A 57237-nucleotide genomic window follows, 5' to 3' on the forward strand; every position below is an offset into this window, starting at 1 on the left:
GGCGAAACAACAGTAATACTCTCGGCTGGCTTTGCGAGGAGCTCTCATGAAGTTCGGACTGATGTTCGTTAATTCCGGGCCCTTCAGTAATCCTGATCTGCTGGCCCATCTGGCGGTGACCGCCGAGAACTGCGGCTTCGAGTCGCTCTGGACGGTCGAGCACGTCGTGATTCCGAAGGGCTATCAGACGCCGTATCCGTACTCGAAGGACGGCAAGATTCCCGGCGGCGAGGACATCGCGATTCCCGATCCGCTCTTGCCCCTGAGCTTTGTTGCGGCGTTGACCAAAACGGTGAAACTCGCGACCGGTGTGATGATCCTGCCGCAGCGCCATCCGCTCTATGTCGCGAAAGAGATGGCGACGCTCGACGTGCTCTCGGGCGGCCGCACCATCCTGGGAATTGGCTCGGGCTGGCTCAAGGAGGAGTTCGACGCGCTCGGACTGGACTTTCATACGCGCGGCGCGCGGACCGACGAGGCGATCAAATCGATGCGCAGTCTGTGGCGCGAGAATCCGTCGAGCTTTCACGGTAAGCACTTCGATTTCGGCCCGGTGATAAGCTATCCCAAGCCGGCGCAGGCGGCGGGCGTGCCGATTCATATCGGCGGCCATTCACCGGCGGCGGCGCGCCGCGCGGGACGGCTCGGTGACGGTTTTTTCCCGGCGCTCAGCGATGCGGCCAAGCTCAAAGAACTGCTCGCGCTGATGCGCACCGAGGCCGCGAAGGCCGGACGCGACGCCGCAACGATCGAGCTATCGTGCATCGGCAGCGCCAAGCCCGATGCGATCAAACCGTTGCAGGACGTCGGCATCCAGCGCGTGATCCTCGCGCCGCCGGGTTTCGACAAGGAGGCCCTGTCGCGCGGCCTCGAGAAACTCGGCAACGAAGTCATCGCGCGACACTAGCGGAGCGTAGCGAAGCGAGCACAGGGGGCGGCCGAGTCTGCGAGGCGCGGCCCAGGTCAAGAGTCGGCAAGCTGCGTTCCAATTAAGTCAGCGACGTCTCGAACTATTGAGCCAAGCGCCGGAGAATCACCTTTGAAAGCAGGAATTATCTTCGCCAATTCAGGCCGTTTCAGCCGGCCGGAACTCTTCGCGCAGCTTGCCCGCGACTGCGAGCAACTGGGCTTCGAATCAATCTGGACGGTCGAGCACGTCGTCATCCCGCAGCCGCACATGCCGTATCCCGGCTCGAAGGACGGCTCGATGCCCGGCGGCGACGAAGTGCCGATTCCGGATCCGCTGATTCCGCTCGCCTACGCGGCCGCGCTCACAACACGGCTGAAATTCTCGACCGGCGTGATCATCCTGCCGCAGCGCCATCCGCTCTACCTGGCCAAGCAGCTCGCCACGCTCGATCTCCTGTCGAAGGGCCGGATGATGGTCGGGATCGGCAGCGGCTGGATGAAGGAAGAATTCGACTCACTCGGCGGCGGGTACAATGTTCGCGGGGCGCGCACGGACGAATCGATCCAGGCGATGCGCGCGCTGTGGCGCGACGACGTCGCGAGCTTCCACGGCAAGCATTTTCATTTTCACGATGTGAAAAGCTTTCCGAAGCCAATTCAGAAAAACGGCATCCCGATTCACGTCGGCGGCCATTCGCCGGCCGCCGCGCGGCGCGCGGGCAAATACGGCGACGGTTTCTTTCCGACAGTCACCGATCCGGCCAAGCTCAAAGAGCTGTTCGCGTTCGTGCACGAGGAAGCCAAAAAAGCCCGCCGCGACCCCGGCGCGATCGAGTTCTCCGCGATGGCGGCGCCGCGCGCCGAGTCGCTCAAGGCGCTCGCCGCAGTCGGCGTCACGCGCGTCGTTTTCAGTCCGCCGTCTTCGGATCCGGCGAAGCTGCGCGCAGGATTGGAACAAATGATGAGTGAAGTGGCAAAAGGCTAAGCCGTCGCGTTAGCGCGGCTGGCTGCCGCTCGTGAGATCTTTCGGCGGATGGACGGCCGGATGCTTTTGCGGATCGCGCTCCTTCTTTGTGCCAGGTGGGCGCTTGCTCTCCTCGACGAATCGATGCAGCAGCTCGAGCGCATCGATCGTGCGCTGCTGCAAGCCGGCGCTCGCGCGTTCAATGCGCTCCGGATCGGGCTGGTTGCCTTTGGGGATACTCGCCAAGGCCTCCCACCAGCTCACCTGGTCGAAGTAGGTCATGAACACCACCTGGACTTGCACCAGATTCGCTAGCGCACGCTGGATGCGTTCGATCGGATCGCGCATGAACAGCGTGATGAAGCTGGCCGCGCCGAGACCCCCGAAGAGCAGCGAGTAAACCTGCGTGCGAGTCGAGGCCGCGAGAATGGCGGCATACACGAAGAGCGCGATCCCGACGCCGAACATGAGCCGGTTCATCCAGGTTATGGTGGAGAAGGTGCCGGCGGCGCGATCGAAGGTCGTCTTGACTACATCGAGCGCTTTTTCCGTAACCGACAAACGCAACTCCATGGTTCGAACCATGAACCTGTGCTGCTCTTCCATGAATTTCTGCGCGAGCGCGGGCGGCAACTGCGAGCCCTCGGAAAACGGCGGCTGAAGTGGCAACTCGGGACCGACGAGCGCGCGCGGAGCGGGAACTAGAATGATTTGCTTGAGTTGGTCCAGCTCCGGCGAATCGAGCGAATACCCGGCATCGTGGATGCAGCCTTCGGGATTGGTTCTAACCTGTGCCGCGAAGGCTAGATCAATCTGACTGCGCCCGAGCGCCTTCCACAGATCTTCCTGGCTCATCGTCGCGTCCGCGAATCGAGATCAGGCCCACAGCGCCATCAGTTGCTGAGTGCGCGCCTGCATGTTCGCGCCGAACTCCTTGCGCAGCTCGTAATCGATAAGGATGTTGGCCAGAAGGTTGCGCGCGTAGATCTCGCGCGTGCCGGCGCCGGTTTGGGTGACGAGTTCGTCCATCACGGCCAGGAACTGATCCGGAACCCGGATCGTGATTGTCGCCACGCAGCTCCTCCTCCCTCGCTTTCACTTTGCCAGGCCGCCACGCGCTATGGATATACCGTGCAAACAGGCGGGCAGCAAATCACCTCAGTAGCGATTTCCCGATCAGATGGAATGCTGCGGAGGAATGGATCGCCGAACGGGTTTTGTGAAAAAATCCCCGATCATGGCGCTTGATTCATCGCTGGTTGGAACCAAGGTCGGGCCGGTCGAGGCCGAAATCGACGCGCGCTGGATGATGGCCTACGCCGCCGCTCTCGACGACATGGCTGACTGCTATCTCGACACCCGCCGTCCCGGAGGGATCGTCGCTCATCCGCTCTTTCCGGTTTGCTTCGAGTGGCCCGCGGCCGGCACGATTCGGACGAAGCTGCGCGCCAATATGGCGGAGGGCGAACCCGCGCGCGGAGTTCACGCCACGCATCATACGATTCTCCATCGGCCGCTGCGGCCGCCGATGCGCCTGAGCACGACCGCCGAAGTCCTCGGCGTCGAGCGGCGCGCGGCGGGCGCTTTCGAGGTTGTGAAATTCGCGACGGTCGATCATCGCGGGACGCCGGTCTGCACGACTTACTATGGGAGTCTGTACCGCAAGGTCGAGGTCAACGGTCCCGATCATCCGGCGGAGTTGCCGCGATCACTTGCGCCGACGACTACGCCCGCGCAGCCGCGCACCGCAATTCCGATCGCGATAGGCGCCGGCGCGGCGCATATCTACACCGAGTGCGCGCGCATCTGGAATCCGATCCACACTGACGCTGCAGTCGCGGCCGCCGCTGGGCTCCCCGGACTGATCCTGCACGGCACCGCGACGCTCGCGATGGCCGTATCGGCGATCGTGCGGGCCGAGGCGCAGGGCGATCCGGCGCGAGTCAGCGAGGTCGGTGGCCGGTTCGGCGCGATGGTGCTGATGCCGTCGGTGCTGACGGTGCGCATCCAGACCCGCGAAAAATGTGATCGCGGCGACGCGATTTTTTTTGAGGCGCTCAGCGCCGACGGTGGCCGCGCAATCCGCGACGGCTTCGTGATCCTAGCGACTGATTAAGGACCCTGACGCATGAAAACCCGAGCTGCGGTCGCCTATAAACCCGCCGCGCCATTGGAGATCACCGAGGTTGATCTCGCCGGGCCTAAGGCCGGCGAAGTGATGGTCGAAATCCAGGCGACCGGCGTATGCCACACCGACGCCTATACTCTATCGGGCAAAGACCCGGAGGGGCTGTTCCCGTCGATCATGGGCCACGAGGGCGCCGGCGTTGTCGTCGAGGTCGGGCCGGCAGTTACCTCACTCAAGGCTGGCGATCACGTGATTCCGCTCTACATCCCGGAGTGCCGGCAATGTCCCGCCTGTCTGTCCGGCCGCACGAATCTCTGCACTGCGATTCGCGAGACCCAAGGTCGCGGTGTCATGCCCGACGGCACAAGCCGCTTCTCGATTGACGGGCTGCCGATCCATCACTACATGGGGACCTCGACCTTCGCGAACTTCACGGTGCTGCCGGAGATCGCGCTGGCAAAGATTCGCGAGGACGCACCCTTCGACAAGGTCTGCTACGTCGGATGCGGCGTCACGACCGGAATCGGCGCGGTGATCAACACGGCGAAGGTCCAGGTCGGCGACCGCGTCGTGGTCTTCGGCCTCGGCGGAATCGGTCTCAATGTCATTCAAGGCGCCCGAATTGCCGGCGCTTCGATGATCGTCGGGGTCGATCTTAATCCGGCGCGGCGCGTGATGGCGGAGAAGTTCGGCCTTACACATTTTGTCAACCCCGACGAGGTGCGCGGCGATCTCGTGCCCTATCTGGTCGATTTGACCAAGGGCGGCGCGGACTTCTCCTTCGAATGCGTCGGCAACGTCAAACTGATGCGCCAGGCGCTCGAGTGTTGCCAGCGCGGATGGGGCACCTGCGTGATAATCGGCGTCGCCGGTGCCGGCGAGGAGATCGCGACGCGGCCTTTTCAACTCGTCACTGGACGCACCTGGAAGGGCAGTGCATTCGGCGGGGCCAGAGGCCGTCGCGACGTCCCTAAGATCGTCGACTGGTACATGGACGGGCGCATCAATATCGACGACCTGATCACCCACACAATGCCGCTCGCTCAGATAAATCATGCCTTCGGCTTAATGCACGAAGGCAAATCGATCCGCAGCATAATCAGCTACTAGAACCTTCACCGTTCGCGCCTTGGCTTTACGTACAGGCACGGGCGACGGCCTAGCCAAACAAAATCCTATTGCCGCTATCGCGACACTAATGGATCATTGGCTCCATGGGTCGTTCATCGTGCGGTCATCACTGTTGGCTCATTTGAAGAATAAACACAGTGTCTATGAGTGAATTAACATAATGTCGAACAGAGGGTTCTAATATCAACCAACATGTGTCAGGATTACGTCGCTTGGAGACACAGATTGCTTTGATAAAGGTCGGAGCGCTCGGCGACGTGGTCCGCACCACGACCTTGTTGCCCGCATTGAGGAAGCGCCACCCTAACATGGAGCTGACCTGGATCACCGGCAAAGATGCAGTGTCGCTGCTTCACGGGAACCCGGATGTGGCTCGCACAGTCCTGTTCGATGACTCTCCAGACGCATCCTGGCGTCACGCAAATTATGATTGGGTGATCTGTCTGGATGACGATGAGGCGCTATGTAAGCTCGCCAGCGAACTGAGGAGTTCGCGCCTCTCGGGTGCCTACATGGCAGGCACCGAGCGCAAATACAGCGACGATTTGGCCGCTTGGTTCAGTATGGGGCTGCTGCGCCCAGCGAGCCAGGGCGGGCTTAAGCGTGCAAATGAACTGAAGCGCGAAAACGCCTCCACATACGGCGAAATCATTTATCGGGGCCTCGGACTTCCAGGGCCCGTAGCCCGACCATTTATCGAAATACCTCGGGCCGAGCGTGAAGCAGCAGCCAGATGGCTCGAAGCGCAACGGTTCGCCGGACCCATCGTGGCAATGAATACCGGTGCTGGCGCGCGTTGGCGCTTCAAGAGCTGGGGTGAGGACCAGACGGCAGACCTGGCGCAGCAAATAGTCGATCGGTTGAGCGCTGATGTTGTCGTGCTGGGCGGTGCTGCGGAAAAGGATCGGAATGAGCGGATTGTTGTAGCTGCGAGGCGGTCAAAAGTGTGCGCAGCACCTACCAATTTGAGTCTGCTAGGATTTGCTGCATTCGTCGAGCGATGTAATCTTTTGATTTCAAGTGATTCACTAGGACTTCATTTGGCATCAGCTTTAAAAAAGCCTACAGTGGCCTTCTTCGGACCCACTTCAGCCGCAGAAATTGATCTCTACGGCCTGGGAGAAAAGATCACGACACCGCTCGGATGCGCGGTATGTTACTTGCGTGATTGCGATGTCAGGCCGCACTGCATGGAATCGATTCCGGTCGAGCGAATGTTCGATGCTGTGGCAAAACATCTTGCTTTTAGCGTTAACCTGTAATATTCGTCTTTTTTAGCTTGTGCTTGCGGAGACTGTTTCTTTATGAGCCGAATTGCTATGGTAGCCGCCTGTCCGTTTCCGGCGAACTTTGGCTCTTCGGCGTCGATCAGGGAACTGTCCAAAATCCTCGGCGACCGCGGTTACGACGTCCACGTTGTCACTTATCATATCGGTGATGACCGCCTGCCAGTGGGCAACGCCCAAGTCTGGCGCACGCGTTATTGGGGCAAGAAGCGGCGGGAATACACGGGTCCAGCGTGGCAGAAATTTATCCTCGATCTGTTGATGGTGTTTACGCTGATTCGGGTAATTCGACGGGAAAAGATCGATCTGATTCATGCACACAATTATGAGGGTGTGCTAATCGGAATGATCGCAAAACTTTTCACCGGTCGTCCCCTGGTTTATCAGGCGGTCAATCTGATGGCGGATGAACTTCCAAGCTACAACTTCATCAGGCCGGCGTTTATCGCGCGTACGCTGGCAACGATGCTTGATCGTCTGGTGCCGCGCCTGCCGGATTTTGTTATCGTCATCTCCAAGGAGCTCGAGACCTATTTTCGCCTGCGGGGTTTTGGGCCGGATCGGATGGCGTTGATCCCGCCAGGCGTCTATCCTGCAATGTTCGCGCGTCCCGACCCGCACCGTATCCGCGATCACTTTTCAATCGGCGATCGCAAAATCGTGATGTATACGGGCGTCAGCAACGTCTTTCAACGAATCGATTACCTCCTCAAAGCCTTCCGGACAGTGCTCGCGCAAGAGCCTGCAGCCGTGTTGATGATAGTGAGCCCGCTCAGCGGAGAAGCTGATCTGGTGAGAAACCAAGAGTTTGCCGCGTCATTGGGCATTTCGGAGAGCATCATTTGGGTCGAAGGGCAGTCGCTGGTTGACCTGCCGGACTACCTTGCGGCCGCCGACATAACTGTCATCCCGCGGCCGGACATCCCGGGATATCCACTCAAGCTGCTGAACGCGATGGCCGCGGGCAAGCCAACGGTTTGCTTCGCGGGCGCTGCTAAAGGCGTCGAGCATCTGCGTGACGCGTTCATCGTACCGGACCACGATCTCGACGCGATGGGCCGCGGAATCCTCACATTATTGCGCGATCCCGCACTGGCCGAATATATCGGGGATGAAGCCCGGCGAACCATTTTGACCAAGTTCGATTGGGAAATTCTCTGTACGCAGGTCGAGCAGGTGTACGGCCACGTCCTCGGCGCCGCCCACGTGGCGTGGTCCGCACAAACGGAAGCCCGCGTCGCGGAGACCGCGCCGGCGCGGATTTCACCCGACTCGGATGGCCTCATCGCGAAATAGCTCGTGAAACTTGACTCTCAATCGTTCGGCCCCGAGCGATTTGCCATTCACATATGGGTTGAGTGAAGCTGCGAATATCCGCAAGCTGCGTATGTGAATCGATCAGCTGATTCCTCCTTCTGCGCGATCCGTGAAATCGCCTTTGCTGCCTCCTTTGTCCTGATCATCTTTCTTGCGCGAACGGCAACCGCCATCGCCGAGGCGGCGTCAAAAAATGGCCCGTTCTTTCTACCCAGCGGCGCCGCCGCGAAAATCGTGACCGTCGCGCCGCAGGGCGAGGCCGAAGCCGGGATCACTGTCGTGAGCGAGGGTGTGCTGACTAAGGAGCGGGAGCCACGCAGCAAGATCGCCAAATTCGGCGAGGTCTATACTTTCAGCCCGGACTTCATCGCGGTGCATCGCGATCAGCCAACGCAAATCGAATTCTGGAACCTGCAATCCGACGACGAGCATGACTTTGCGCTGCTCAGCCCCGATCTGAAAATCCTGATGTATGAGAAGTTGCCGCCGCTGCAAAAGCGTTCGTGGGTCTTCACGTTTCATCGCGAGGGCGTGCTTAGCTTCAAGTGCCTGCTCCATCAGCCGGTGATGAGCGGGCAAATCCTGGTGCTGCCGCCGGCGCGCGAATGAAAGCCGTGAAACCGCGATGAACGATCCGGCCGCTCCGCCCGCTCCGGCCGATCGTGGGCGGGAGCTGCGCGCCCTCGCGCTGCTCTTCCTGCGCCTCGGCACGACCGCGTTTGGCGGCCCGGCGGCGCACATCGCGATGATGGAAGACGAGGTGGTGCGGCGGCGCGGATGGCTCTCGCACGCGAGCTTCCTCGACATGATCAGCGCCTGCAATCTGATCCCCGGGCCGAACTCGACTGAGATGGCGATCCATATCGGTCATCGGCGGGCGGGATTGGTCGGCCTCGCGGTCGCCGGCGCCTGCTTCGTCGTGCCGGCGGCGCTGATTACCGCGGCGTTGGCGTGGGCCTATGTGGCGTTCGGCGCGATGCCGCAAATGGCTGGGGTGCTGTACGGCATCAAGCCGGTGATCATCGCGGTGGTGGTGCAGGCAATCTGGCGGTTGGCGCGATCGGCGCTGCAGACGCGTTTCCTGATCGCCTTGACCGTTGCCGCGACTATCGCGGCGTTCGCCGGAGTCGACGAGATGGTGATCCTGTTCGCCGCCGGCTTGATTGCGATCGTGATCTCGCGATTTCGCGAGAGTCAGGCGGGGGCATCGGCGACCGGCGCGCTCGTGACGGCGTCGAAAGTTGCCGCCACGACCGCCATGCCTTTCAGCCTAAGCGGGCTCTTTCTGATCTTTCTCAAGATCGGAGCGGTTTTGTTCGGCAGCGGCTATGTACTGCTGGCGTTTATGCAGGCCGATCTGGTTGATCGAACGCACTGGCTCACGCAGGCGCAGTTGCTCGACGCGGTCGCGATCGGACAGATCACGCCGGGTCCGGTGTTGAGCACGGCGACCTTTGTCGGCTATCTGCTGGGAGGTAAGGCCGGCGCCGTGCTCGCGACCGTCGGAATTTTTCTGCCGGCGTTTGTGTTCGTCTCGATTAGCGGACCGCTGTTGCCGCGTCTCCGCCGCTCGCCCATTGCCGGCGCCTTTCTCGACGGGGTCAACGCCGGTTCGTTTGCGCTGATGGTCGCGGTGACGTGGCAGCTCGGCCGCGCCGCCGTAGTCGATGCGACCACCGCGGCGCTCGTGCTGATCAGTGCGATCATGCTGCTGCGCTTTCGTCTGAATTCCGCCTGGCTCATCGTGATGGGCGGCGCGGTTGGCGCCCTTGCCGCCGCATTTCGATAGCGACTGAGGTGTATGCCCTACCGCGGGCTAGGACTCGTCGAGCGGATCGTCGTCAGGATCGTCCAACAGATCTTCGTCGGTTTCGAGAGCCTCCGCCGGGCTTGCGGCATCGAGGGTAGCGGCTGGAACTGCGGCGGCGTCAGCCAGACGGCGTGCGACGATGATGAACGCGCTGTGCGCGACCATCCGATGGACCGGGCGCACGCTCATCCCTTTGACGTGCCAATTGCGCAGGAGCGTTTCAAAGCTTTCGATTTCAGTAAATAGCGGGTGAAGCTGGAGCGCCTCAACCGTCTCCTTGAGCTGGAGCGCCGTCGGGACGTAGCCGATAAACACCCCACCGGGCCGCAGAGCTCGCGCGACGACGTCGAGCGCGCGGCCGGGCTCGGGCAGATCGAGAAACAAGCGATCGACGCCGGTCTCGTCGAAACCTGTGTAAAGGTCGCGCAGTTTGAGTTCCCAGTTGGGCGCGTCGCCGAAAAAAGTAGCGACGTTGCGGCGGGCGCGCGCCGCAAAATCCTCGCGCAGCTCGTATGAAATGACCCGGCCCTGGGGACCGACTGCACGCAAGAGCGCGAGCGTAAACGCGCCCGCGCCAACGCCGCCTTCGATCACGGTCGCGCCGGAATAGACGTCGCCCCATATGAGCATCGGGCCGGTGTCTTTGGGATAGATCACCTGGGCGGCGCGCGGCAGATGGGGAATCAGGTCGGCGTAGGTCGGGCGCAAGACGAGGAAGGTTTCGCCGGTGCTGAGTTTGACGCGCGAGCCTTCGTCGAGCCCCCACAACTGGTCGGCGGCGATCTCGCCGCGAATCGTGATTTTGCGCTCGCGCGCAAGGATTTTCAGATAGCGACGGCCCTTGCGATCAATAAAGAGGACGGCGTCATTTTCCTTTAGTGCGGGGTTCAAGGTGGGTTCAGGGATAGACGCTCGGCCCGCCGCGCGCAACCGCTACAAGCAGGTCGCGGTGTGCTGACGAACGAATTTTGACGCAGCTCGCAGACTCCTGATTTTGACCGCGCCTCGCAGACTCGGCCGCCCCCTTGTGCTCGCTCCGCGCGGTAGCCGCGCTCCGCTAGTGTCGGGAACATTGACAGGGCAAAGCTCCGGTCAATAATATCAAGGGTTTCCGGGGCGGAAAGAAAAGCTGTGCGAAGTTTCCTCGGCTTGTGGGACTCTTCACCGCGAGCATGAGCGGCGCGATCGTACTGGGCGGTCGCCAAGTTGGTAAGGCACCAGGCTTTGGACCTGGCATTCGAAGGTTCGAGTCCTTCCCGCCCAGCCACACACCAGGCGGAGCGAGTCCGCGAGGGGAGCCGGGCACAGGGGGGCCAGGAAACGAAGCGGCGCGCCGGCAGGCGACTCTTTATTTTGGCCGCGCGTCGCAGACTCCGCCGCCCCCCGGAGCTGCGTCAAGCATCTTAGTTCGGCCAATCAGTCTCGGAGGGAGGAGAATGCCCGATCGCACCAAAGATGAACTCGAGATTTTCACGGGGAATTCAAATCCTGCGCTGGCCCGTGAAGTCGCCGAGCATCTGGAGGTGAAGCTCGGTGAGGCCGAGGTCGGCCATTTTCCGGACGGCGAGGTGATGGTCGAAGTCCGCCAGAACGTGCGCGGCGGCGACTGCTTTGTGATCCAGTCAACCTGCTCTCCGCCCAACGACAACCTGATGGAACTGCTGCTCCTGATGGACGCATTGCGGCGCGCGTCAGCCAAGCGCATCACCGCGGTAATTCCCTATTTCGGCTACTCGCGCCAGGATCGCAAGGTCGCGCCGCGCGTACCGATCAGCGCCAAGCTGGTTGCCGATCTGGTGACGGCCGCGGGTGCGCAGCGCGTCCTGACGGTTGACCTGCACGCCGGGCAGATCCAGGGCTTCTTCAACATTCCGGTGGATAATCTCTACGCGATGCCGGTGCTGGTGCAGTATCTGCGCAAGCGCCTGGATAGCCGGCGCGTGACGGTGGTTTCGCCCGATGCGGGCGGCGTCGAGCGGGCGCGCGCCTTCGCCCGGCGGCTCAATGCCGATCTCGCGATTATCGACAAGCGCCGCCAGCGCGCCAGCGAGATCACCGAGATGCGGTTGGTCGGCGACGTGCGCGATTCGACGGCATTGCTGGTGGACGACATGATCGACACGGCCGGCACGATCACCGAGGCCGCCAAGGTGATCCTCGCGGCCGGCGCGTCTGAGGTCATGGCCTGCGCGACCCATCCGATCCTGTCGGACCCGGCCTGCGAGCGGCTCAATCGCTCCCAGCTCAGCGAAGTGATCACCACCAACAGCATCCCGCTGTCGGTTAAGGCGCAGACGGCGCTGACGAATCTGAAAGTGCTGTCGGTCGGCGCCCTGATAGCGGAAGCCGTGCGCCGCATACATAATGAGGAATCGGTCAGCTCGCTATTTAACTAACACTAGGCGGAGCGAGTCCCCGAGCGGAGCCGAGCAGGCGAGTCTGCGAGCTGCGTTAAGAATTAAATCTGCGGACGGCTGACGCGGAAAATTGACGAGGAAATCGATGGAAACCGTTGAGTTAAGCTGCGAAAAACGCGAAGTGCGCCCCAAGGGGCTGGTCAACCGAATCCGCCATGAAGGGCGGGTACCAGGCGTGATCTACGGCAATCTCGGGGTGACGACTGCGATCGCGGTTGGCGCGGGTGATCTGAAATCGCGCGCGCACTCGGCGGGCCGTCAGCGGTTGATTCGGCTCAAATCCGCCGCCGCCGAGCTCGACGGCAAACACGTCATCATCAAGGACCTGCAGCGCACGCCGGTCAGCGGCGTGATTTTGCATGTCGATCTGTACGAAGTTGACCTGAACAAGCCGTTGCGGGTCGCAATTGCGCTGCGCTTTGTCGGCCGCGCCGCCGGTATCATCGATGGCGGTATCCTGCAGCCGCTTGAGCGCGAGGTCGAGGTCGAATGTCTGCCGCTCGAGATGCCGGAGACGATCGATGTCGACGTGACCGCACTCAAGATTCACGACGTGATGCATATCTCGGCGCTCAAGTTTGTCGGCAACGTCAAACCGATCTTCGACACTGATTTCCCGGTCGTCACGGTGCTGCCGCCGACGGTCGCCGAAGCGCCGGTCGTCGCGGCTGCGGCCGAGGGCGAGGCCATCGTGGAGGGCGCTGCCCCAGCTCCTGCTGCCGCCGACGCCAAGACTGCGGAGCCGGCCGCCAAAGAGGGCGGCGGCAAGGACAAGAAGGGCTAGGGGGTCGGGCTACCTACGTCGAGCGGCGGGCGCGCGCCAGCGCCAGTTCGACGGCCGTGGCGGGATCATCGGCATGGTCGATCCCTGCAACCTCCTGCCAGGCGCGTAGCGCGACCAGCGGGCGGCCAAGTTTCAGCGCGAGTCCGATTTCGGAGAGCGTGCCGCCCTCGCCTGCGAGGGCGACGACCGCATCCGCACTCGCGACGATGATCGCATTGCGCGCCTGCCCCATTCCAGTCGCGATTATAAATTCGATGTGCGGGTTGGCGTCGCCGCGATCGTAACCTGGCAGGATCCCAATCGTATGGCCGCCGGCCGCGTGTGCGCCGCGCGCCGCCGCTGCCATTACACCACCGCGTCCGCCACAGATGAGGGTCCCGCCGCGCGCGGCGATCGCGTGGCCGACCGCGAAGGCCAGCTCGCAAACCTCGGCGTCAGCCTCACCTGCTCCGACTACCGCGATGACCTCGCGTCCCATCTCAGCCGCCGGATATGGAGTCCAAGTTCAGCCGCTTTCATATATCCAGAATACGCGGCAGATCGGCGAGATCATCAATAATGAAGTCGGGCGCCGGGATACCCTCGGGAATTGAGGAGGCGCCCTTGCTGATCCACGCGGTGCGCATCCCGGCCGCGCTCGCGCCGAGGACGTCGTCGCGCGGCGTGTCGCCGACGAAAAGAATCTCTTCAGATGCGACTCCAATCATCGCGCGCAGATGCTCGAAGATGCGGCGCCCGGGCTTGCGCAGGCCGACCTCGGCGGAGATGACGACCGCCTCGAACAGCTTCGCGACGCCGGTGTCGGCGAGAACCTCGCGCCCGCACTGGGCGTCGTCGAAATTCGACAGCAGCCCGAGACGGTAGTGCGGGGCGATGCGCCGCACGGCCGCAACCCGCCCCTCCGGCGCCCACGTCACATTGCGCACCGCGGCCATGTGCACGCGGGTGAGTTCTTCGGCGAGGTCGCGGACGCGCCAGTCGAGCGCGGCGCCGCGCTCGACCGGCGCGGCGTGGACCGCAGCGCCGTCGGAATGCACCAGTTCCAGGCGGGTCAGCGTGCGCCGGAAGCGCTCGTGACAGGTGATCTCGATGCCGTCGCGCTCGCGCTCAAACATAATTTCTTCAGTCACCGTCGAATAGACCCGGATGAATCGATCACGCTCGAAGGCGGCGCCGAACAGCTCGATCATCTTGGGGAAGATCCAAGGCATCGTGGTGCGGATCTGGCGGCCGTCGAGCTCCATCAGCGGCAGGCGCGCGGGCTCCCATTTGACGAGCGTGTCGAAGAGGTCGAGCACGACCGCGCTGAAAGCGGCTTTAGCCACGGGGCGTCAACGCCACGGCCGTGGTTAGCAGGGCGAGCAGATTCAGGATCATCGTGCCGCCGTTGAGCGCCACCGAGAGGCGATGGAGCTGATCGAACTCGGCCTTGCGCGCCGGATCAGGAGTAGGATCTGTGGTGACGGCGCGGACCGCGTCGATCCGCGGCCGCACCACCGCACCCGCGTAGAGGGTCAGCGTGAAGGCCACCGCCAACGCCAGCGCTGACAGCGACCACCAGAGCCGCGGCCCGCGGCTGAAGGTGAAGTAGATCGCGAGCATCACGCTGATCACCCCGGCGACATAGCCGAGGAGGTAGTAGCGCGGGAAGATCGTGCTCACGACCCGACCCGCGTCAGCGACCGGCAGCGTCGTGAACACTGCCGGTGCGGTGAAGATCGTGAAGAAGATCATCCCACCCAGCCAGCAAACCAGGCACAGAAGATAAATGAACAGTGTCAGCGCCATGAGGGAATCAGTATTGAGTTAGTTCGCCGGCCGAACAAGCGGCGGCGGTTGTGCTGTTACGCATCAGTTGAGGTAGCGCTTTTCCGCGCCGCGCAGCGGCCGCCGATCGCCGAAGCCGGTCTCGACCGGATGCCACGCCGCGATCTCCGGTTCGCCGGGCTGCCAGCACAGGAAGACCACGCGGCCTTCCTCGATCTCGTAGGGAAAATCGACCAACCCCAAGTCGAGATCCTTGAGAAAGCAGCCGAGCGCCTCGATCTCGCTGGTCAACTGCGCCATCCGCACCGCGGAGGCGCGCAATTCGGGATAGCGCGCGATGAGCTCCGGCAACTCCATCCGATGGGCGTCGCGGTCGTGCGCGGCGACTTCGGCGATACGTCCGCGGACCTCGCCGGCCCGCGACTGCAGGTCGCGAATCAGCAACTCGAGCCGCGGGATCAACGCGCAGGCCTCTTGAGGACTGAATAGTTTGTCGAAATGATAATTAGCCAATAGATTCCACGGTTGGAGCAGATGCGACCTGTATCCAGGGCGCGGGGATAACGCCTTGTCTGTGCCTAGACCGTATATTACGTTAAAAAGTCATGCTCGGAAAAGCGCGAGCTGTATGTTGCTTGGCTCGAAAACATCCGGAGCCTGGGGGGGAACCGGGGTGACCTATGTCTGATCCTGAGGAAAAGCGTTTCGAGACCGAAGAAGACCTGAGCAGCGTCGAAATTCCCGAGACTTTGCCGGTGCTGCCCTTGCGCGGCATCGTGATTTTCCCGAGTCAGATTCATCCGTTTCTGGTCTCGCGGGCGTCGTCGCTCAAGTTGATTGACGACGTCGGGCAGAATTCGCGGATCATCGGGCTGACCGCGCAGAAAAATCCTGAGGATGAAAATCCGGCCCCGGAGGCGCTCTTCCAGTGCGGCACGGCGGTGCGCATCCTCAAGATGCTCAAGTATCCGGATCACAGCGTGCGCGTGCTGGTGCAGGGGCTCGCACGGATCGAGCTGGGGGAGTTCACGCAACGCGCGCCGTACTTTGTCGCGCACGTCGCGCGCCTGACCGAGACCTTCAGGCCCGAGCGCGAAGCCGAGGCGCTGCAAGCGAATCTGATCAGTCAGTTCTCAAAGTTTGTGTCGCTGGTGCCCTATCTGCCTGACGAGCTGCAGGTGATGGCGATGCAGGTGCGCGATCCGGCGCGGCTGACCGATCTGGTCGCTTCTTATCTGAAGATTGCTGTCGAGGAGCTGCAGGACCTGCTCGCGACGCTCGACGTGCGCCAGCGGCTCGAAAAACTGCTGATCATTCTGAGCCGCGAGATCGAGCTGCTCGAACTCGGCCACAAAATTCAATCGCAGGTGCAGACCGAGCTCAACAAAAATCAACGCGAGTATTACCTGCGTCAGCAGCTCAAGGCGATCCAGAAGGAACTCGGCGAGGGCGACGGCCGTTCATCGGAGATCGAGGATCTCGCCAAGAAGGTCGCGGCGGCCAACATGCCCGAAGACGCGCGCAAGGCCGCCGACAAGGAACTTGACCGCCTGCGCATGATTCCGCCGGAGTCCGCCGAGCATACGGTCGTGCGCACCTATATCGATTGGCTCGTGACCCTGCCCTGGAGCGTCGCGACCGAGGACAATCTCGACATCGCGCACGCGCGCCAGGTGCTCGACGAGGACCACTTCGATCTCGAGAAGGTGAAGGAGCGCATCCTCGAATTCCTCGCTGTGCGCAAGCTCAAGCAGGATACCAAGGGGCCCATTCTGTGCTTCGTCGGGCCGCCGGGCACCGGCAAGACCTCGCTGGGCAAATCGATCGCGCGGGCGCTCGGGCGCAAATTTCAGCGGTTGTCGCTCGGCGGGATCCGCGACGAGGCGGAAATCCGCGGCCATCGCCGCACCTACGTCGGTTCGCTGCCCGGCCGAATCATCCAAGGGCTGCGCAATGCCGGCTCCAATAATCCGCTGTTCATTCTCGACGAGGTGGACAAGCTCGGCGCCGATTTTCGCGGCGATCCCGCTTCGGCGCTGCTCGAAGTGCTCGACCCCGAACAAAACAACACCTTCGCCGACCATTATCTCGACGTCCCTTTCGATCTTTCCCATGTGCTCTTTCTCACCACGGCCAACCTCCTCGACACGATTCCGCATGCGCTGCGCGATCGCATGGAGGTGCTCGAACTACCCGGCTACACGGAGGAAGAGAAGCTGCAGATCGCCTTTCGCCATCTGATCCCGAAGCAGCTCAACGAGAATGGCCTGGCGGGTCAGCAGATCGAGTTCACGCGCGAGGCGGTATCCGAGGTGATTCGCAGCTACGCGCGCGAGGCCGGTCTGCGTAATCTCGAACGCGAAGTTTCGCGCATTTTCCGGAAGATCGCCCGTTCGATCACAGAGGGCGAGCCGCCGCCCGCGCAGATCACGGTCGAGATGCTGCAGAAATATCTCGGCGCGCCGAAGTACTTCCTCGAGATTGCCGAACGCGCCAACGAGCCCGGCGTCGCCACTGGCCTCGCCTGGACGCCCAACGGCGGCGACATCATTTTTATCGAAAGTACGCGGATGACCGGCCAAAAGGGCCTCACCCTGACCGGGTCGCTCGGCGACGTGATGAAGGAATCGGCGCAGGCCGCGATGTCCTATATCCGTTCCCACGCGGACCAACTCGGCATCGCGAGCGATTTCTACGAGAAGGCGGACATCCACGTGCACGTGCCGGCCGGCGCGATTCCCAAGGACGGACCGTCGGCGGGCGTGACGATCACCGCCTGCCTGGCCTCGTTACTCACGGGCCGTCCAGTGCGCTCGGACCTCGCGATGACCGGGGAGATCACGCTGCGCGGCAAGGTTTTGCCCGTCGGCGGGATCAAGGAGAAAGTGCTGGCCGCGCGGCGCGCGGGAATCCGCACGGTGATCATGCCGCGCCGCAACGAACATGACCTCGACGACATCCCGCCTGAACTGCGCGCCGAGATGGAGACGATCTTTGTCGATACCGTTGACGAAGTGCTCGCCTACGCGCTGCAAGATCGCGTCGTTGCTGACGCTGCCGAAGACGCCGAGTCCGAGGAACCGGAAGAGCGGGCGAAGCTGCGCGAAGCGGCGGCCGTCGAAGCCGCTCCACGCCGTCCGCGCACACTGAATTAGGGGCGATCTCTCCCGAAGTATCGCAATGCTGGGCGGTCCGGAGACAAAGGCCCTTGAACAGTTAGGGTCTTTGCGTAATGCCGAATCGAATGGGAATGGTAGGCCGTTTTGCCCAGAACCTAGCATGGGGCGGGTCACTCCTGAACCATTGCCACGCCTCCGCGCTCACGCTTGTGGGCTAGTATCCCACGGGGCTCGCTGATGAATGGATGGAAAGAAACGATCAACAATTTCGCTCGTCAAGTGGGCGCTGAATGCCATCCGATGTTGATCGGAGCGAAACTAAATAAGGACAATTGTTTCACGCTCAATAACAAGCTGCTCGTCATAAAAGTCAGTCTCATTCCGAAGCCCTGGTGGGGTCTCCATACTAAAGCTACCGACAAAATAAAGAATGAGAATGGCTTCCTAGTCTTGCTCGTTTCAGAAAACGAGGGATGGGTACTGACGGGTCGCGAGGTCCGTGATCGGATTGAAAACGAGTCATGGCGTGTCGCTTCGGATGAGGTTCAGTACAAAATTCATCGAAGAGATCTTCCGAACCAGCGTCACTTCTCCGCGCCAGAAGAGTTTTTGCAAGCACTACAATCTTGAGCGAAGCAGGCGAGGCGCGCTTCGGCGACAAGAACCAAGCGGGGACACAGTCGAGACAAGCAGGCCGGGATTCGTCGCGCAGAAGCCTTGATTGGGCCACGTGTCGCACCCCCCTGGGTCTCTGGCTCTCCTGCTTTTGCCCTTCCTCCCGGCCCCGCGTGCGAGGCGCGATCGCAACGCCTATACTGACGCCCATGAAGATCGCGATCGTCGCGGCCGAGATGGGGCCGCACGCCAAGGCGGGCGGCCTCGCCGACGTGATCGGCGCGCTGCCGCAAGCCTTCAAACGCGCGGGCGCCGAACCTTGCGTGATTCTCCCGGCCTATCGATCGCTAATCGACGTAGTCAAGAGCACCGAGGCCTCGCCGTCGCGCGCGATCGACTTCGGCGGCGAGCGAGAGAGTTTCCGCGTGCTCCGCGCCGAGAGCGCTGGCGGCATACCACTCTATCTGATCGACCATCCGGGCTTCTTCGACCGCGCGGAAATCTACGGCGAAAACGGCGTGGATTACCCCGACAACGCCCGCCGCTTCGTCTTCTTCGGCCGCGCCGCCGCGACGGTCGCCGCCGATCTGGCGCCCGACGTCTTGCATACGCATGACTGGCATGCCGCGCCGGCGGCGATCGTCGCGCGGGCGGACGATGCACTGCGCGCGCGCTTCGCGAGCGTCGTCTCCGCCTTCACGATCCACAATCTCGCGTTTCAGGGCGTGTTCGAAACCTTCGATTATCCGCGGCTCGGGATCGACTGGTCCTGGTACTCGGTTGCCTGCCTTGAATTTTACGGGCAGGTGAACCTGATGAAAGGCGCGGTGGTGCTCGCCGACGGCGTCGCCACGGTGAGTCGCAGCTACGCCAACGACGTGCTCAGCGACCCGGCGATGAGTTTTGGCCTAGACGGGGTCTTGCGCGACAAAGGCGAGCGCTTCGCCGGAATCCTCAACGGCGCCGACTACGATGAATGGGATCCGGCGAAGGATGCGCTGATCGCGACGCGCTACACGCCGTCGCGGCGCGCCGGCAAGAAGGCCTGTCTTTACGATCTGCGGGAGGAGTTCAAACTGCCGCATCGAATCGACGCCCCGGTGCTCGGGATGGTCTCGCGCCTGACGCAGCAGAAGGGGGTCGATCTGCTCGCCGACGCGCTCGACGCGATCCTCGAACAGGATGTGCAGCTCGTGATGCTGGTCAACGGGGACGCCGGGCTCGAAGGATTTTTTCGCGGCGCCGCACAGCGTCACGCCGACAAGCTGCGCGTCGTCACCAGCTTCGATAACACGCTGGCCCATCGGATCCAGGCGGGCAGCAACATGTTCCTGATGCCGTCGCGTTACGAACCTTGCGGCCTCACGCAGATGTACGCGCTCAAGTACGGCACGGCGCCGATCGTCCATGCCACCGGCGGGCTCAAGGATACCGTGATCGATTTCGATCCGGCGACGGGAATGGGCAACGGCTTTACCTTCACGCGGTTCGAGCCGGACGCGCTCGCCGAGACCGTGCGGCGCGCAACCGGATGCTTTCGCCAAGCCCGCCAGTGGAAGCGCGTCATGGACAACTGCTTCAAGGCGGATTTTTCGTGGGAGCGCGCAGCGCAGGAATATCTGAAGTGGTTCGAGAGCCTGCGCCGCACGCGCTCGAACTAAGCGCGACCAGAATCAGAATGGACGCGCCGGCGCAGTTCACCGTCTACGCAGACGGCTCCTGTATCGGGAATCCCGGGCCCGGCGGGTGGGGCGTCCTGCTGATCGCACCCGACGGCGCTACCAGCGAACTTGCGGGAGCAAATCCTTCGACCACCAACAACCGGATGGAAATTACCGCGGCGCTCGAAGCGCTGCGCGAAATTCCTGCCGGCGCCGACGTTGCCCTACATAGTGACAGCCAGTATCTCGTCAAAACCATGACGCTCGGCTGGAAGCGGCGCGAAAACCTCGATCTGTGGCAACTGCTCGACGCCGAGGTCGCCAAGCGCCGAGTGAGTTGGCATTGGGTGCGCGGCCATAATGGCGATCCCGGTAACGAGCGTGCGGACGAGTTGGCGCGGAGCGCCGCCGAAGGCCGCGCACCGCGCCCGAGTGGTGCGATTGGCGCCACGGAGGTCCCAGCCAATCACGCCGTTGCACAAAGTGCGATCGCGGACAGCCTCGCTCCGCTGCTTCATCCGAATGAGTCCATCCGCCGCTGCGCAAACTGCGGCAAGGCATTCGTCGCCGCCGGCGACTCGGGCCACTGCTCGCGCGTCCCCTGCCAGCTCGCCGCCCGCCGCCCCGGTTGAGTCTCTCCCCCTTTTCTTCCCGACGTCGATTCCGCACGGCTGCTGCACCATCATCTCTTCGAATGCCATCAGGAAATGGTAATTGATCGCAAATACCATTTTATAATGGTTATTCATGAACACCGTTACTATCGACAGGGCCGTGAGGGTCGTCATTTCCAAGCTGCTCAGAGCGACGAGGCGATGCTTTTCCTGGGCAGCGTTCGTGAGCATCTCGCGCTCGTCACCCTCGATCGCGACGAGTATTTCGCGGCGCTGGTAGCCTGCTCTACGCTGGGCCTCACCGGTGGAGGAATCTACGATGGATTGCTCGGTCATTGCGCACTCAAGGCTGAGGCGAGAAGCATCTACACCTGGAACGTGAGCGATTTCCGGCGCCTCGGGCCCGCGATCGCGGCGCGCCTCAAGACCCCCCTAGGCAGCTGATCCGCCGCGAGTTGACGCGAGCCTCATCCCCGGCCTTTAATGCGGCATGGTCGGAATCGTCTCTTACGGATCATATATCCCCTACCGGCGGCTCAAGCGGGCCGCGATCGCCGCGATGCTCGGGGTGCCGGCGTCGCGCGGTGAACGCGCCGTCGCCAGCTTCGACGAGGACAGCGTCTCGATGGCGGTCGAAGCCCTGCGCGACGCCCTCAAAGGCGCGCCGCAGGCCACCATCAGCTCGCTGCTCTTCGCGACCACCACGCCGCCTTACGGAGAAAAGCTCAACGCCGCGCTGGTCGGTGCGGCGACTCAGTTGCCGGCCGAAATTCGCGCCTCCGATGTGACCGGCTCGACGCGCGCCGGCTTGACCGGATTACTGCAGGCTGGCGAAGCGGCCCAAGCGAGCGGCGGCTACGCGGCGATCGCGATGGCCGATGCGCGGCTCGGCGCTCCGGAAGGACGGGTCGAGCAGCAGAGTGGTGACGGCGGCGCGGCATTCATCCTCGGCACCCAGGAAGTCCTCGCGGAGATCGAGGCCAGCGCTTCCTTCACGCGCGAGTTCCTCGATAGTTGGCGCGCGCCAGGCGAGCGTTTCGCGCATTCGTGGGAAGAGCGTTTCGCGCTGACCCAGGCTTATGCGCCATTGCTCCAAAAGGTGGTCTCGACGGTGCTCGAGAAGGCGGGCGTGCAGCCGGGCGATCTCGCGCGCATCATTCTCGACGCGCCGAACCCGCGCGCCGTCGACGAGTTCACTCGGGCCGCCAAGCTCGATCCGGCCAAAGTCGCCGATTCCCTGGCGGTAACCGTCGGGCAGACCGGCGCCGCGCACGTCGGCCTGATGCTGACCGCGGCCTTGGCTTCTTGCAAACCTGGCGACCGGATTCTGATCGCCGGCGTGGCCGACGGCGCCGACGCCGCCGTGATACGCGTTACGCCGGCGGCGGCGGCGTTTCGCCCAGTGCACTCGCTTGGCCGGATGATCGAATCCAAGGGCGACGTAAGCTATGCGAGCTATCTCAAATGGCGCGAGATTCTGCCGACGGAGCCGCCGCGCCGCCCCGACCCTGACCGCCCAGCCGGCCCGCCGATGCTGCGCTCGAACAAATGGAAATACGGCCTCGTCGGCAGCCGCTGCACCGCCTGCGGCACCCCGCAACTGCCCCCACAACGGGTCTGTGTTAAGTGCCGCGCGCTCGATAAGATGGAGCCATACGGATTCGCCGACCGCGTCGGACGAATCGCCACTTATGCGTTCGACCGGCTGGCCTACTCACTCAATCCGCCGGTGATGAACGTGGTGGTGGATTTCGATGGTGGGGGGCGATTTCTATGTGAGATGACCGACTGCGAGCCCGACAAGATCGCGATCGGCGATGAGGTCGAGATGACGTTCCGGCTGCTCTTTACCGCCGACGGCATCCACAACTATTTTTGGAAGGCGCGCCCCAAGCGCTAACCCTCAGGAGGAGGCTACATGGGAAGCCACGGAATCAAAGATCGCGTCGCCATCATCGGGATGGGCTGCACGAAGTTCGGCGAGCACTGGGACAGGAGCGCCGAGGATCTGATGATCGAAGCAGCCTACTCCGCCTACGAGTCCGCCGGTGTCACTCCCGACGATGTCGACGCCTACTGGCTGGGCACGATGGGCTCCGGCGTTTCGGGCCTGACTCTGAGCGAGCCGCTCAAAATTCAATATAAGCCGGTCAGCCGGGTCGAGAATATGTGCGCGACGGGCTCGGAGTCGCTGCGTCAGGCCGCCTATGCGGTAGCGTCGGGTGCCTTCGACTGCGTGATGGCGATCGGGGTCGAGAAGCTCAAGGACTCGGGCTTTTCGGGTCTGGTGATGACCAATCCGCCGAATGACGGCACGCCGGCGAGCATGACGCCGCCCGCGCTGTTTTCGCTGCTTGCCCCGGCCTACTTCAAGAAATACGGCCTCGATCCGGAAAAGGGCCGCGACGTGCTCGCGCGGATTGCGTGGAAGAATCACAAGAATGGCGCGAAGAACCCGAAGGCGCAGTTCCAGAAAGAGGTCTCGATGGAGGCCATCAAGAACTCCGCCAAAATCGCCGACCCGCTCTGCGTGATGGATTGCTCGGGCGTCTCCGACGGCTCGGCGGCAGCGATTGTGGTGCGCGCCGAAGATGCGCACAAATACTGCAAGAATCCGCTCTACATCAAGGCGTTATCATTCGTTGCTGGACCGGCCGAGGGGCCAATCTCGCAGGAATACGACTTCACGACCTTCCCTGAGGTGGTCGCGACCGCTCGCGACGCCTACGCCCAGGCCGGAATCACCAACCCGCGCGAGCAGATCAGCTTGGCCGAGGTGCATGACTGCTTCACGCCGACCGAGCTCGTGCTCTACGAAGATCTCGGCTTCAGCCCGCGCGGTACGGCCTGGCAGGACGTGCTCGAAGGCTTCTTCGATCTCGAAGGTAAGCTGCCGGTGAATTCCGACGGCGGACTCAAATCGTTCGGCCATCCGATCGGTGCGTCTGGCCTGCGCATGATGTACGAGATGTGGTTGCAGCTACGCGGCGAGGCCGGTCAGCGCCAGATCAATCATCCGAAGCTTGGGCTGACCCACAACCTCGGCGGACAGCCGGGCCGTTGCGTCAGCTTTGTCTCGGTGGTGGGCAGCCAGCTCGGCTGAGTCTATCGGATCGGATCGCGTTTCAGCGGGAGGCGAGTCACGACTCGCCTCCCGTTTTTTCTCTTGTCTATAATAATTGGTCGCGGATCAAACCAGCGCTGCGATGCGTTGATGCTCCTCCGAGGCGGCAGAAAATTTGACGAATTTCATTTCAGACGGCGAACCCATCGAACCGGCGACGTGAGCTTGTCAATGCATTTGCTCGGACGCTTCAGGATGCCCGGTGATTTCGGTCAGGATCGAGAGCACGCGATCGGCCTTCGAGTTCCAATCGAGATTGTCTTTGCGCACACGCAGCTTCCCGCCTTCGCCAAGCGACTTGCGCAGTTCCGGTGACCGAACGAGTCGCACCATGGCTTTGGCGAGGCCATCGACAAATCCCTCCTTCGAGTTGGGGTCAACAAGGACGCCGCAGCTCAGATCGACGTAATCCGCGGGACCGCCCCAGTTCGTCGCGATCACAGGTTTGCCAAGTGCCATCGCTTCCAGGACCGCTGCACCGCCACACTCGCGCAGCGACGGCATGACAAATACATCGCTTTCGCGGACAATGCGCGCCGCCATCGCGCGGCTGACCCAGCCATGCAAGCGAACCGCGTCGGCGAGTCCGTATTTGGCAATCATGGCTTTCACGTCTCCTTCGAGCTCACCCCCGCCTATCAGATCGAGCCGGCATGATGGCTCCTGTGCCAGGGCCTTGGCGAATGCCGGTACAAGATATTGGACGCCCTTCCAGTCGACGAAACGTCCGGAGAACGCAAAGTGCAAACTGCCATCTGGCCGGCTTGGCGCCGAGTCTTCGGGTTTCCATAGATCGAGATCGACGCCGCTCTCAAACAAACGGATGACTCGACCACGGTATCCTGCGGGGAGTGCCTTCACCGTGAGCGCGTTCGCAGCGAGCAGCACCGCCGCTTTGAGCTTGCCAGGCACTAGCCGATTAGCGAGCTGCGAGGCATAGCGGCCTAGCATCATCGCGCTGCGCGTGATGAACGAATCAAGATCCGCGAACGCGGGCGGAAAATTCATACCGCCGCACAAGGGGCCAATTACGACGGGCACCCCCACATCGTACATGAAACTAAGGCCCTTAGGCGTGATCGGCGCCGGTTCGAGCACCACATCAATCCTACCGAGGCGTGCAAGTTCGATCGCGATCTCGCGGATTCTACGCTGCGTTGAGAGGTGGATGGCCTGGCCGACGAACATGTCGCGGATTCGGTAAGGGAGAGCGCTGCTATAGCGAAATGCATTCTTTTGTACTTGTGTGTCGCGCACGAGCCGGATGCGCGCCGCCATCTCGGGAAAGGTCGTGTGCAACTCGGTCCCGACCCGCTCATGACAAGCCAGCCAGACTTCGGCACCGCGCTGCGAAAACAGTTTCGCATAATAAAATGGGATGGCGGACTCCCCTCCTATCTCCATCGAGATGTTCTCCGACACGATCAAGACGCGAATGGGCGCCATCGGAACAGCTCCAAGTTATTAGAATCGATTAGGCCGCCCCCGCTGATGACGCGCACCGAAAGATGCGCACCGGTCTGCCCGCCTAGTCCTTCAGCTCGGCTTCGAGCCGTTCGATATCAGCCGGCGAAAGGCTGAAGTACTTCGTCATTGGGTTGTGAAACACCATCGCGCTGACCGAGCTCTCGGGATCCATCATAAAGCCCTCGGTCAGGTGCAGTCCGAGTTCGTTTTGCTCGAGTTCGAGCAGCCGGAAAAGCTGCGCCTGATCCTCGAGACGCGGGCAGGCGGGATAGCCAAAGGAGTAACGCTTGCCGTGATAGTGCGCCTGAAACAGATCCTTGTGGGTGATTCCGGGCGGATCGGCAAAACCCCACATCGCGCGAATCTTCTGATGGAGCAGCTCGGCGAAGGCCTCGGCGCCTTCGAGCGCGAGGATCTGTAAGATGTGCGAGCGCAAGTATTCGCCCTTGTCCTTCCATTCGTCGGCCAGCGCACGCACCCCCTCGCCGATCGTCGTGACGAACAGACATAGATAGTCGGTGCGGCCGGACGCGGCCGGCGCGACATAATCCGCGAGGCAGAGGCCCGGCTCATCCGATTGGCGGCCGAAGCGAAACGTTTCGAGGACGCGTTTGCCGTCGACGGTATGAAAGGCGATCGCACAATCACCGTCAGAGGTCACCGGGAAGAAGCGATAGGCCGCGCGCGCGCTGATGTCGTGGCGCGCGAAAATTTCCTCTTCGACGGCATCCACCGCGGCGCGCAGTTCGACCGCCTTGCGCTCACCGGCAGCCAGCGCCGCCTCGAAATTCTTGAAGCCCAGATGGCGCGTATAGAGCATCACCGGATTGATGTAACGGAAAATCTCTTCGAGGCTGTAATTCCGAATCAAGTGGAGCTTGAGATCGGGAGGCTCGGGAATCGGCCCCTCGTAGATCACGCCCGGTCCGCGACGCACCGGCTCAGGCTTGCGATTGTCGGTTTTGCGCGCGGCGTCGAGCAGCTTACGCGTCTGTTCCTCGAGCGACGCCATCAGCGCCTCGCGCCGCTGCGGGTCGACAATTTGATGAGCGAGGTCCAGACCAGCCATCGCATCGTTGGCGTAGGCCACGACGCCGTCGTACTCGGGCGCGATCTTCATCCGCACAAAGCGATTCGAGAGCGCCGCCCCGCCCACGAGAATCGGGCAACGGATGCCTGCAGTCTTGAGGTCCTGCGCCGTCGCCACCATCATCTGCGCCGACTTCACCAGCAGCCCGGACAGCCCCAGCGCGTCGGGCTGATGCGCCTGGTAAGCTTTGATCAATTCCTCGGGCGGCACCTTGATGCCGAGATTGATGATCCGATAGCCGTTGTTGGTCAGGATTATATCGACCAGGTTCTTGCCGATATCGTGCACGTCGCCTTTGACCGTCGCCAGCACGATCGTGCCCTTGCCGAGGCTGTCGCTCTTCTCCATCAGCGGTTCGAGATGCGCGACTGCGGCCTTCATCGCCTCGGCGGACTGCAACACCTCGGCGACGATCATCTGATTCGCATTGAAGAGGCGGCCGACCTCGTCCATTCCTTTCATCAGCGGACCGTTGATAATTTCGAGCGGTTTGCGAGCAGCCAGCGCCTCGTCGAGATCGTCGGCCAGCCCCTCTTTTGAGCCTTCGAGAATGTAGAGCGCGAGCCGCTCGTCGAGCGGCAGCGCCTTGCGCTCTTCGCGCGTGGGCTTGGCTTTCTTCTCGCGGAAGTAGGCGGCGAACTTCGCGATCGGATCATCGCCGCGCCACCAGATCAGGTCTTCGGCGAGCGCGCGCTCTTCCTCCGGAATCGAAGGATAACGTTCGAGCTTCTCCGAGTTGACGATCGCGAGGTCGAGCCCGGCCTGCACGCAGTGATAGAGCATCACGGAGTTGAGGACTTCGCGGCCCGCCTCCGGCAATCCAAACGAAACGTTCGAGATGCCGAGAATAGTCTTGCAGCGCGGCAGCGCGGCCTTGACCATGCGGATACCTTCGATAGTCTCGACCGCAGAGCCGATATAGTTGGTGTCGCCGGTGCCAATGGGAAAGACCAGCAGGTCGAAAAAGATGTCCTCGGGCGCGACGCCGTAGTTTTCCGTGAGCAGTCGAAACGAGCGCTGCGCGATTTCAAGCTTGCGGGCGCGCGTGACCGCCTGGGCCTGCTGCTTGTCCTCGTCGATACAGCCGACGACCAGCGCGGCGCCATAGCGGCGCGCCAGCGGAATCACGCGCTGGAAGCGCTCTTCGCCATCTTCCAGATTGATCGAATTGATCAGCGACTTGCCGGGCGCGCGCTTGAGCGCCTCCTCGATCACCCGGGCATCGGTCGTATCGATCATCAGCGGGGCCTTGACCTTCTTGACCAGGGTCTCAAGAAAGGCCTTGACGTCGCCGCTCTCGTCGCGATCGGGATCCTGCAGGCAGACGTCGAGAATATGCGCGCCGCGGCGCACCTGCAGCCGTCCGACCTCGGCCGCTTCCTCGATCTTGCCCTGCGCGATCAGCCGCTTGAACTTGCGGCTGCCGAGCACGTTGGTGCGTTCGCCGACGATTACCGGCCGTGTGCTCTCATCGATCACCAAGGTCTCGATCCCCGAGACGACGCTGCGTTCGAGCCGCACAAGCGTGCGCCGCTTCTGCCCGACCGCCATCGCGCGCAGCGCCTGAATATGGGCCGGCGTCGTCCCGCAACATCCGCCGATCAGATTGACCCAGCCCGCGGCGGCGAAGCGCTCGAGCTTGCGCGTCAAGACCTCGGGCGTTTCGTTGTAGCGCATCTCTTCGTCGGGCAGCCCGGCATTCGGTACGCAGGCGACCGGAAAACGGCTGATTTCTGACAACGTGCGCAGATGGTCGGTCATGAAGTCCGGCCCGGTCGCGCAATTGAGCCCGATCCACATGAGATCGTGCTGGCAGATCGAGGTGTAGAAGGCCTCTATATCCTGGCCCGCGAGCAGGGTCCCCATCGTTTCGACTGTGCCTGAAATCGCGACGCCGACTTTCGCGCCCAGCGCCGCCATCGCGCGCTCGATTCCAAAGAGGCCAGCCTTGCAATTCAGCGTATCCATCACAGTCTCGAGCAGCAGCAGATCGACGCCCCCCTCGATCAACCCCTCCGCCTGCTCCTGATAGGCCGCGGCAACCTGATCGAAATCGACGCCGCCCGTAACCGAGATACTGGCCGTGGTCGGACCCATCGAGCCGGCCACGAAGCGCGGACGTGCCGACGTAGCGGCAGCGTCGGCCTCCCCGCGGGCGAGCTGCGCCGCGACCCGATTGATCTCGCGCACGTCACCTTCGAGGCCATAGTGCGCGAGCGCGATCGAAGTCGCGCCGAAGCTGTTGGTCTCGATAATGTCCGCGCCCGCCGCGAGGAAGCTGCGATGAAGTTCGCGGATCTTGTCGGGCCGCGTGCGCACTAGGTTTTCGTTGCATCCTTCGAGTTTCGCGCCCCCGAAGTCGTCCGCCGACAGCTGCATATCCTGGATCGAGGTGCCAGTCGCGCCGTCAAGCACGACTATCCTTTCGGCAATCAGCGCGCGCAGATGTTCGAGTCGTTCGTTGTTCATGTCGAAGAAAGAAAGCGCCAACGCAGTGGATTCATTACAGTATACGAGCCTCCGCGGTGTCGCAATTTTGAATCGGACGCCGCGTTCTGCGCTCGGTTTAAAGATTGACGCAACAAATGTGGCAGCGATATATCTAGTTACTAGACGCTAAGCGAAAGCTCAGCCTTGGTCCTTCGCATTAACTATCCAAGTGAGCGTCGTTCGACTTAAATTCCATCATTTGATGTAAATTCCATCATCTTGCTGAGAAAGCATATGAATAGTAGCAACATCGGGAATATTGAAGATTATACCTTGGCTGGCGAGGATATGGCCAGCTACGACGCCGAATACACTCCCGAATTGTTCGAACATCATCTACGCAATCTCAAAGAACATTTTTGGTACTTGGGCCGCAGTCGATTTATCTTGCGGGCTTTTGAGCGCGAAAGCGCGGCGCTGTGGGGCGCGCGCCGCGGACTTCATGCGATCGATCTTGGTGGCGGCTCGGGCGGTTGGGTCCGCTATCTTTATGAGCGACATTCCGATCGCTTCGAGAGGCTGGCCCTGGCAGATTCATCGCCCAAGGTGCTTGAACTCGCCAACGCGGTGATTCCACCCGGCGTGGAGCGCATCCAGATCGATCTTAACCATCTGCCTTGGCAGAATCTTTGGGATGTGGTTTTCCTGTTCGACGTGCTCGAGCATATCGAAGATGACGTTGGCGCGCTGCAGCAAGTTTACAAGATAATGCGCCCCGGCGGTCTGTTATTCATCACTTTGCCCGCGCTGCGCTTCTTTTGGAGCATGAACGATGTAGTTGCTCACCATTATCGCCGATACTCTCGCGCTGATCTGGAGAGACTGGCCCAACAAACTGGCCTCGAGCTGCGCACTTCGCGCTACTTCATGTTTTTCCTCAGTCCTTTATTTTGGCTGAGCCGCTTACGGATGCCCGATCCCAATCGCATGACCCTCAAGCAGATTGACGAGTACAAAAGAAAGGCCACGCATCAGCTGCCGCCCCGACCGGTCAATGATCTGCTCAAGGCGGTCTTCGCCGCCGAGACTCCGCTGGGCCATTGGCTGCCCTTCCCCTGGGGCACCTCGGTCCTCGGCGTTTTCCGCAAGCCGCTGCAAACCAGCCGGACACCGCCCAAAATCCGACGCTTTGAAATCCGTACGCGCTTCCGATAACCAAGACGGTCGGGGGACGCGAAATGGAAGCTCGATCGTCGGGCGCGCGCAGAATCGACAGTTAGGCGCGAACGCGCGGGCAAGGGCCAGGAAAACACCTCGATGTTGTCGCGCACGCGAGATTTTCTGCAACAGGTCTTCGGCGACTTTTCGCAGGACGAGTGTTCCTCGATGGCCGCCGCGCTCGCCTATACCACGCTCTTTGCTCTGCCCTCGATGCTTCTGATCATCATCTATGTCGCCGGACTGGTACTCGGCCCGCGCGCCGCCAGCGGCGAAATCGAATCACGCTTGAGCGGCGCGATGGGCATGCAAGCCGCGGCCGAAATCCAGCAGATGGTGGCCAACATCGCGCGCAATCGGACCGGCGGAATTATCGCGACACTCGCGGGAACCGCGGGTTTGATCCTTTCCGCCACCGGACTGCTCGTACAGCTGCAGACTTGCCTCAATCGCGCGTGGAAGGTGACCGCGGTTGGCGGCGGATTCAAGACCTTCGTGATGCGACGGCTGCGTTCGGGATTGCTCCTGGGTGGCGCCGGCCTGATGGCGATTATCTCGGTGACTGCCAGCTCGATCATCTCGGGTGTAACCAAAATGCTGCCCTTCGCGTCGCTGGTACAGGTCGGCGAGCTCGCTACCTCTCTGCTCATTTTCGTCGTTGTCTTCGCCGGCATTCTCAAGGTCATGCCCGACGTCAAGTTGCGCTGGGGCGATGTCTGGGTTGGCGGCCTGTTTATCGCGGCGTTGTTCGTGGGCGGCAAGTTCCTGATCGGTCTGTATCTGGGCCGTGCCGGCAAGACCAGCATCTACGGCGCCGCCGGCTCGTTGGCGATCATTCTGCTGTGGACCTATTACTCATTTCTGATTTTTCTGCTGGGGGTCGAGTTCACCCAGGTCTGGGTAAGGCGCGACGGCCGCGAGATCGTCCCGAAAGATGGCGCCGTGCTGACGACGGCTCGGTACCGGCTGGAGCAGGCCAATCCTTAACGTCGCCGCGATAAGCGCTTCGCGCAACTGGCAGGAGGAGATTTATGGACTTTAGCGGAAAGGCCGGACTGGTGACGGGCGCAGGTTCCGGGATCGGACGGGCTACAGCGATCGGCTTTGCGCGGCGCGGCGGCGCGATCGCCGTCGTCGACATCAATGGAGTCAACGCCGAAAAGGTCGCCAACGAGATCACCACGGCCGGCGGCCGCGCGATCGCGATCGTTGCCGACGTCACGCGCGCGGCGGACCTCGACGTGATGATCAGTCAGACCGTCAAGAGCTTCGGGCGGCTCGATTTCGTGCACAACAACGCCTTCGGGATGCCGCCGGTTCAAAGCAACAGCGCCCTCGTCGCACGAACCGCCGACGTCAGCGACGGAGTCTGGAACCGGATGATCGCGGTCGGGCTGACCGCGGTCTTCCAGGGGATGAAGCGTGCAATTCCGGTAATGCGCAAGCAGGGCGGCGGCGCCATCGTGAATACCGCTTCGATTTCGGGTCAACGCGGCGATTACGGAATCGTCGCCTACAATGCCGCGAAGGCCGGCGTGATCAATCTCACGCGGGTCGCCGCGATCGAGTATGCCGCCCAGGGCGTCCGCGTAAATTGTGTTTGCCCAGGGGCGATCGATACTCCCCTGCTGGCCGACGCTCTGACGGTTCCCGCCGCACGCGCGAAGTTTAACGAAGTAATTCCGATCGGGCGGCTCGGTCGACCCGAAGAAATCGCGAATGTTGTACTTTTTCTCGGTTCCGACCTGGCTTCGTTCGTAACCGGCGCCGCCTTCGTCGCCGACGGCGGTCAGACCGCCAAGACCGGCAGCCCCTCGTTCCTGCCCGAGTGATTGCGGGGTACCGAGCACAACGGCAGCCTTGCTCCGAGCGGATTAAGATGCGATATAGACATTAGCCTGCTACGTCCCTCGTATAAGGAGGCGTCTGGATCGTGACCGCGCCTGGCACGACAGAGTCTGCACGACGCCCTTGACAAACGATTACCGGGCGGAGCGGTAGCTACCGAAGGCATCCTAGCCTCAAAAGGAAGGTGAGCCGATGACGACACAACACATTATCTCCGCCGACTCGCACATGATGGAACCCGCCGACCTTTGGGTCGAGCGACTGGACTCGAAGTGGCGCGACGTCGCACCCCGGGTGGTCAAGAAAGACGAAAAGTCCGGTTACGTCTTTGTCGCCCCGGGCGTAGCTTCATTTCCGGTGGCGGGCGGCTTTGCCGCCGGCCGCAGTGGTGACGACCTGAAAGATTTTTTGAAGCGCGGCGCCGACCAGGGCTATATTACGGCGCGGCCCAGCGGATGGGACCCGGTCGAGCGGCTCAAGGATCAGGATATTGATGGAGTCGAGGCCGAGGTCCTTTACACCACGCTCGGCATGACGCTTTTCGGCCTCCACGACGCCGATTTGCAACGCGCCTGCTTTCGCGCCTACAACGACTGGCTGGCTGAGTTCTGTTCGCACAGCCCGAATCGCTTGATCGGCGCTGCGCTGATTTCGCTCGAAGACCTCGGCCATGGCGTCGCTGAACTGCAGCGCGCGGCTAAAATCGGTCTGCGTGGCGCGATGATCTGGGGGGCACCCCCGCGCGAACGGCCCTACACCTCGCGCGAGTATGATCCATTTTGGGCGGCGGCGCAGGATCTCCAGATGCCGCTGTCATTGCACGTGATCACCGGCAAGAAGCCGCCCAAGGCGGAGGAAGAGCGCAAGAAGGTTCGCGAGACCCGCGACCCCTCATTCGTGCGCGGCTACATGAATCTGATTCACGAGGTCCAGCGCTCGCTCACCGACATCATCTTCAGCGGTGTGATGATGCGTTTCCCGAAAATCCGCATCGTCTCTGCCGAAAACGACACCGGCTGGATCGCCCACTACATGTACCGAATGGATCACGCCTTTGAGAAATTCGGCGCGCTGATGCATGAGCCGCTCGACATGAAGCCGAGCGAGTACGTCCGGCGCAATATGTGGGCGACGTTCCAGGACGATCCGATCGGCCCGATGCTCTTCAAGTTCTTCGGCGGCGACAACTTCATGTGGGCGTCGGATTTTCCGCATACCGACTCGACCTGGCCGAACTCGCGCAAGGTTATCGCGCAGAGTTTCGAGGGCGTGCCCGAAGACGTGACCCGCAAGATCATCTGCGACAACGCAGCGCGGCTGTATCACATCAATCTGAATTGAACGCCTGGCGGAGTTGTATTTTTTTGGACGCTCGCAGGGAAAAGCGAAGCTCATCCGATATCACTTTGGAGGAATTGGAATGGCTTACGATCTTCTGATCAAAAATGGCACGATCGTCGATGGTACCGGCGCACCGCGCTATCGCGCTGATATCGCGATAGCCGGTGATCGCATCGCCGAAATCGGCAAAATCAACGAGGGCGCCAAGCGCATAATCGACGCCTCGGACCTGATCGTCTCACCGGGCTTCGTCGATCCACATACGCATTACGACGCGCAGATCTGCTGGGATCCACTCTTGAGCTGCACCTCGTGGCATGGGATTACCTCGGTCGTGATGGGCAACTGCGGGGTCGGCATAGCACCCTGCAAGCCCGAGTCGCGCGAAATTGCCGCGTGGGACCTCACGAACGTCGAGGCCATTCCCTTCGACTCGCTCAACAAGGGCGTAACCTGGGATTGGGAAACCTTCCCGCAGTTTCTCGACGCCGCGCAAGCTCGCGGTGCAGCAATCAACCTCGGCTTTCTCGCTCCGCTCACCCCGTTTCGCCATTACGTGATGGGTGTCGAGTCGATGGACCGGGCGGCGACGCCTGAAGAAACCACCCGGATTGCTGCGCTGCTTGACGAGGCGATGAGCGCAGGTGCCCTTGGCATCTCGACGACGACGCTCAAACAGCATATCGGCTTCAAGGGCCAGCCACTGGCCTGCCGGCTCGCTAGTCGCGATGAACTAAAGGCTTACGCCAACGTCCTGAAGAGTCAGGGTAAGGGCTCGATCGAAGTCGCGCTAACCAAGAAGATCGCCGTAGTGCAGGACGACGAGTACGAACTGCTCGATCTGCTGCTCACGGAGAGCGGACGCCCCGTCACCTGGCTCGCGATGGCCTCGACGCCGCGCCATCCGGAGCGCGCGCTCGAGACGCTCGATCGCGTCGGGCCGCTGATCAAGCGCGGCGGCATCCCGCAAATCCTGTGCAAGCCCTTCGTCTCGCAGTTGGACCTGCGCAATCCCTTCACCTTCGCCGATAACGAAGTTTGGAATCGCGTCTTCAATCAACCGGTCGAGGTGCAAAAGCAAATCTACTCCGATCCTGCTTTCCGCCTGCAATTCCGCGACAGCCTGAAACGGCCGCATCTGTTTACCGGCCGGTGGCATCGCGTCGAGATCCTCGAAATCGCCAATCCGGCGCTCAAGCAGCTCGAAGGCAAGAACGTTCAGGAAGTCGCCGAGATGCGAGGTGCCGATCCGCTCGACACGTTCCTCGACCTCGCGCTCGAGGACAATCTCAACATCCAGTACACGATGCAGCAGTATCACGAGGACGGCATTGCGCAGCTAATCAGCGACCCGCGCACAATGATCGGTCTGTCCGACGGCGGCGCGCACGTCGATATGCTGTGCGACGCGGGTTACGCCACCTACCTGCTGGGCAACTGGGTACGTAAGCGCGAGGCAGTGACGCTCGAGTTCGCCGTAAAGCGCATCACCTCAGAACCGGCCAACTTCTTCGGCATCCGCGAGCGCGGTCAGTTAAAGACCGGGTGGAAGGCGGACGTCGCCGTTTTCGACTTCAACACGGTCAACTCCGCGCGGCGCGCGACGATGCAAAACGATCTGCCCGGCGGCGGGCGGCGTCTGGTGATGCCCGCGGAGGGAATCGAGTACACGGTCGTCAATGGCAAGGTGTCGTACGAGCACGGCCGGCAGAGCGGGGCGCTCGCGGGAGAGGTTATTCGCTCCGTGGCGTAGTCGCCAACCCGCAGGTATCTAATGCAGGCCGGGCCTTTTGAGGCCCGGCTTTTTTTCTCAGGTTACAGTCCAGCCGCCGTCGATGATGAAAGGGGCGCCGGTCGCAAACGACGCGTCATCGCTGGCGAGGAAAAGTGCGACCTTGGCGATCTCTTCCGGCTTCGCCATCCGCTCGAGCACCGAAATCCGCTTGATTGCAGCCTGGTTGGGAAGGACACCGGCGCGGATGCGCTCGGCCATCGGCGTCTCGATCGCGCCCGGACAGATTGCATTGACGCGAATGTTGTAACGTCCGTATTCAAGCGCGGCGACGCGCGTCAGCGCGATCACTCCGGCCTTGGCCGCTGAATATCCTGCACCACCCTTGACGGCGACCAGGCCCGCGATCGAGGCAGTGTTGATGATCGAACCGCTGCGCGCTTTCATCATGTGCGGCAGCGCGTACTTCATCCCCAAAAAAACGCCGCGCAGATTGATCGCGATCACGCGGTCGAACTGCTCCTCGGTCATATTCGAGAGAAAAGCGGAATCGCCCTCGATGCCGGCGTTGTTGTAGAGGATGTCGAGCGCGCCGAATTTCGCGACCGCTTCATCGACCATGCGTTTGACGTCCGGGCCTTTCGAGACGTCGGTGCGAATCGCGAGCGCGGCGCCGCCTTGCTTGGTGATTTCGGCCACCGTCTCTTTCACCGAGGCTTCGTTGATATCCGAGGCGGCGACTTTCGCGCCCTCGGCGGCGAAGAGCAGCGCCGCGGTCTTTCCCATCCCGGAACCCGCACCGGTTATGATTGCGACCTTATTGGCAAGTCTCATTCGTTTCCTCCTGCAAGAGTTTACAATTTTTCGCCGCGATCGCGATGCTACTCGCGGCGCAGTCGACCTTCGCGATCGACGCGAGTACGCAGCACGTGCAATTCCTCCGCGTTCGGTGGAGTTGTCTCGGGCACGGATTCCGGAATTACCATCTCAAAGCCGGTCGCGCGCTTTACCGCTTCAACTGTGACGCGTGGATGCAACGACTTAAGCCGCATCCGGCGCGAGTCGTCCGCAAAGTCCATCACGCAGAGTGGCGTCACGCATAGTTTCGGACCGCCGCCTGGAATACCCATTTTGATGCGCGCGTCAGCGCCACCTGCGCCCCAGCCGTAAGCACTGATATAGTCGCACTTCTCGACGAGTACGCGCGGGTTATGATTATTGAGGACTATGTAATAACGGCCGACGTGAGTGCTGAGGGTCGGGGTGCCGACCGAACCCGGTCCACGGAACTTGAGCCGCCGGTGGTCCTGGCCGATTCCGATCAGGTTAGTATTGCCATAGGCGTCAACCTGAACGCCACCGATAAAGAAAACGTGATTCGACCAATCCTTGACGCGATCGAAGCGATGGCCGGTATCGCTGTAGGACTCGGCCCAGCGCACGACGCGGCGATCCCAGCCATAGGCCGGCATCGGAACGGTTTCGAGATGCGCGACATTCATGCGCGCGCCGAGAAACACGAGTTCCATGTTCGGCCCGTGCATCAGGTGCGCCAGCCGGACGGCGGCTTCGGGCACCGGCGAGGCGACGCCGACGCGCAGCGTTTCGCCATCGTTGAGTTCGCGCGCCAAAAAGACCGCCATCAACTCTGCGATCGAATATGCTTCGCTCATAGCCGCCTCGCGGCCTCACTCAAGCAAACGTGCTCGGCCCTCGATGAGAGGGTTGTCGTTTTGCCGCCGATCTCAGCAGCAAATTGAGCGGCGAACCGCTTCGGATAGCGTCTGCTGAAAATGAAGCCAAACATCATAGCGATCCCCGGAACAATCAACCCAAGCATTAGAGTATGCCCGACGTCGAGCGAGATAGCCCCGAGCGTCGCGCAGGCCGTGAAAATAATCGCCCACACCTGAGTCATCCGCACATTCATGTGTTGAAAGACCGGAGTCTCCCAAACTTCGTGAGGCGCGCGCTCGCGCGCGTACTGCAACGTGAAGGGAAAGCCCAGTATCAGGGTAGCCCAAGCCACTGCGGCAAAGATGCCCCATACCATCAGAAGATGGTAGTGGGTGATAAAGCGCGCTCCGCCGGCCAGCACGACCAGCACCACGCCCCCGAAATATACAAGTGAAGTACAGTCCATCGTCTTTACGGCGCCGCGTCGATACTGCATCGCGATGATCCCCGCGGCGAGCGCGAAGCAGATCAACCCGGCCCTAAGTAGTTGCCCCTCTTCGGCGAGGACGCCGTAAACCGCCCATAGGACAATCCCCAGGTTCGACCATACTCCGGCGTTGCCTGACACAGCCTTGCTCATGATCGATCAATACTCGTGGAGCGTAAGCAGCCGCTTGATGCCGATTCTTTCGAGATAGTCGCCATGCGTTGCCGGTTCCCGGCAATAGCGGTCCAGGTAATGTTCGAGCGCTTGCGCGTCGCCGCGAGCGGCGGTCGCCGCCGCATCGTTATACTCGCGCAGATGGTCGTTGTCCTGGACATAATAGCCGCGCGAATAGAAGGGATGCGCGCCAAAGGGTGCGCGCACGATGCCGTCGGCCGCAGCTATCGTCGTCTTCCACGGGTCGGCGCGAACTTCCTCGTTGGAGATAACCTTTTCGACCTGGACGAGCGAGCGGTCCGCCGCGCGATACATGAAGAGATCGATCCAGCCCGGACCGCCGATATGTTGCACATTGCCATAGGCATCGGCATGCGCCGCGTGCAGGAGCGCGACGTCCGGCTTGATCGGCGGAACGGCAATCAGGGTTTCGCCGCGAATCGGATCCTGAAAGATTTTCAGGTTCGGATTTACCTCAGGCAGCGAGGTTCCGACGCCACCGCGCCACGGTAGAAAGGGCAGCGACTGCGCCGCCGCCTGCAGACCTGCGCAGAGGATTCCCTCCTCGCATTCCCAGACCTCGATCGCGCCGCGCTCGGCCGCGTGTCGAAAGGCCGGCGTCACCGGATTGCCGAATCCGCCGCCCGCGTAATAGCTGACTACCTTGCGCACGCATCCCGCAGCTATCAGCAGGTCGAGCGAAAAGCCCGCGTCCACCACCGTCAGGTCCCGCACGCCGCGGCGAATGACGCTCCGCACCAACGCCATCGGCGTAGGCTGGCCGATCGCGATCGTCATCCCGCTCTCGATCCAGTTGGCGGCGTCAGCTTCTTCGATGATCCGCTCGCGTCGTTGACTATTCATACGGCCTTCCGCGCCACGCCTATCGTTGGCGATCCTTGCCCGAGGTTAGTACACTCGCGCTCAAGAGTCCCAGCGCACCGGGGAGGCCACCACGATGGCAATGTTCAAGTTCGAGGATTATCGCAACCGTTACGGGACAATCAAAATGGAGCGCGAAGACGGCATCCTGCAGATGACGCTGCATACGCAGGGCGCCGAGCTCAAATGGGGCATGCAGCCGCACGAGGAGCTGTCTTACGCGTTCAACGATATCGCGCGCGATCACGAGAATCGCTGCGTGATTATCACCGGCACCGGCAACGCCTTCTGCGCCGAAGCCGACGCCGGCAGCGGCCGCGGCGTGCCGATCAAGGGCACGGGCGAACCGGCGCCGTTCGGAGTAAGGTCCACGAGCTGGGATCACATCTACAACGATGCGAAATATCTCCTGATGAACCACCTCAACATCGAGGTGCCGATGATCGCCGCGGTCAACGGTCCCGCGCTGATTCATGCGGAACTCGCCGTCCTGTGCGACATCGTGATCGCAACCGAGAACACCGAGTTTCAGGACGCACCGCATTTCCCCAACGGCGTCGTACCGGGTGATGGTGTGCACGTGGTCTGGCCGCTCGTGCTGGGTCCGAATCGCGGCCGCTATTTCCTGCTGACCGGGCAGAAGTTATCGGCGCAGCAGGCGCTCGATTTGGGCGTCGTCAGCGAGGTGATGCCGCGCGACAAACTTATCGCGCGCGCATGGGAGCTGGCGCGATTGATCACCGCGCGGCCCAGCCTGTCGATCCGCTACGCGCGAGTCGCAATCACACAGAATCTCAAGAAGCTGATGCTCGAGAATCTGGGTTACGGCCTCGCGCTCGAGGGGCTTGGGGCCGTGCAGTCATTTCCTGGCGCACGGGGACCCAAAAAGTAATCGGCGCAGGGTTGGTCATTGACGATTGAAAACGCAATAATCGCGTAAGCAGTCCCGCCCGCGTAGGCTCTGGGCGTGCGCAAAGAGGAGATCGAATGAAGCTCGGAATGTTTCTGATGCCGTCCCATCCGCCGGAGCGCAGCCTCAAGGCGGGGCAGGATTACGACCTCGAAGTGATCAAGGCGGGCGACGAGCTCGGCTACTCCGAGGCCTGGATCGGCGAGCACTTCACCGCGCCGTGGGAGCCCAATCCTTCGCCCGATTTGCTGATCGCGCAGGCGCTGATGCAGACGCAGCGAATCGTGCTGGCGCCGGGCGCGCATCTGCTGCCGTATCATCATCCGGCGGAGCTCGCCTGCCGCGTCGCCTTCATGGACCATCTGGCGCAGGGCCGCTATATGTTCGGGATCGGCGCGAGCGGACTGCCGAGCGACTGGCAGCTTTTCTGCGTGGACGGATTTAAGGGCGAGACGCGCGAGATGACGCGCGAGGCGCTCGACATGATACTCAATATCTGGGCGAGCGACGGCGGCTATCAGCATACCGGCAAGTACTGGAAGGTTGACGTGCCGCGACCGATGATGCGCACGCTGAAGCATCACATCAAGCCGTTTCAGCAGCCGCATCCGCCGATCGGGATCGCCGGCTTCAGTCCTAATTCCGACACGCTCAAGTTGGCCGGCGAACGCGGGTTCATTCCGCTGAGTCTGAACCTCAGTACTGCCTATTGCGCCTCCCACTGGGACGCCGTACTCGAAGGCGCGAAGCGCACCGGTCTCAACCCCGATCGCAGCGTCTGGCGGATCGTGCGCGAGATCTTCGTCGCGGATACCGACGACGAAGCCTATCGTCATTGTGTCAAAGGCATGATGGGACGCATGATGAGTGAGTATCTGTTGCCGCTCTTCAACGATTTTCAATTCACCCCGCTGCTGAAGGACGATCCGAAGATTCCCGACTCTGACGTCACGCCGGAGTATCTGGCGCATCACGGATGGCTGGTCGGCTCGGTGGCGACAGTCAAGAAGAAGCTGGGCGCGATGATTGATCAGGTGGGCGGATTCGGCACGCTCCTGCACTTTGTCTTCGATTACGCTGACAATCCGCAGCCCTGGTTCAAATCGATGCGCCTGATGGCGGAGGAAGTAATGCCGCACTTTGCTGAGCGCACGCGCAACGGCGTCGCGGCTCACGCCTGAGTCCAACTTATGAGTGAATATACTGTCAAGGACAAGGTAGCGATCGTCGGCGTCAGCGAAACCAAATACTACAAACGCGGACAGGCGCCGATTAGTGAGTTTCGGCTCGCTTGCGAGGCGATTATCAAAGCCGCGGATGACGCCGGTATCGACGTGCGAGACATCGACGGCATCTCCGGCTATGCCGACGATCGCAACGACGCCTCGCGCCTGGCTACCGCACTAGGGCTGAAACATCTGGCCTTTGCCGGCATGGTCTGGGGCGGCGGCGGTGGCGGCGGCTCGGGCGCCGTCGGCAATGCGGCGGCTGCCGTCAACGCCGGATACTCAAAGTACTGCGTGGTCTTTCGCGCGCTCGCGCAGGGTCAGTTCGGCCGCTTCGGCCAGGCGCCGGTCAGCAACTCGGTCTCCGGCGCTGCGGCCTACACCGCGCCGTATGGCCTCTACGTACCGGCCCAGTGGGTCGCACTGCGGACGCGGCGTTTCATGCATGATTACGGAATCAATCAGGAGCCGCTCGCGGCAGTGGCGTTGGCCGATTATTATCACGCGCAGTTCAATCCGCGCGCCGTGATGTATGGGCATCCGCTGACTCGCGAGCAATATGATAAGTCACGCTGGATTTCTGAGCCTTTCCATCTTTATGACTGCTGTATGGAGAATGATGGCTCTGCCGCGTTGATACTCACTACGGCGGAGCGCGCGCGCGATGCGAAAAAGAAGCCGGCCTATATAATGGCGGCGGCGCAGGGTTCGAACTATCGGCATAACGCCGGGGTTGAGAATTCAGCCGACTATTCCTCCTCGAATTTCAAGACGCTCGCGCCGCGCCTGTTCGAGATGGCGGGAATTACGGCGAAAGATGTTGATTGCGCGCAAATCTACGAGCACTTCAGCGGTGCGGTTATGATCAGCCTGGTCGAGCACGGCTTCTGCCGGCCGGAAGAGGTGATGGAGTTCGTCACCTTCGAGAATATCACCGCTCCCAAAGGTAAATTGCCGGTGAATACCAGTGGCGGAAATATCGCCGAGTGCTATATGCACGGTCTCGAACTGGTAAACGAGGCGGTGCGGCAAGTGCGCGGCGAATCGACTTGCCAGGTGCCGGACTGTAAAATCTCACTGGTCGCGTCCGGCCCAATGGTCTCACCGGTTAGCGATCTTATAGTACATAGTATTTAGTTTTCTGTCCCTTTCGTTATTTTGAGAGAGAGCGGCGCATCGGCTATTAGCCGATGCGCCGGCGAGGATTCCAGAAATGGCTGCAGACAAGAAATACTACTTGCCCGAGGGATTGCCGACACCGAAGCCGCAGCGCAGCGGCCTCGACAAGGAATACTGGGAAGCGACGAAGCGGCATGAGCTGGTCGTCCAGTCGTGCAACAGTTGTGGCGCCGTCCAGTGGGGTCCGGAGTGGATTTGCCATAAATGCCACTCGGCCGAGATGGGTTGGCAAAAAGTCTCAGGGCGCGGCCGGCTCTTTAGCTGGACGCGATCGTGGAACCCGGTGCATCCGGCGCTGCGCGAGGCCTGCCCATATATCGTGGTGGTCGTGCAGCTTCCCGACGCCGGCAACGTCCGCATGGTGGGCAACCTGCTCGGCGATCCCAAAATCGATCCGCCGTTCGACGCCGAGGTCGAAGCTGTCTTCGAGGACCATCCCGACGCGACGCTTGTGCAATGGCGGTTAACCAAGTAGCCGCAGCTATAATCGACTCAAATGTAGAGCGGCAGGCGATCCGATCGCCTGCCGCTCTCGCATTGATGGAAATGTTGAACGCTTACACGCGCATCGCTTCGAGCGATACCAGCTCCTCGCGCTTGGTGCCCGCGACGTGCGGCCGCGACCCCGGCGCCCGCTCGAATTGATCGACGATTCCCAGTTCCTTGCCAATCTCACGCAAGGCCGGCAGCACTTCCTGACCGAGTAGGCGGATGCTGGTCATCCGATCCTCGAAACTGACCGGACCTTGGCTCTGGAAAACGCCGAAGGTGCCCGGACGCAGCGTTTCGAAGATCTTGCGAATCTTCGGAATGACCGTCTTCGGCGTGCCCGCGATGATCTGCAAGCCGTCCACCGCCTTGGGATAGGCCTTGTAGATTGCGGCCTTCGCTTCCTCGATCGTCGCCTCGCCGCGCGCGAGCCGGCGGCGCGTGCTGTCCGCCACCTGCTGCAACGTGCCATTGCCCGAACTGTCCTTGGTCGGCGCGCTCTCCTTCGAGCGACCGAGCTGTTCGGCGCTGACGCCGAGGAAGCCGCCCGAGCCGGATGTCATCGTCCGCGCGAGGCGCCTCGTCGCCTCCTTGGAGTTGTAGCCCGGCGGCAGCGTGTGCTCGGGACGCGAAAACGCCCCCTGCCCGCCGCCGTACAGATGCGCCTTGCCCAACTCCTCAGCCTTCTCTTCGGTCTCCGCCACCACGACGTGTTGCAGATAGCCGAAGTTCTCCGAGCCTGCCTGGTAGCCGAGCTGCGCCGCCGTGTCGCCGTAGATGTTCCACAACTCGGCCGTTGCCGACAGCGCTGTCCCCAAACCGAGGTACGGGTACTTGTGCTCGGCGCACCACACCACCGTCTCGGGGCTCAGCACGCCCGGGATCATGATCGGTGGAATTGGCTTCTGATACGGCGTCACCCACGGATTGATGAAGCGGTAATTGAAGTGCTTACCCTCCCAGCGGAACGGACCCGGACGCGTCCACGCCGCGATAATTAGGTCGTGCGCCTCGTTGAAGTACTCGCGATTGTAGGCCGGGTTGGCATTATTGAAGATCTGCTCGCTGCCCGCGCCGCGCACCCATCCGGGGGTAAGCCGTCCGCGCGAGATACAATCGATCGTGGCGAGCTCCTCGGCCACGCGCAGCGGATTCTTGAAGGTCGGCAGCGGATTGCCGAGCAATACGATGCGCGCCCGCTTCGTGATCCGCGCCAGGATCGAGGCCTCGACGTTCATCACGGCGCCCATGCAGAAGGGCGTCCCATGATGCTCGTTCAGCATGATTGCGTCGAAGCCGACATCCTCGGCATAGACCATCTCGTCGAGATATTCGTTATACAGCCGCGATCCGACTTCGCGATCGAAGAACTTGTTCGAAAGCCCGAAGTAGGCGCGATTTTTGATCAATTCATCTTCGGAAAGGTCGCGATAAGGACGTTCGGTAAAATACATCAATTGCATGACTTATCTCCTCTGCTTCTCAGGCATCAGCTGTCGCCGCTAGACGCGGACCGAGTCGTCGCGCTTCGGCGCGCGCTTGAGCGCTTCGAGGTCCACCAGCGAATCGCGCTTGGTCCCGGGCGTGTACGGCCGTGATCCGGGCGCCACCTCGAAGGGATCCTTGATGCCAAGTTCCTTTGCCATATCGCGCATCGCGGGCAGCACCTCCTGGCCGAGCAGGCGCACGTTGTTCAGCCGATCTTTTTCTGAGACCGGGCCCTGGATGGTGAACATGCCGAAGATGCCCGGGCGCAGCGTCTCCATGATCAACCGCAGCTTGGGCATCACCGACTTCGGGGTCCCGATGACGATCTGCAGGCCATCCTGCGCCTTCTGATAATTGGCGTAGATCTTGGCTTTGGCTTCCTCGATAGAAACCTCGCCGCGCGCCAGCCGAGCTCGCGTGTTGCCTTTTTCCTTGTGCAGATCCTCAGTCGCAGCGCGGTCGGATTCTGCGAGTTTCTCACTCGTGATGCCGAGGAAACCATAATCAGTCTGCTGCCGCGCGAGGCGCTTGGTCGCCTCCTTCGAGTTATATCCTGGCGGCAAGGTCCATTCGGGACGCGAGAAGTTCTGCGCGCCGCCGCCGAATAGCGCGCCTTTACCCAGCTCCTGCGCCTTCTCCTCAGTCTCGGCGACAAAGATCTGTTGCAGGTAACCGAAGTTCTCGCTGCCGGCTGTATAGCCATTCTGAGCCGCAGTGTCGCCGTAGAGATTCCATAATTCGACGGTCGCGGGCAGCGCCGTGCCGAGTCCGATATATGGGTAGCGATGCTCCGCGCACCAGATCACGGTCTCCGGGCTGAGCACGCCGGGAATCCAGATCGGCGGGCGCGGCTTCTGATAGGGCAGCGCCCACGGATTGATGTAGCGGTAGTTGAAGTGCTTGCCCTCCCAGCGGAACGGACCCTCGCGCGTCCAGGCCGCGATAATCAGATCGTGCGCTTCGTTGAAGTACTCGCGATTGTAGGCCGGGTTGGCGTTGTTGAAGATCTGCTCGCTGCCCGCGCCGCGCACCCATCCGGGCACCAGCCGCCCCTTTGAGATCAAATCGATCTCGGCGAGTTCCTCAGCCATCCGCAGCGGATGCTTGATCACTGGCAGCGGATTGCCGAGCAGGACGATGCGCGCCTTTTTCGTAATCCGTGCAAGGATCGCCGCCTCGACGTTCATCACCGCGCCCATGCAGAACGGCGTCCCATGATGCTCGTTCAGCATGATCGCGTCGAAGCCCATCTCCTCGGCGTAGCAGGCCTCGTCGAGGTATTCGTTATACAGCTCGGCCCCGACCTTGGGGTCGTAGAATGAATTCGGCACGCCGAAGAAGCTGCGATTCTTGATCACCTCTTCTTCGGGAACATTTTTGTACGGACGCTCGGTGAAATGCATTATATGCATGGCTATTGCTCCTTCAGCTCACGCTACTTTCAGGCGAGAAATTCGCGCACTAGTTTGATGAACTCCGCCGGCTTTTCGATCTCGGGCCGATGGCCGCATTGATCGTAAATCGTCACCTTGGCGTCGGTATTCTTGAGCGCCTTGCGATAGCTTTCCGCCGCGCTCACCGGCACGATCGCGTCCTCGCGGCCCCAGACGATCTGCACCGGCAGCCCCTTCACGCCTTCGAGAAAATGCGCGAGCGCCGGATTATTCATGATCGGCTCCCACGTCAGCCGCGCGTTTTCCGTGCGCGCATCCTCGAACGCCTCGAACTGCTCGGGCGTGCGCTCTCCGCCGTACAGCTTGGCGAACTCTGGCACCTCGCGATTGTACACGCTCATGTTGAGCGAGGTCCGCGCCGTCACCGAAAAGACGTCGGCAATTTCGCCCTCCGGCGGCTTGATTCCCGCCGGCGCCACCAGCACCAGCTTGTTGAACTGACGCGAATTGATCGCCGCCATTTCCGCCGCGGTCCAGCCGCCAGTGGAAAAGCCGATTGCGTCGAGCGGCGCCAGATTCAGATCGCGCAGCACCCAGGTATAAAACAACGCAAGCTCGTGGATATTGCGGATCCAATCGATCTTCGCCGATTTGCCCAGCGCCGGCTGAATCGGGATCAGCAGCGTATGCTCCTTCGCCAGTGCCGCATGCCAGCTCATCCAGCCCGGATGCCCCAGCTCTTCGTGCAACACCAGGAGCGGTTTGCCGGTCCCGCCCTTGACCATCTCGAGGCTCGTCCCCGCCACTTGGGTGACTTCTTCAGTCCACTCTGCCATCTTCTTTATGGTTCCTCCGTTTTACTTAGCGGTAAGCGCGCTTGTGGTCGCCTCCGCGAATTTTTCTACCGTTCACACGAGGCCGTCCCGCGCGGACGACCTCGCTTCTCAAACCTTCTTCGGATTCTTCCTGACTCTATTTTCTTCCTCACTCTACCTTGGCCCCAGGCGCCGCCGACGGCCGCTTGAGCAACACCTCTTCGGCATAGAGCGCCGCGAGTTCGGCATCCGAGATTCCGATCATCTCGCGGAGCACCGCCTCATTATCCTCGCCCAGGCGCGAGGCCTTCAGCTTCGTGCGCTCCGGCCAGTTCGAAAACTTGACCGGAAAGCCCGGGATGTCGAAATTACCGAGCACCGGATCGTTGACCCGCCGCACGGTCTCGCGCTCGCGCAAGTGCGGATGCGCCATCGCCTCTTCCAGCGAGAGCACCGGGCCGCATGGCACGCGGAACTTGTCCAACTCCGCCACCACGCTGTCGCGATCGGGAAACGTCGCGAACCAGCCTTCGATCATCTCCTTCAGCGCCGCGTTGTTGCGAACGCGCCGTCCATTGTTCTTGAAGCGCTCGTCGGTCGCCAGTTCCGGCCGGCCCATCGCGCGCGCCAACCGCGAAAACTCATGATCCTGCACCAGCAACATGATGAATCCGCCGGGGCATGCGAAGACTCCCGACGGACTGCCGTACGGATGCTGCGAGCCGTTGCGATGGGGCGAGAACTTCTCCTTCCGAATCGAGACCACCGGCACCGAGAGCTCGTGCATATGGAAGTAGGTGTCGGTGAGCGAGGCGTCGAGGTACTGGCCCTTGCCGGTGCGCTCGGCGTTCAGCAGCGCGTAGCCCACCGCCATTGCCGCGGCGACTCCGGTCGAGACGTCACCGATTGCCATCGTCGGCACGATCGGCGGCCGGTCAGCCTCGCCGAGCAGTCCGGTCACGCCCGCGAAGGCTGCGCCGATAAAATCGTAGCCGGGCCGATCACGCAGCGGACCGCTCTGTCCCGCCGCCGAGATCGAGCACATCACGAGCTTCGGATTGAGCTTGCTCAACGCCTCGTAGCCGAAGCCCATGTCCGCAATCACGCCCGGCGCGAAATTCTCCACCACCACGTCGATCTTCGGGATCAGCTTGAGCAGCAATTCCTTCGCTCGCGGCTTGCGCAGGTCGAGCGCGAGGCTGCGCTTGCTGTGGGAGTGCTGGAAGTAATAGGTGCTCATCCCATCCGCCGACTTCAGCCCCATGCCGCGGACGTGGTCGCCCTCGTGCGACCGCTCGACTTTGATCACGTCGGCGCCGAGTTCCGCCATGATCCGCGTGCAGGTCGGTCCGGCGACAAAATGAGTGAAATCGAGGACGTGATAGCCCTTGAGCATCTGTGCCTGTTGTTCCATCGATGCCTTCCCAATCGGCGGATTTCGCCGAGGTGGAATCCGTACCGTCTGCGCAAGCCTGATCCATCCGGTGACGAATGGTCAGCAACTACGCCGCATCATACTAAGGTCAGCGCGAAACTGTCCACCGAACCGCCGCTCCCGCACAACCCACTCTCATTCGGTCACTATTGCGCGTGACCTTTGCAAAGCGTTCGCCTTTGATGCGAGTCTGACCGCCAAGAACCGCCCGACGAATTGTCGAGCTGAGCGAAACGGGGTATGCGCTATGCGCTGTCCTAAATGCGGCAATGATAATCGCGACGGTGCGAAATTTTGCAGCGAATGCGCGACGCCGTTCTCGGCGAAGTGCCGCCAGTGTGGCGCGGATAACTCGCCGGGCGCGAAGTTCTGCGATGAGTGCGGGACATCGCTCAATGCGCCAGATCGCGCTTCTGCCGCCGAAGCACCAAGGGTTCCAGCGCCCGAGGTAGCCGGTGAGCGGCGTCACCTGACGATTCTGTTCTGCGATCTGGTGGGTTCGGTCACGCTAACGGCACGGCTCGATCCCGAGGAGTGGCGCGCGACGGTGGCGGGCTATCAGCGCGCGGCCGCCGAGGCGATCACGCGCTTCGGGGGCGAGGTCGTGCGCTATGTCGGCGACGGGATCATGGCCTTCTTCGGCTACCCGGTCGCCCACGACAATGACGCCGAGCGCGCGGCGCGCGCCGCGCTCGCGATCCTCGACGCGATCGCGCAGCTCAACGAACAGCCTGCGCATACGAAGTTGGCGGTGCGAATCGGGATCGATTCGGGGCGCGTGGTGGTCGGGACGGGTACCGGCAACGCCGTCGATGCGTTCGGCGACGCGGCCAATATCGCAGCGCGCGTGCAGGCCGCGGCCGAGCCCGGTTCGGTGATGATCTCGGAGGCCACGCAGCGGCTGGTCGCGGGACTCTTCATCGTCGAGGATCGCGGAGCACATACGCTCAAGGGGGTCGCGCAGCCGGTCCGGCTTTATCGCGTGATCCGGCCGAGCGGCGCGCGTGGCCGGTTTGAAGCGGCAACCGCGGCGGGTGGGCTGACGTCGTTCGTGGGGCGCGAAGACGAATTACACTCGCTGATGAGTCGCTGGGAGCGGGTCCTGGAGGGCGAAGGGCAGGTCGTCACGATTATCGGCGAGGCGGGCATCGGCAAATCACGCCTCGTGCAGCGCTTTCACGGGCAAATCGCCGAGACGCCGCACACCTGGATCGACTCTGGCGCCGGCGCCTTTTTCCAGAACACCCCTTTTTATACGATCACTGAAATGCTGCGGCGATTAATCGGCGATGCTCCAGACCAGATCGCGCAACTCGAAGGCAGGCTGACGGCGGCCGGAATCAAAGCTGCTGAGGCGATTCCGCTGATCGCGCCGCTGCTGAATCTCTCGCTGCCGCCGGAGTACCCGCCATCAGCATTATCGCCCGAGCAACAGCGCCGCCGCTTACTGGCGACCTTAGTCGAATGGGTACTCGGTTCCGCGCGCACACAGCCGCTCGTGATTGCGACCGAGGACCTGCATTGGGCGGACCCCTCGACGCTGGAGCTGATCCAGTTGCTCGTCGAGCAGGGCGCATCGGTGCGGCTGCTGCTCCTCTACACCGCCCGTCCGGAGTTTCGGGCGCAATGGCCGCAACGCGCCCATCACACGCAGATCATGCTGAATCGGATGAACGCGCGCGACATCCGCGCGATGATCGCGCGGGTGGCTGCCGCCAAGGCTTTGTCCGATGAAACGATCACGACCGTGATCGAGCGCACCGGCGGCGTCCCGCTGTTCGTCGAGGAGTTGACGCGGGCGGTGCTCGAAAGCGGCGATCCGAAGCTAGCGGGCGGCGCGATCCCGGCGACGCTGCATGATTCGCTGATGGCGCGGCTCGATCGGCTGGGCCCGGCCAAAGAAGTCATCCAGGTTGGCGCGGTAATCGGCAGCGACTTCTCCTACGAATTGCTCCATGCGGTCCATCCGATCGCGGAAGCGGAACTGCAGCGCGCGCTGCGTAGTCTGACCGACGCCGAACTGCTGTACGTGCGAGGCATCGCGCCGGAAGCGACTTACCAATTCAAGCACGCTTTGATCCGCGACGCCGCCTACGAGGCGCTGCTCAAAACCCGCCGCAAGGAACTGCATCTGATCGTCGCCCGCACCATCGATGAGCAATTCCCCGCCCTCAAGGAGTCGCACCCCGAAGTGTTGGCGCGCCATTGGAGGGAGGCTGGCGAGACTGAGCCTGCAATCGCCGAATGGCAGCGTGCGGGTGAGCGCGCGGTCGAGCGCCGCGCTTATCGCGAGGCTGAACAGCATTATCGCGAAGCGATCGGCGCGCTGCTGACACTACCCGAATCGTCCGAGCGCGATGCTCGCGAACTGACCCTACAAGTGGCTCTGGGCGAAATGATGGGAACAACCCGAGGATGGCCGGCTGCTGAGACGGCCCAAGCCTATGCCCGCGCCCGGATCTTGGCCGAGCGCGGCGGCGGCGCGTCGCTTGAACTATTCACCGGGCTGTATCGAGCGCTGGCTACCCGAGGCGAGCATCGTGCAGCGCTGGCTCTTGCCGACCAGATGCTCGAGATCGCCCATTCCAGCGATAGCGTGCTGGCCCTCGTCGCCGCGCACTATGCGCAGGCGCTGCCGCGTCAGTGGCTCGGCGATCTGGTGGGGGCCCGCGAACACTTACTACAGTTTATGGAGCGCTACCGCGAGGAGGAATCGCGCGGCAAACCGGATGATCCGTGGGTAAACTCGCATATTTTTGCCGGGCAGAATGAATGGTTCCTTGGTTACCCCGATCGGGCCGCCCGCTACGTCGACGAGTCAATCTCAATCGCGCGCCGACAAAACAATCATTTCGCTACCGCTTTTGCTCTTTCCGTTGGCAGCTGGGTTTATGAACTGCGAGGCGATTATCGGCGCTCGCTCGAGGCTGGCGAAGCAGCAGTGCAAATCGCAACCGCATCCGGATCCGGGTTCCCGTTCATCGAAGCGATGGGCAAAATGCGCAGCGCTCGGGCGCGTGCCCAAATGGGCGATACGAGAAACGCCGCGGCCCAGATTCAAGAAGGGCTTGGGGAACTTGACCATATGAGGTTTTATGCGTTTAGGGCTTCGTGGCTAGTCAGTTTGGGCGAAACGCAGGCCTTTGCAGGCGCGGTTGACGAAGCTCTCGTCACCGTTGAGCAGGCCCTCCAGACAAATCCGGAAGAGCTGTTCTACCGCCCAGAGGTCTTCCGGCTGCGCGGCGATTTGCGCGTCAGAAGCGATTCTAGCAAAGCACGATTCGAGTTCGCCGAGCAGGATTTCCGGGAGGCGATCGGCCTGGCGCGTGGGATGGAGGCTAAATCGTTAGAGCTGCGCGCCATTACAAGTCTGGCGCGATTGCTCCGCGATACCGATCGTCGCGGCGAAGCCCGCGGAATGCTCGCTGAGATCTACAACTGGTTCACCGAGGGCTTCGACACGGCGGATCTGAAGGACGCCAAAGCCCTGCTCGATGAACTGAGCGTCGGTGGCGGCGCACACTAATTCGATTGCGGTGGATGTCGCCGATCTAACCTATTTCTGTTCGGGACCGTACTCCACCGGCGGATAATAGGGCCGCTCGCCAAGTGCATCGACGTGCGCGAAGAACTCGGGGCTGGACGCATTGCCCACCGCGATCAGCTCCATCGCTTGCCGCACTAGATGCCACCGCTCAGGGCAGAGCGCTTTCGCCTTATCGAAATATTTCTGGGAATCGAGGCGATGGCCCTGCTCGAGCAGATATTGGCCGAGATGGAAATTCGCCATCGCGAGCGCTTCAGTCGCCGAGGCTCCCTGCACCCGCCGACGCCTTTCCGCGGGCGGCAGCACGTAACTGCTGGCCGCGCCCTTGGCGACCCAGTCGCGGATCGCGTCGATATAGGTCTGGCGCGCGGCCTTGCCTTTGGCAGCGACCGCAGGCGCCATCGCGAAGGTCGTGCGATCCATCGTGCGAAAGCCGTCACTCGCCCCGGCCGCTTCGGCCGGCCTCACGATTTGGCCTTGCTCATCGATCCACACTGCCATCGGAACGTTGGGCATATTGTAGAGTTCAGCTACCACGTGACGCTCGTCGATCAGGCACGGATAAGTTGGCGTGGCCGCGCGTGCGCACTGATCGGCGCTCCAGCCCATCACGTCCTGCAGCGGCGGCGGAATTTCGATCGGCGTCGCCGGCCTGATCCAGTTTGCAACCGCAGCCTTGCCGCCAGAATCGAAGGCGACCGATACGATCGTGAAATTGCTATCCTTCAGCTCTTCCTGTACGGTCTGCCAGACTGGCAGATCAAAGCGGCATCCTCACCACGAGGCCCACGACATCAGCAAGACCTTCTTACCGCGATAGTCTGAGAGTGAATGCTGCTTGCCGTCGAGATCAGGCAGCGTAAAGTCGGGCGCGGCCGCCGCAAAACGCTGCGCGTTCATCGTTTCGACAGCTTCGCCGAGCAGCCAGACGGCGGGCGGCTCGTCATGCACCAGCGGCCGTCCGAGCACATCGGCCAGCGCCGCAAGATTGACGCGATCGCCGGCGCGCACAAATTCCCGGGCTCGCGCCGGCGGAATCGGGACGCAGACCTCGCCGCGGCAAAACCCTTGCGGCTTGAGTTCCCATCCGGTCGCTCCGGCCAAATCCCGCGGCGTCAGCCATAACTGTTCCCCCTCAGCGATGGCGCTCGCTGCACTAAAGGGTTTGCCCTGATCGATTATGGTTGCCGGCATCAAGCGACCTCCCTGCGTCGTTCTCACAATAGGCTGAACCCATCGCTCTTGACTAGCTTCGGCGGGGTGCAAACATCCATTGAAGCTGCTGGAGCGGACCGGAGGAAACGCATGTTGATCGAAACCCCTGCGGGCAATTACACCTTCATTCGCGGCATCGGATCATTCTCGGCGGCGGTCTGTGCGCGACCCGGCTTCGCGATCGTCCACGCGAACTTCCGGCCCCTCGCGCCGCTCACCGAGGCCTACGCTCGTATCGAGCGCCATCTGCAAACGCTGAATCGTCCCCTCGCGGCGCTCTGCGGAATCCAGTTGCGGGTTCCGCGTCCCTTCTCGCGTGAAGGTTTCGAGGAGTTCAATCGCCCATATATCGAACGACTGCGCCGTTGGAGCCTCGAGGTCGAGGGCGCCAACCCGGTCGCGCGCACCAACGTCGCCTTCGAAGTGAATCCGATAGCGGAGCCGGCGATGGCGAGTTTTTTCTACACCGTCCCGAGCCACTATGCACCCCCAACCTGGGTGCTGTCGGGCGTCCCCGAGATCGCGTCACGCGACGGCGGCATCAAAGTGGTTGCTCACGGTGATACCTCGGTCGACGGCTTGCGCCAGAAAACCGCTTGCATTCTCGAAGTGCTCGGCCGTCACCTCGATGAGCTTCAACTCACCTGGAGTCAGGCGACCAGTGTGAATCTCTACGGGGTCCACGATCTGCATCCGCTGATGGCTTCGCTGATCTTGCCCACGATCGGCGAAGCGGCGCGACGCGGAATCACCTGGCATTTCGCGCGCCCGCCCGTCACCGGGCTCGAACTTGAAATCGACGCCTGCGCGGTCCTCCGCGAAGAGATCCTCTAACCCGGGGCGACGCGCCCCTTGGCGAGACAATCGGCGCAGTGGCCGTAGAGCTCGAGCTTATGGCGGATTAGCGTGACGCCGAGCTTGCCCGCGACGCTCTCCTGCAACCGCTCGATGGCGTCGTCCTCGAACTCGATGATCTTGCCGCAGCTCTCGCAGATGAAGTGGTCGTGATGATGTCCGCCGGCGACCTCATAGCGCGCCTGCCCTTCGTCGAAATGGCGCTCCGACAGCAGGCCGCACTCCTTCAGCAGCTTCAGGGTTCGATAGATGGTTGCGTAACCGACGTGCGGGTTGACCTTCTTGACCTCGGCATAGAGTTCCTCGGCGCTGACGTGACGCCGCAGCGCGAAGAAGACACGCGCGATGTCGTCGCGCGGCGCCGTCGATTTGAGCCCGCGATCACGCAGCCGTTCATGGAGCAGCTGCATTCGTTGCTCGGACCGGCTCCGGCTGACCTGCGACGTTACGGCGGGTTCGTGTGCGACGCTGGCTTCCGCGCGCGCCATGATGAAAATCGCTTAAGCGGCAGACCCCGCTTGCAACAGTCGGCGGGCGGCCGGTGACAGGTAGAGCTGTTCGTGATCGCGCTGACGGAGGGCTTCGGCAATAACTTCGATCTGATCGGCGGGCGCCATCTCGCGATCGAGGATAATCAGCTCTCGCGCGCGCAGCCGGCACGCGCCGCCGCGAGCACGGTAGCCGATCTCGCGGAGAATCTTTTCGCGCCGCACCTCCAAACCCAGCCGACCGGCCGCTTCAACCAACTCGTCCGCAAGCTTCATCAGCCGACTGCTCTTTTCGTTCATACCAGCGACGCCACTCGATGCATGATAGCCCACTCGCGGCTCCTCGTGAACCCAGTGGCGGAATCGACCCAAAGCAGCGCGATTGCCGTAGCTTGCGCGGCGCGCAACAGGACCGCATCCTCAGACGATGGAGTCCAATCGCCGCCCGATCTTGAAAATAGGTGTCGTCGATATCGGTATCGAAGAGGTCGCGCTCCCCAACGGACGGACGCTCGAACTCCCGGTCATTCGCCATCCGGGCGCCAGCGCGATCGTAGCGCTCGACCGCGACGGCACAATCGCTTTGCTCACGCAGTATCGCCACGCCGTGGGCGGATGGCATCGCGAGATTCCGGCCGGATGCCGCGACGGTGCCGAAACACCGCTCGAATGCGCAATCCGCGAACTGCGCGAAGAGACCGGCTTAGTCGCCGCTCGCTGGCAACATCTTGGCGGTATCGTCACGATTCCGAGCTTCTGCAACGAGCGGATCGAGCTCTTTCTGGCGCGCGAACTTACTCAGCATGATTCCCGCCTGGAGTCCGACGAGATCATTCGGGTGGAAAGAGTTCATCTCGACGAGGCGCTCGCGATGGTGCGTCGGGGCGAGATTGTTGACGCCAAGACGATCGCCGCGCTCCACCATACCCAAGCCGTTGTGCACTAACGCGCGCAAGGCTGGGTTAGCGGCAAAGCTAGCAGTTATTCGATGTTAACTTCATCAGGGAATAAGAATGTGGTGCTGCCATTCTCGAATTGCACCAGAAACATTCTGCGATCCAGGTTGTTAACCTCGCGCAGTATTAACGGCTTCTCGTCGAAACGCGTCCGTCCTTCCTGATCACGAACCGGCCGCAGCAAATGGCAGCGCCGTCCGATAATTCCCTGTCCGATCGTTCCTGTATGGTTAACCGCTTCCATGTAATGCCACCTTTCCCGTAAGCAAACTTGGTCGGGCCTCCCCACGTCACCTGGGTAATTTGATAGCAAACTTCGGACCGTTTGATAACCTTTGTTTTTTGCTTATCCACAAGATTAGACGAACTGGCCATATCCGAACTTCGATGCGGCTAATTCTCGCAGAAGCTGACATCGTGGCGATGGCCCGACCGTTGAGGAATGGTCAACCTTGTTGCGGATGTGCATTAATTGGGGCGCACCAGCTACAAAGCCGTGTTGGCGCTGCTAAGGAATCTCTATGACGACCCTGTATCCGATGGTGATGGGACGCGAGGCGATGGTCGCGACCGAACACTTTCTCTCGGCCTCCGCGGGCGCGCGAATCTTTGCCCGCGGCGGCAACGCGATTGACGCCGCGGTCGCAGCTACGTTCGTTGAAGGCATCGTCAACCCGCATATGCATACGATCGGCGGCGAGGTGCCGATGCTCATTTATTTGGCATCTGAGCGTCGCGTGGTCGCCGTCAACGGCAATATGACCGCCCCGGCGCGAGCGACGATCCCGCTCTATCGCGCGCGCGGTTTGGATCTGGTGCCGGGCGAGGGCCTGCTCGCAGCCGGGGTACCTGCGGCATTTGACGCGCTCGCGACCGCGCTCTCACATTTCGGCACCAAGACCCTCGCCGAGGTGCTCGAACCCAGCCTCAAACTCTGCGAAGACGGGATGCCGATGCATCCCGGCTTGAGCGGCCATGGCGAGACGCCTGAGGACCTTTCCGGGCTGATCGGGATGGCGTCGATTCTGAGCAACCGGCAAAAGTTTCTTGACAAATGGCCAACCAGTGCTGCGCTCTATCTGCCGAACGGCGAGGTGCCTCATCCTGGCGATATCGTCAAAAATCCGGCACTCGGCAATTTTTTCCGCCGCCTGATCGATGCCGAGAGCGCAGCCCGTAACCGCGGCCGCGAGACCGCGATCGGTGCGGCGCGCGATCGTTTCTATCGCGGCGACATCGCCGACGAGATCGTCCGTTGGTCCGACGCCAATGGCGGGCTGCTGGCGTCAAGCGATCTGGCCAACTTCACGACCAGACTCGAAAATGCCGTCAGCGCCGACTATCGCGGCGTCACCGTGCACAAGTGCCAGCCGTGGTCGCAGGGCCCGGTCTTCCTGCAGCAACTGCGTCTCCTTGAAGGTTTCGACCTGCGCGCGATGGGCCATAACTCGACCGACTACATCCATACGATGGTCGAAGCGGCCAAGCTCGCCTTCGCCGATCGCGAGCTTTATTACGGCGATCCGGAGTTCACCGCGGTGCCGCTCGCGGAGTTGCTCGGGGAGCGCTATAGCGCGATGCGCCGGGCCTTGATCGATCCGGCGCGCGCCGCGATGGACCATCGCCCCGGTGATCCGCTCGCGATGCGCGCGCTGGCAACCGGCACGTCGATCACACCGCGTTCTTGGGGACCGGGGACGATCCATGTCACCGCCGCCGACGGCGCCGGCAATATGGTCGCCTGCACCGCCAGCGGCGGATGGATTCCCAGCTCACCGGTCATCGATACGCTCGGCTTCCCGCTCGGCACGCGGCTGCAGACCTTTTTCCTCGACGAGCGGCACGCCAACGCGCTGCGACCTGGCAAGCGACCGCGCACGACCCTAACACCGTCGCTCGCGACGCGCGACGGCCAACCATTTCTCGCCTTCGGCACGCCCGGCGGAGATCAGCAAGATCAGTGGACGCTGCAATTCTTCCTCAATCTGATCGAATTCGGCATGGACGTCCAGGAAGCGATCGAGGCGCCGCGCTTTTCGACTGCGCACTTCGCTTCGAGCTTCTATCCGCACGCCGCGCGGCCCGGGGTGTTGCGCATCGAGGATCGTATCAGTCCGGAAATTCGCGCGGCACTCACGGCGCGCGGCCACGAGGTCGAGACGCGCCCACCCTGGTGCGAAGGACACGTCCTCGGAATTCGCTTCGACCCGGCTCGTCGGCTGCTCTGCGGCGGCGCGGACCCGCGCGGGCAACTCGCGGTCGTGATGGCCGCTCAAGCGATCGGCTGGTAACCGCCGTCAAAGAATTAGCACCCGAAGAGTTCAATCCCTTGCCGTTCGATTGTGCTGAAGCCGCGACATCGGAGCGGCGTGCTCTGAGCGATGAAAAGATGCTTACGGCGCTGTCAGGATCGCCTTTGCGCTTTGGTCGCCGCCCGCACGAAATCGGTATTGACTGTCGTGCGATCAGACTCTATTTCTCTCTCAAGCGGGCATTCCTGACGGTATGAACACTGCTATCGTTGAAAATGTCTGGCGTAACGCGACTCGCTGTAAACGAAATGACTCGATGGTTCGTTTCACGTAAGAGCAGGTAACGGAGAAAAATTTATGCGCAAGCGTTGGATGGCAACTGCGGGAGTCGCGCTGGCCGCGGCGATGTTCGTGGCGGGATGCGCGGGAAGCCAACCCCTTAGCACACGTGAGGAGGGGACCGGCATCGGCGCGCTGCTCGGAGGTGGTGCAGGAGCGGCGATTGGCGCGGCGACCGGCCATCCGGCGCTGGGCGCATTGATCGGCGCGGGCGCCGGCGGCGTCGGCGGCTACGCGGTTGGCAACTCGATGCAGAATCAGGAGAACGCCAATTCGCAGACTAACGGCCAGTTGCAGCAGCAACAGCAGGAGATCGAGAATCAGCGCCAACAGATCGAGCAGATGAAGCAACAGCAGGAGACCGAATAATCCATCTGTCAACTTCCCCTCTCCGAGGTAGGAGAGGGGAAGATTGAAGCCTGCCGCGGGCCAGTCTCTTCCTACGACGGACGACAGAGTTTACACGCCCGCATGCCGGCGGCGGCGGCGCGGTCCGGCGCCGCAAAGATAAACATACGATCGCGGCGTGCCCGTTTCGCCGCGGAACAACTGGGCCGGCAGAAAATCCGCGTACCTAGATGGCCATAGACCGCCTCTGCCGGTATCCGCCGAGTGCGATCGGCGGCGAAGCCCTCGGCGCGCAACAAAGCGAGCTTG

The 57237-nt window shown here is 61.9% G+C and carries 54 protein-coding genes and 1 tRNA gene (2 of these 55 running past the window's edge); 33 read left to right on the forward strand and 22 right to left on the reverse strand.

The window, feature by feature from the left end; genetic code table 11:
- The 3 genes from VKS22_05070 to VKS22_05080 all read left to right on the forward strand — a co-directional run.
- On the forward strand, positions 1 to 16 hold the end of the coding sequence (locus VKS22_05070; GenBank protein HLW69974.1) for a nuclear transport factor 2 family protein. It extends 443 nt beyond the left edge of the window; only the last 16 of its 459 coding nucleotides appear in the window; its start codon lies beyond the left edge, outside the window; its stop codon occupies positions 14 to 16.
- A gap of 30 nt (positions 17 to 46) precedes the next feature.
- Positions 47 to 907, forward strand: coding sequence for an LLM class F420-dependent oxidoreductase (locus VKS22_05075; protein ID HLW69975.1), 861 nt, complete (start codon positions 47 to 49; stop codon positions 905 to 907).
- Positions 908 to 1039: 132 nt separating this feature from the next.
- Complete coding sequence (locus VKS22_05080; protein ID HLW69976.1) at positions 1040 to 1894, forward strand: LLM class F420-dependent oxidoreductase; 855 nt, start codon at positions 1040 to 1042, stop codon at positions 1892 to 1894.
- A 9-nt stretch (positions 1895 to 1903) separates the two neighbouring features.
- Here VKS22_05080 and VKS22_05085 read toward each other — a convergent pair whose 3' ends face one another.
- Positions 1904 to 2728, reverse strand: a complete 825-nt coding sequence (locus VKS22_05085; GenBank protein HLW69977.1) for a hypothetical protein — start codon at positions 2726 to 2728, stop codon at positions 1904 to 1906.
- A gap of 21 nt (positions 2729 to 2749) precedes the next feature.
- Complete coding sequence (locus VKS22_05090) at positions 2750 to 2947, reverse strand: hypothetical protein (protein HLW69978.1); 198 nt, start codon at positions 2945 to 2947, stop codon at positions 2750 to 2752.
- Between the two features lie 124 nt (positions 2948 to 3071).
- Between VKS22_05090 and VKS22_05095 the strand changes: the two genes are divergently transcribed.
- The 6 genes from VKS22_05095 to chrA all read left to right on the forward strand — a co-directional run bounded on the left by VKS22_05095 (position 3072) and on the right by chrA (position 9524).
- Entirely contained in the window at positions 3072 to 3989 is a 918-nt protein-coding gene (locus VKS22_05095) for a MaoC/PaaZ C-terminal domain-containing protein (protein ID HLW69979.1), read from the forward strand.
- A 12-nt stretch (positions 3990 to 4001) separates the two neighbouring features.
- Positions 4002 to 5111 carry an S-(hydroxymethyl)glutathione dehydrogenase/class III alcohol dehydrogenase gene (locus tag VKS22_05100; protein HLW69980.1) on the forward strand — a complete coding sequence of 370 codons (1110 nt, stop codon included), beginning with the start codon at positions 4002 to 4004 and terminating at the stop codon, positions 5109 to 5111.
- A gap of 233 nt (positions 5112 to 5344) precedes the next feature.
- Positions 5345 to 6394, forward strand: coding sequence for a glycosyltransferase family 9 protein (locus tag VKS22_05105; protein HLW69981.1), 1050 nt, complete (start codon positions 5345 to 5347; stop codon positions 6392 to 6394).
- A gap of 42 nt (positions 6395 to 6436) precedes the next feature.
- A complete protein-coding gene (locus tag VKS22_05110) occupies positions 6437 to 7714 on the forward strand; it encodes a glycosyltransferase family 4 protein (GenBank protein ID HLW69982.1) in 1278 nt (425 codons plus the stop codon).
- Between the two features lie 93 nt (positions 7715 to 7807).
- Positions 7808 to 8344: a hypothetical protein gene (locus tag VKS22_05115; protein HLW69983.1), complete on the forward strand. Its 537-nt coding sequence runs from the start codon at positions 7808 to 7810 to the stop codon at positions 8342 to 8344.
- Between the two features lie 16 nt (positions 8345 to 8360).
- On the forward strand, positions 8361 to 9524 hold the full coding sequence (gene chrA, locus VKS22_05120; GenBank protein ID HLW69984.1) for a chromate efflux transporter: 1164 nt from the start codon (positions 8361 to 8363) through the stop codon (positions 9522 to 9524).
- 27 nt (positions 9525 to 9551) lie between these two features.
- On the opposite strand, the gene VKS22_05125 is transcribed toward chrA, so the two are convergent.
- Entirely contained in the window at positions 9552 to 10436 is an 885-nt protein-coding gene (locus VKS22_05125; protein HLW69985.1) for a tRNA (adenine-N1)-methyltransferase, read from the reverse strand.
- A gap of 300 nt (positions 10437 to 10736) precedes the next feature.
- Between VKS22_05125 and VKS22_05130 the strand changes: the two genes are divergently transcribed.
- The 3 genes from VKS22_05130 (at position 10737) to VKS22_05140 (ending at position 12746) form a co-directional block, all read left to right on the forward strand.
- Positions 10737 to 10812, forward strand: a tRNA-Gln gene (locus VKS22_05130).
- 169 nt (positions 10813 to 10981) lie between these two features.
- The gene (locus VKS22_05135; protein HLW69986.1) at positions 10982 to 11941 is read left to right on the forward strand and encodes a ribose-phosphate pyrophosphokinase; all 960 of its coding nucleotides are present in this window, start codon (positions 10982 to 10984) and stop codon (positions 11939 to 11941) included.
- A 106-nt stretch (positions 11942 to 12047) separates the two neighbouring features.
- Positions 12048 to 12746 carry a 50S ribosomal protein L25 gene (locus VKS22_05140; protein HLW69987.1) on the forward strand — a complete coding sequence of 233 codons (699 nt, stop codon included), beginning with the start codon at positions 12048 to 12050 and terminating at the stop codon, positions 12744 to 12746.
- A 13-nt stretch (positions 12747 to 12759) separates the two neighbouring features.
- Here VKS22_05140 and VKS22_05145 read toward each other — a convergent pair whose 3' ends face one another.
- From VKS22_05145 to VKS22_05160, 4 genes are all read right to left on the reverse strand, one after another.
- Positions 12760 to 13224: a TIGR00725 family protein gene (locus VKS22_05145; protein ID HLW69988.1), complete on the reverse strand. Its 465-nt coding sequence runs from the start codon at positions 13222 to 13224 to the stop codon at positions 12760 to 12762.
- Between the two features lie 37 nt (positions 13225 to 13261).
- Entirely contained in the window at positions 13262 to 14071 is an 810-nt protein-coding gene (locus tag VKS22_05150; protein HLW69989.1) for an HAD family hydrolase, read from the reverse strand.
- A complete protein-coding gene (locus VKS22_05155) occupies positions 14064 to 14534 on the reverse strand; it encodes a DUF4149 domain-containing protein (protein HLW69990.1) in 471 nt (156 codons plus the stop codon). The genes VKS22_05150 and VKS22_05155 overlap by 8 nt, the downstream gene beginning before the upstream one ends.
- Before the next feature lie 63 nt (positions 14535 to 14597).
- On the reverse strand, positions 14598 to 15026 hold the full coding sequence (locus VKS22_05160) for a DUF2203 domain-containing protein (protein ID HLW69991.1): 429 nt from the start codon (positions 15024 to 15026) through the stop codon (positions 14598 to 14600).
- Between the two features lie 167 nt (positions 15027 to 15193).
- Between VKS22_05160 and lon the strand changes: the two genes are divergently transcribed.
- From lon to VKS22_05195, 7 genes are all read left to right on the forward strand, one after another.
- A complete protein-coding gene (gene lon, locus VKS22_05165; protein HLW69992.1) occupies positions 15194 to 17668 on the forward strand; it encodes an endopeptidase La in 2475 nt (824 codons plus the stop codon).
- Between the two features lie 201 nt (positions 17669 to 17869).
- Positions 17870 to 18262: a hypothetical protein gene (locus VKS22_05170; GenBank protein HLW69993.1), complete on the forward strand. Its 393-nt coding sequence runs from the start codon at positions 17870 to 17872 to the stop codon at positions 18260 to 18262.
- Positions 18263 to 18456: 194 nt separating this feature from the next.
- Positions 18457 to 19908: a glycogen synthase GlgA gene (glgA, locus tag VKS22_05175; protein HLW69994.1), complete on the forward strand. Its 1452-nt coding sequence runs from the start codon at positions 18457 to 18459 to the stop codon at positions 19906 to 19908.
- Positions 19909 to 19925: 17 nt separating this feature from the next.
- Positions 19926 to 20540: a ribonuclease H gene (locus tag VKS22_05180; GenBank protein HLW69995.1), complete on the forward strand. Its 615-nt coding sequence runs from the start codon at positions 19926 to 19928 to the stop codon at positions 20538 to 20540.
- A gap of 183 nt (positions 20541 to 20723) precedes the next feature.
- Entirely contained in the window at positions 20724 to 20966 is a 243-nt protein-coding gene (locus tag VKS22_05185) for a hypothetical protein (GenBank protein ID HLW69996.1), read from the forward strand.
- Between the two features lie 46 nt (positions 20967 to 21012).
- Positions 21013 to 22422, forward strand: a complete 1410-nt coding sequence (locus tag VKS22_05190) for a 3-oxoacyl-[acyl-carrier-protein] synthase III C-terminal domain-containing protein (GenBank protein ID HLW69997.1) — start codon at positions 21013 to 21015, stop codon at positions 22420 to 22422.
- Between the two features lie 18 nt (positions 22423 to 22440).
- Positions 22441 to 23625, forward strand: a complete 1185-nt coding sequence (locus tag VKS22_05195; protein HLW69998.1) for an acetyl-CoA acetyltransferase — start codon at positions 22441 to 22443, stop codon at positions 23623 to 23625.
- Between the two features lie 189 nt (positions 23626 to 23814).
- Here the strand turns inward: VKS22_05195 and VKS22_05200 are convergent, their stop codons facing one another.
- Together VKS22_05200 and metH are read right to left on the reverse strand one after the other, a co-directional pair.
- Positions 23815 to 25092: a glycosyltransferase family 4 protein gene (locus VKS22_05200; GenBank protein ID HLW69999.1), complete on the reverse strand. Its 1278-nt coding sequence runs from the start codon at positions 25090 to 25092 to the stop codon at positions 23815 to 23817.
- Positions 25093 to 25174: 82 nt separating this feature from the next.
- Positions 25175 to 28672, reverse strand: a complete 3498-nt coding sequence (metH, locus tag VKS22_05205) for a methionine synthase (GenBank protein HLW70000.1) — start codon at positions 28670 to 28672, stop codon at positions 25175 to 25177.
- 255 nt (positions 28673 to 28927) lie between these two features.
- Between metH and VKS22_05210 the strand changes: the two genes are divergently transcribed.
- The 5 genes from VKS22_05210 (at position 28928) to VKS22_05230 (ending at position 34793) form a co-directional block, all read left to right on the forward strand.
- Entirely contained in the window at positions 28928 to 29848 is a 921-nt protein-coding gene (locus VKS22_05210) for a class I SAM-dependent methyltransferase (GenBank protein HLW70001.1), read from the forward strand.
- A gap of 102 nt (positions 29849 to 29950) precedes the next feature.
- Positions 29951 to 30838, forward strand: coding sequence for a YihY/virulence factor BrkB family protein (locus VKS22_05215; GenBank protein HLW70002.1), 888 nt, complete (start codon positions 29951 to 29953; stop codon positions 30836 to 30838).
- A 44-nt stretch (positions 30839 to 30882) separates the two neighbouring features.
- Complete coding sequence (locus tag VKS22_05220; GenBank protein HLW70003.1) at positions 30883 to 31683, forward strand: SDR family oxidoreductase; 801 nt, start codon at positions 30883 to 30885, stop codon at positions 31681 to 31683.
- A 208-nt stretch (positions 31684 to 31891) separates the two neighbouring features.
- Entirely contained in the window at positions 31892 to 33040 is a 1149-nt protein-coding gene (locus VKS22_05225; GenBank protein HLW70004.1) for an amidohydrolase family protein, read from the forward strand.
- A gap of 79 nt (positions 33041 to 33119) precedes the next feature.
- On the forward strand, positions 33120 to 34793 hold the full coding sequence (locus tag VKS22_05230) for an amidohydrolase family protein (protein HLW70005.1): 1674 nt from the start codon (positions 33120 to 33122) through the stop codon (positions 34791 to 34793).
- A gap of 57 nt (positions 34794 to 34850) precedes the next feature.
- On the opposite strand, the gene VKS22_05235 is transcribed toward VKS22_05230, so the two are convergent.
- Genes VKS22_05235 through VKS22_05250 form a run of 4 tightly spaced genes read right to left on the reverse strand, consistent with a single transcriptional unit; the run spans position 34851 to position 37974 of the window.
- Positions 34851 to 35606 carry an SDR family NAD(P)-dependent oxidoreductase gene (locus VKS22_05235; protein ID HLW70006.1) on the reverse strand — a complete coding sequence of 252 codons (756 nt, stop codon included), beginning with the start codon at positions 35604 to 35606 and terminating at the stop codon, positions 34851 to 34853.
- A gap of 47 nt (positions 35607 to 35653) precedes the next feature.
- On the reverse strand, positions 35654 to 36445 hold the full coding sequence (locus VKS22_05240; protein ID HLW70007.1) for a CoA-transferase: 792 nt from the start codon (positions 36443 to 36445) through the stop codon (positions 35654 to 35656).
- Positions 36442 to 37089 carry a hypothetical protein gene (locus VKS22_05245; protein ID HLW70008.1) on the reverse strand — a complete coding sequence of 216 codons (648 nt, stop codon included), beginning with the start codon at positions 37087 to 37089 and terminating at the stop codon, positions 36442 to 36444. The genes VKS22_05240 and VKS22_05245 overlap by 4 nt, the downstream gene beginning before the upstream one ends.
- 6 nt (positions 37090 to 37095) lie before the next feature.
- The gene (locus VKS22_05250) at positions 37096 to 37974 is read right to left on the reverse strand and encodes a CoA-transferase (GenBank protein ID HLW70009.1); all 879 of its coding nucleotides are present in this window, start codon (positions 37972 to 37974) and stop codon (positions 37096 to 37098) included.
- A 94-nt stretch (positions 37975 to 38068) separates the two neighbouring features.
- On the opposite strand from VKS22_05250, the gene VKS22_05255 reads away from it, so the two are divergent.
- The 4 genes from VKS22_05255 (at position 38069) to VKS22_05270 (ending at position 41782) form a co-directional block, all read left to right on the forward strand.
- Positions 38069 to 38884: an enoyl-CoA hydratase/isomerase family protein gene (locus tag VKS22_05255; protein ID HLW70010.1), complete on the forward strand. Its 816-nt coding sequence runs from the start codon at positions 38069 to 38071 to the stop codon at positions 38882 to 38884.
- Between the two features lie 95 nt (positions 38885 to 38979).
- Positions 38980 to 40083: an LLM class flavin-dependent oxidoreductase gene (locus VKS22_05260; protein HLW70011.1), complete on the forward strand. Its 1104-nt coding sequence runs from the start codon at positions 38980 to 38982 to the stop codon at positions 40081 to 40083.
- Positions 40084 to 40092: 9 nt separating this feature from the next.
- Entirely contained in the window at positions 40093 to 41265 is a 1173-nt protein-coding gene (locus VKS22_05265; GenBank protein HLW70012.1) for a hypothetical protein, read from the forward strand.
- A gap of 76 nt (positions 41266 to 41341) precedes the next feature.
- Positions 41342 to 41782 (forward strand): OB-fold domain-containing protein, encoded by a 441-nt coding sequence (locus tag VKS22_05270; protein ID HLW70013.1) that lies wholly within the window; start codon positions 41342 to 41344, stop codon positions 41780 to 41782.
- A gap of 82 nt (positions 41783 to 41864) precedes the next feature.
- On the opposite strand, the gene VKS22_05275 is transcribed toward VKS22_05270, so the two are convergent.
- The 4 genes from VKS22_05275 to VKS22_05290 form a co-directional block, all read right to left on the reverse strand.
- Complete coding sequence (locus tag VKS22_05275) at positions 41865 to 43259, reverse strand: LLM class flavin-dependent oxidoreductase (protein ID HLW70014.1); 1395 nt, start codon at positions 43257 to 43259, stop codon at positions 41865 to 41867.
- A gap of 39 nt (positions 43260 to 43298) precedes the next feature.
- Positions 43299 to 44696: an LLM class flavin-dependent oxidoreductase gene (locus VKS22_05280; GenBank protein HLW70015.1), complete on the reverse strand. Its 1398-nt coding sequence runs from the start codon at positions 44694 to 44696 to the stop codon at positions 43299 to 43301.
- 29 nt (positions 44697 to 44725) lie between these two features.
- Positions 44726 to 45514 carry an alpha/beta hydrolase gene (locus VKS22_05285; GenBank protein ID HLW70016.1) on the reverse strand — a complete coding sequence of 263 codons (789 nt, stop codon included), beginning with the start codon at positions 45512 to 45514 and terminating at the stop codon, positions 44726 to 44728.
- A 148-nt stretch (positions 45515 to 45662) separates the two neighbouring features.
- On the reverse strand, positions 45663 to 46907 hold the full coding sequence (locus VKS22_05290) for a CoA transferase (protein ID HLW70017.1): 1245 nt from the start codon (positions 46905 to 46907) through the stop codon (positions 45663 to 45665).
- 268 nt (positions 46908 to 47175) lie between these two features.
- Between VKS22_05290 and VKS22_05295 the strand changes: the two genes are divergently transcribed.
- Entirely contained in the window at positions 47176 to 50454 is a 3279-nt protein-coding gene (locus VKS22_05295; GenBank protein ID HLW70018.1) for an AAA family ATPase, read from the forward strand.
- 30 nt (positions 50455 to 50484) lie between these two features.
- On the opposite strand, the gene VKS22_05300 is transcribed toward VKS22_05295, so the two are convergent.
- Positions 50485 to 51669, reverse strand: coding sequence for a TlpA disulfide reductase family protein (locus tag VKS22_05300; GenBank protein HLW70019.1), 1185 nt, complete (start codon positions 51667 to 51669; stop codon positions 50485 to 50487).
- A gap of 111 nt (positions 51670 to 51780) precedes the next feature.
- On the opposite strand from VKS22_05300, the gene VKS22_05305 reads away from it, so the two are divergent.
- The gene (locus VKS22_05305) at positions 51781 to 52524 is read left to right on the forward strand and encodes a hypothetical protein (GenBank protein ID HLW70020.1); all 744 of its coding nucleotides are present in this window, start codon (positions 51781 to 51783) and stop codon (positions 52522 to 52524) included.
- On the opposite strand, the gene VKS22_05310 is transcribed toward VKS22_05305, so the two are convergent.
- Both VKS22_05310 and VKS22_05315 read right to left on the reverse strand, forming a co-directional pair.
- Positions 52521 to 52955, reverse strand: a complete 435-nt coding sequence (locus VKS22_05310) for a Fur family transcriptional regulator (protein ID HLW70021.1) — start codon at positions 52953 to 52955, stop codon at positions 52521 to 52523. The two genes, VKS22_05305 and VKS22_05310, sit on opposite strands and share 4 nt — an antisense overlap.
- 90 nt (positions 52956 to 53045) lie before the next feature.
- Positions 53046 to 53309 (reverse strand): hypothetical protein, encoded by a 264-nt coding sequence (locus VKS22_05315; protein HLW70022.1) that lies wholly within the window; start codon positions 53307 to 53309, stop codon positions 53046 to 53048.
- A gap of 175 nt (positions 53310 to 53484) precedes the next feature.
- Between VKS22_05315 and VKS22_05320 the strand changes: the two genes are divergently transcribed.
- Positions 53485 to 53979: an NUDIX hydrolase gene (locus VKS22_05320; protein HLW70023.1), complete on the forward strand. Its 495-nt coding sequence runs from the start codon at positions 53485 to 53487 to the stop codon at positions 53977 to 53979.
- Positions 53980 to 54014: 35 nt separating this feature from the next.
- On the opposite strand, the gene VKS22_05325 is transcribed toward VKS22_05320, so the two are convergent.
- Positions 54015 to 54233, reverse strand: a complete 219-nt coding sequence (locus VKS22_05325; GenBank protein ID HLW70024.1) for a hypothetical protein — start codon at positions 54231 to 54233, stop codon at positions 54015 to 54017.
- Positions 54234 to 54510: 277 nt separating this feature from the next.
- Here VKS22_05325 and VKS22_05330 point away from each other — a divergent pair, with 277 nt between their 5' ends.
- Together VKS22_05330 and VKS22_05335 are read left to right on the forward strand one after the other, a co-directional pair.
- Complete coding sequence (locus VKS22_05330; protein HLW70025.1) at positions 54511 to 56280, forward strand: gamma-glutamyltransferase family protein; 1770 nt, start codon at positions 54511 to 54513, stop codon at positions 56278 to 56280.
- 318 nt (positions 56281 to 56598) lie between these two features.
- Positions 56599 to 56949: a glycine zipper domain-containing protein gene (locus tag VKS22_05335; GenBank protein HLW70026.1), complete on the forward strand. Its 351-nt coding sequence runs from the start codon at positions 56599 to 56601 to the stop codon at positions 56947 to 56949.
- A 71-nt stretch (positions 56950 to 57020) separates the two neighbouring features.
- Here VKS22_05335 and VKS22_05340 read toward each other — a convergent pair whose 3' ends face one another.
- Positions 57021 to 57237 carry the 3' end of a methylated-DNA--[protein]-cysteine S-methyltransferase gene (locus tag VKS22_05340; protein HLW70027.1) on the reverse strand. It continues 605 nt past the right edge of the window, so the window shows 217 of its 822 coding nt (coding positions 606-822); its start codon lies off the right edge, out of view — the gene reads right to left on this strand; the stop codon is at positions 57021 to 57023.

The sequence above is a fragment of the Candidatus Binataceae bacterium genome (assembly GCA_035308025.1).
GTDB lineage: Bacteria > Desulfobacterota > Binatia > Binatales > Binataceae > JAJPHI01.

What these genes read in the sequence shown, in the direction of transcription:
- VKS22_05325 (HLW70024.1), bottom strand. Translation starts at nt 54,233, where the DNA reads ATGGAAGCGGTTAACCATACAGGAACGATCGGACAGGGAATTATCGGA.
- glgA (HLW69994.1), top strand. Translation starts at nt 18,457, where the DNA reads ATGAAGATCGCGATCGTCGCGGCCGAGATGGGGCCGCACGCCAAGGCG.
- VKS22_05110 (HLW69982.1), top strand. Translation starts at nt 6,437, where the DNA reads ATGAGCCGAATTGCTATGGTAGCCGCCTGTCCGTTTCCGGCGAACTTT.
- VKS22_05220 (HLW70003.1), top strand. Translation starts at nt 30,883, where the DNA reads ATGGACTTTAGCGGAAAGGCCGGACTGGTGACGGGCGCAGGTTCCGGG.
- VKS22_05290 (HLW70017.1), bottom strand. Translation starts at nt 46,907, where the DNA reads ATGGAACAACAGGCACAGATGCTCAAGGGCTATCACGTCCTCGATTTC.
- VKS22_05310 (HLW70021.1), bottom strand. Translation starts at nt 52,955, where the DNA reads ATGCAGCTGCTCCATGAACGGCTGCGTGATCGCGGGCTCAAATCGACG.
- VKS22_05140 (HLW69987.1), top strand. Translation starts at nt 12,048, where the DNA reads ATGGAAACCGTTGAGTTAAGCTGCGAAAAACGCGAAGTGCGCCCCAAG.
- VKS22_05145 (HLW69988.1), bottom strand. Translation starts at nt 13,224, where the DNA reads ATGGGACGCGAGGTCATCGCGGTAGTCGGAGCAGGTGAGGCTGACGCC.
- VKS22_05225 (HLW70004.1), top strand. Translation starts at nt 31,892, where the DNA reads ATGACGACACAACACATTATCTCCGCCGACTCGCACATGATGGAACCC.
- VKS22_05255 (HLW70010.1), top strand. Translation starts at nt 38,069, where the DNA reads ATGGCAATGTTCAAGTTCGAGGATTATCGCAACCGTTACGGGACAATC.
- VKS22_05210 (HLW70001.1), top strand. Translation starts at nt 28,928, where the DNA reads ATGAATAGTAGCAACATCGGGAATATTGAAGATTATACCTTGGCTGGC.
- VKS22_05195 (HLW69998.1), top strand. Translation starts at nt 22,441, where the DNA reads ATGGGAAGCCACGGAATCAAAGATCGCGTCGCCATCATCGGGATGGGC.
- VKS22_05280 (HLW70015.1), bottom strand. Translation starts at nt 44,696, where the DNA reads ATGCATATAATGCATTTCACCGAGCGTCCGTACAAAAATGTTCCCGAA.
- VKS22_05315 (HLW70022.1), bottom strand. Translation starts at nt 53,309, where the DNA reads ATGAAGCTTGCGGACGAGTTGGTTGAAGCGGCCGGTCGGCTGGGTTTG.
- VKS22_05085 (HLW69977.1), bottom strand. Translation starts at nt 2,728, where the DNA reads ATGAGCCAGGAAGATCTGTGGAAGGCGCTCGGGCGCAGTCAGATTGAT.
- VKS22_05265 (HLW70012.1), top strand. Translation starts at nt 40,093, where the DNA reads ATGAGTGAATATACTGTCAAGGACAAGGTAGCGATCGTCGGCGTCAGC.
- VKS22_05250 (HLW70009.1), bottom strand. Translation starts at nt 37,974, where the DNA reads ATGAATAGTCAACGACGCGAGCGGATCATCGAAGAAGCTGACGCCGCC.
- metH (HLW70000.1), bottom strand. Translation starts at nt 28,672, where the DNA reads ATGAACAACGAACGACTCGAACATCTGCGCGCGCTGATTGCCGAAAGG.
- VKS22_05295 (HLW70018.1), top strand. Translation starts at nt 47,176, where the DNA reads ATGCGCTGTCCTAAATGCGGCAATGATAATCGCGACGGTGCGAAATTT.
- VKS22_05180 (HLW69995.1), top strand. Translation starts at nt 19,926, where the DNA reads ATGGACGCGCCGGCGCAGTTCACCGTCTACGCAGACGGCTCCTGTATC.
- VKS22_05190 (HLW69997.1), top strand. Translation starts at nt 21,013, where the DNA reads ATGGTCGGAATCGTCTCTTACGGATCATATATCCCCTACCGGCGGCTC.
- VKS22_05215 (HLW70002.1), top strand. Translation starts at nt 29,951, where the DNA reads ATGTTGTCGCGCACGCGAGATTTTCTGCAACAGGTCTTCGGCGACTTT.
- VKS22_05200 (HLW69999.1), bottom strand. Translation starts at nt 25,092, where the DNA reads ATGGCGCCCATTCGCGTCTTGATCGTGTCGGAGAACATCTCGATGGAG.
- VKS22_05270 (HLW70013.1), top strand. Translation starts at nt 41,342, where the DNA reads ATGGCTGCAGACAAGAAATACTACTTGCCCGAGGGATTGCCGACACCG.
- VKS22_05095 (HLW69979.1), top strand. Translation starts at nt 3,072, where the DNA reads ATGGATCGCCGAACGGGTTTTGTGAAAAAATCCCCGATCATGGCGCTT.
- VKS22_05230 (HLW70005.1), top strand. Translation starts at nt 33,120, where the DNA reads ATGGCTTACGATCTTCTGATCAAAAATGGCACGATCGTCGATGGTACC.
- VKS22_05245 (HLW70008.1), bottom strand. Translation starts at nt 37,089, where the DNA reads ATGAGCAAGGCTGTGTCAGGCAACGCCGGAGTATGGTCGAACCTGGGG.
- VKS22_05275 (HLW70014.1), bottom strand. Translation starts at nt 43,259, where the DNA reads ATGCAATTGATGTATTTTACCGAACGTCCTTATCGCGACCTTTCCGAA.
- VKS22_05170 (HLW69993.1), top strand. Translation starts at nt 17,870, where the DNA reads ATGAATGGATGGAAAGAAACGATCAACAATTTCGCTCGTCAAGTGGGC.
- VKS22_05235 (HLW70006.1), bottom strand. Translation starts at nt 35,606, where the DNA reads ATGAGACTTGCCAATAAGGTCGCAATCATAACCGGTGCGGGTTCCGGG.
- VKS22_05305 (HLW70020.1), top strand. Translation starts at nt 51,781, where the DNA reads ATGTTGATCGAAACCCCTGCGGGCAATTACACCTTCATTCGCGGCATC.
- VKS22_05185 (HLW69996.1), top strand. Translation starts at nt 20,724, where the DNA reads ATGCTTTTCCTGGGCAGCGTTCGTGAGCATCTCGCGCTCGTCACCCTC.
- VKS22_05155 (HLW69990.1), bottom strand. Translation starts at nt 14,534, where the DNA reads ATGGCGCTGACACTGTTCATTTATCTTCTGTGCCTGGTTTGCTGGCTG.
- VKS22_05100 (HLW69980.1), top strand. Translation starts at nt 4,002, where the DNA reads ATGAAAACCCGAGCTGCGGTCGCCTATAAACCCGCCGCGCCATTGGAG.
- VKS22_05335 (HLW70026.1), top strand. Translation starts at nt 56,599, where the DNA reads ATGCGCAAGCGTTGGATGGCAACTGCGGGAGTCGCGCTGGCCGCGGCG.
- VKS22_05260 (HLW70011.1), top strand. Translation starts at nt 38,980, where the DNA reads ATGAAGCTCGGAATGTTTCTGATGCCGTCCCATCCGCCGGAGCGCAGC.
- VKS22_05240 (HLW70007.1), bottom strand. Translation starts at nt 36,445, where the DNA reads ATGAGCGAAGCATATTCGATCGCAGAGTTGATGGCGGTCTTTTTGGCG.
- chrA (HLW69984.1), top strand. Translation starts at nt 8,361, where the DNA reads ATGAACGATCCGGCCGCTCCGCCCGCTCCGGCCGATCGTGGGCGGGAG.
- VKS22_05135 (HLW69986.1), top strand. Translation starts at nt 10,982, where the DNA reads ATGCCCGATCGCACCAAAGATGAACTCGAGATTTTCACGGGGAATTCA.
- lon (HLW69992.1), top strand. Translation starts at nt 15,194, where the DNA reads ATGTCTGATCCTGAGGAAAAGCGTTTCGAGACCGAAGAAGACCTGAGC.
- VKS22_05075 (HLW69975.1), top strand. Translation starts at nt 47, where the DNA reads ATGAAGTTCGGACTGATGTTCGTTAATTCCGGGCCCTTCAGTAATCCT.
- VKS22_05330 (HLW70025.1), top strand. Translation starts at nt 54,511, where the DNA reads ATGACGACCCTGTATCCGATGGTGATGGGACGCGAGGCGATGGTCGCG.
- VKS22_05285 (HLW70016.1), bottom strand. Translation starts at nt 45,514, where the DNA reads ATGGCAGAGTGGACTGAAGAAGTCACCCAAGTGGCGGGGACGAGCCTC.